52 protein-coding genes, 1 tRNA gene and 2 pseudogenes (2 of these 55 running past the window's edge) are annotated in these 56597 nt (G+C 62.2%); 24 read left to right on the top strand and 31 right to left on the bottom strand.

Going from position 1 to position 56597, the window contains the following annotated elements; translation table 11 throughout:
• On the top strand, positions 1 to 995 hold the 3' portion of the coding sequence (locus tag NKL04_RS08295; protein ID WP_023682480.1) for a nicotinate-nucleotide--dimethylbenzimidazole phosphoribosyltransferase. Its footprint begins 4 nt before the window's first position; only the last 995 of its 999 coding nucleotides appear in the window; the start codon falls outside the window, past its left edge; it ends in the stop codon at positions 993 to 995.
• A 9-nt stretch (positions 996 to 1004) separates the two neighbouring features.
• Here NKL04_RS08295 and NKL04_RS08290 read toward each other — a convergent pair whose 3' ends face one another.
• A complete protein-coding gene (locus tag NKL04_RS08290) occupies positions 1005 to 2528 on the bottom strand; it encodes a sensor histidine kinase (RefSeq protein WP_023682481.1) in 1524 nt (507 codons plus the stop codon).
• Positions 2529 to 2603: 75 nt separating this feature from the next.
• Between NKL04_RS08290 and NKL04_RS08285 the strand changes: the two genes are divergently transcribed.
• The 4 genes from NKL04_RS08285 (at position 2604) to NKL04_RS08270 (ending at position 5130) form a co-directional block, all read left to right on the top strand.
• Positions 2604 to 3227, top strand: a complete 624-nt coding sequence (locus tag NKL04_RS08285; protein ID WP_023682482.1) for a thermonuclease family protein — start codon at positions 2604 to 2606, stop codon at positions 3225 to 3227.
• Positions 3228 to 3266: 39 nt separating this feature from the next.
• Positions 3267 to 3878 carry a glutathione S-transferase gene (locus tag NKL04_RS08280; protein WP_023682483.1) on the top strand — a complete coding sequence of 204 codons (612 nt, stop codon included), beginning with the start codon at positions 3267 to 3269 and terminating at the stop codon, positions 3876 to 3878.
• Complete coding sequence (locus NKL04_RS08275) at positions 3878 to 4495, top strand: uracil-DNA glycosylase family protein (RefSeq protein ID WP_023682484.1); 618 nt, start codon at positions 3878 to 3880, stop codon at positions 4493 to 4495. Before NKL04_RS08280 ends, NKL04_RS08275 begins: the two co-directional genes overlap by 1 nt.
• Before the next feature lie 143 nt (positions 4496 to 4638).
• Positions 4639 to 5130: an Lrp/AsnC family transcriptional regulator gene (locus NKL04_RS08270; RefSeq protein WP_023669013.1), complete on the top strand. Its 492-nt coding sequence runs from the start codon at positions 4639 to 4641 to the stop codon at positions 5128 to 5130.
• A gap of 48 nt (positions 5131 to 5178) precedes the next feature.
• Here the strand turns inward: NKL04_RS08270 and NKL04_RS08265 are convergent, their stop codons facing one another.
• The 13 genes from NKL04_RS08265 to moaA form a co-directional block, all read right to left on the bottom strand.
• Complete coding sequence (locus NKL04_RS08265; protein ID WP_023682485.1) at positions 5179 to 5748, bottom strand: DUF3299 domain-containing protein; 570 nt, start codon at positions 5746 to 5748, stop codon at positions 5179 to 5181.
• 46 nt (positions 5749 to 5794) lie between these two features.
• On the bottom strand, positions 5795 to 6379 hold the full coding sequence (locus NKL04_RS08260) for a GNAT family N-acetyltransferase (protein ID WP_023682486.1): 585 nt from the start codon (positions 6377 to 6379) through the stop codon (positions 5795 to 5797).
• On the bottom strand, positions 6339 to 7043 hold the full coding sequence (locus NKL04_RS08255; protein WP_023702272.1) for a DNA alkylation repair protein: 705 nt from the start codon (positions 7041 to 7043) through the stop codon (positions 6339 to 6341). The genes NKL04_RS08260 and NKL04_RS08255 overlap by 41 nt, the downstream gene beginning before the upstream one ends.
• 9 nt (positions 7044 to 7052) lie before the next feature.
• Positions 7053 to 7922 (bottom strand): NAD(P)-dependent oxidoreductase, encoded by an 870-nt coding sequence (locus tag NKL04_RS08250; protein ID WP_023682488.1) that lies wholly within the window; start codon positions 7920 to 7922, stop codon positions 7053 to 7055.
• A 103-nt stretch (positions 7923 to 8025) separates the two neighbouring features.
• A complete protein-coding gene (locus NKL04_RS08245; RefSeq protein WP_023696151.1) occupies positions 8026 to 8856 on the bottom strand; it encodes an ABC transporter permease in 831 nt (276 codons plus the stop codon).
• On the bottom strand, positions 8853 to 9569 hold the full coding sequence (locus NKL04_RS08240) for an ABC transporter permease (protein ID WP_023669007.1): 717 nt from the start codon (positions 9567 to 9569) through the stop codon (positions 8853 to 8855). Before NKL04_RS08240 ends, NKL04_RS08245 begins: the two co-directional genes overlap by 4 nt.
• Positions 9570 to 9644: 75 nt before the next feature.
• Positions 9645 to 10430 (bottom strand): ABC transporter substrate-binding protein, encoded by a 786-nt coding sequence (locus NKL04_RS08235; protein WP_023682491.1) that lies wholly within the window; start codon positions 10428 to 10430, stop codon positions 9645 to 9647.
• Between the two features lie 319 nt (positions 10431 to 10749).
• Positions 10750 to 11253: a molybdopterin-guanine dinucleotide biosynthesis protein B gene (gene mobB, locus NKL04_RS08230; RefSeq protein WP_023682492.1), complete on the bottom strand. Its 504-nt coding sequence runs from the start codon at positions 11251 to 11253 to the stop codon at positions 10750 to 10752.
• Positions 11250 to 11879 carry a molybdenum cofactor guanylyltransferase MobA gene (mobA, locus tag NKL04_RS08225; RefSeq protein WP_023702271.1) on the bottom strand — a complete coding sequence of 210 codons (630 nt, stop codon included), beginning with the start codon at positions 11877 to 11879 and terminating at the stop codon, positions 11250 to 11252. Before mobA ends, mobB begins: the two co-directional genes overlap by 4 nt.
• Positions 11880 to 11886: 7 nt before the next feature.
• Positions 11887 to 12807, bottom strand: coding sequence for a DMT family transporter (locus NKL04_RS08220; protein WP_023696149.1), 921 nt, complete (start codon positions 12805 to 12807; stop codon positions 11887 to 11889).
• A gap of 227 nt (positions 12808 to 13034) precedes the next feature.
• Positions 13035 to 13391 carry a hypothetical protein gene (locus NKL04_RS08215; RefSeq protein WP_023696148.1) on the bottom strand — a complete coding sequence of 119 codons (357 nt, stop codon included), beginning with the start codon at positions 13389 to 13391 and terminating at the stop codon, positions 13035 to 13037.
• Positions 13392 to 13487: 96 nt separating this feature from the next.
• Positions 13488 to 13988: a hypothetical protein gene (locus NKL04_RS08210; protein ID WP_023696147.1), complete on the bottom strand. Its 501-nt coding sequence runs from the start codon at positions 13986 to 13988 to the stop codon at positions 13488 to 13490.
• Between the two features lie 52 nt (positions 13989 to 14040).
• Complete coding sequence (gene moaA / locus NKL04_RS08205; RefSeq protein WP_031193366.1) at positions 14041 to 15036, bottom strand: GTP 3',8-cyclase MoaA; 996 nt, start codon at positions 15034 to 15036, stop codon at positions 14041 to 14043.
• Positions 15037 to 15236: 200 nt separating this feature from the next.
• Here moaA and NKL04_RS08200 point away from each other — a divergent pair, with 200 nt between their 5' ends.
• Together NKL04_RS08200 and NKL04_RS08195 are read left to right on the top strand one after the other, a co-directional pair.
• Positions 15237 to 15590, top strand: a complete 354-nt coding sequence (locus NKL04_RS08200) for a gamma-butyrobetaine hydroxylase family protein (protein WP_023668999.1) — start codon at positions 15237 to 15239, stop codon at positions 15588 to 15590.
• A 65-nt stretch (positions 15591 to 15655) separates the two neighbouring features.
• Positions 15656 to 16267, top strand: a complete 612-nt coding sequence (locus NKL04_RS08195; protein WP_023696145.1) for a pyridoxamine 5'-phosphate oxidase family protein — start codon at positions 15656 to 15658, stop codon at positions 16265 to 16267.
• A gap of 26 nt (positions 16268 to 16293) precedes the next feature.
• Here the strand turns inward: NKL04_RS08195 and NKL04_RS08190 are convergent, their stop codons facing one another.
• Positions 16294 to 16746 carry a MarR family winged helix-turn-helix transcriptional regulator gene (locus NKL04_RS08190; protein ID WP_023682500.1) on the bottom strand — a complete coding sequence of 151 codons (453 nt, stop codon included), beginning with the start codon at positions 16744 to 16746 and terminating at the stop codon, positions 16294 to 16296.
• Positions 16747 to 16794: 48 nt separating this feature from the next.
• On the opposite strand from NKL04_RS08190, the gene NKL04_RS08185 reads away from it, so the two are divergent.
• Positions 16795 to 17703 carry an alpha/beta hydrolase gene (locus NKL04_RS08185; RefSeq protein WP_023702270.1) on the top strand — a complete coding sequence of 303 codons (909 nt, stop codon included), beginning with the start codon at positions 16795 to 16797 and terminating at the stop codon, positions 17701 to 17703.
• A gap of 45 nt (positions 17704 to 17748) precedes the next feature.
• Here the strand turns inward: NKL04_RS08185 and NKL04_RS08180 are convergent, their stop codons facing one another.
• On the bottom strand, positions 17749 to 18147 hold the full coding sequence (locus NKL04_RS08180; protein ID WP_023688500.1) for a rhodanese-like domain-containing protein: 399 nt from the start codon (positions 18145 to 18147) through the stop codon (positions 17749 to 17751).
• A gap of 62 nt (positions 18148 to 18209) precedes the next feature.
• A complete protein-coding gene (locus NKL04_RS08175; protein ID WP_023702269.1) occupies positions 18210 to 18818 on the bottom strand; it encodes a TetR/AcrR family transcriptional regulator in 609 nt (202 codons plus the stop codon).
• A 99-nt stretch (positions 18819 to 18917) separates the two neighbouring features.
• Between NKL04_RS08175 and NKL04_RS08170 the strand changes: the two genes are divergently transcribed.
• Both NKL04_RS08170 and NKL04_RS08165 read left to right on the top strand, forming a co-directional pair.
• The gene (locus tag NKL04_RS08170) at positions 18918 to 19664 is read left to right on the top strand and encodes a 3-oxoacyl-ACP reductase family protein (protein WP_023668994.1); all 747 of its coding nucleotides are present in this window, start codon (positions 18918 to 18920) and stop codon (positions 19662 to 19664) included.
• A 212-nt stretch (positions 19665 to 19876) separates the two neighbouring features.
• Positions 19877 to 21757, top strand: a complete 1881-nt coding sequence (locus tag NKL04_RS08165) for a L,D-transpeptidase family protein (RefSeq protein ID WP_023702268.1) — start codon at positions 19877 to 19879, stop codon at positions 21755 to 21757.
• Between the two features lie 96 nt (positions 21758 to 21853).
• Here NKL04_RS08165 and NKL04_RS08160 read toward each other — a convergent pair whose 3' ends face one another.
• From NKL04_RS08160 to NKL04_RS08150, 3 genes are all read right to left on the bottom strand, one after another.
• The gene (locus NKL04_RS08160) at positions 21854 to 22324 is read right to left on the bottom strand and encodes a hypothetical protein (RefSeq protein ID WP_023668992.1); all 471 of its coding nucleotides are present in this window, start codon (positions 22322 to 22324) and stop codon (positions 21854 to 21856) included.
• A 91-nt stretch (positions 22325 to 22415) separates the two neighbouring features.
• Positions 22416 to 23156, bottom strand: a complete 741-nt coding sequence (locus NKL04_RS08155; RefSeq protein ID WP_031209667.1) for a lysozyme inhibitor LprI family protein — start codon at positions 23154 to 23156, stop codon at positions 22416 to 22418.
• Between the two features lie 83 nt (positions 23157 to 23239).
• Positions 23240 to 23497: a PepSY domain-containing protein gene (locus NKL04_RS08150; RefSeq protein ID WP_023668990.1), complete on the bottom strand. Its 258-nt coding sequence runs from the start codon at positions 23495 to 23497 to the stop codon at positions 23240 to 23242.
• 357 nt (positions 23498 to 23854) lie between these two features.
• Here NKL04_RS08150 and NKL04_RS08145 point away from each other — a divergent pair, with 357 nt between their 5' ends.
• The gene (locus NKL04_RS08145) at positions 23855 to 25627 is read left to right on the top strand and encodes an adenylate/guanylate cyclase domain-containing protein (protein ID WP_023668989.1); all 1773 of its coding nucleotides are present in this window, start codon (positions 23855 to 23857) and stop codon (positions 25625 to 25627) included.
• Positions 25628 to 25756: 129 nt separating this feature from the next.
• A complete protein-coding gene (locus NKL04_RS08140) occupies positions 25757 to 30079 on the top strand; it encodes a cytochrome P450 (protein WP_023702266.1) in 4323 nt (1440 codons plus the stop codon).
• A gap of 30 nt (positions 30080 to 30109) precedes the next feature.
• Here the strand turns inward: NKL04_RS08140 and NKL04_RS08135 are convergent, their stop codons facing one another.
• Positions 30110 to 30796: a Crp/Fnr family transcriptional regulator gene (locus NKL04_RS08135; RefSeq protein ID WP_023668987.1), complete on the bottom strand. Its 687-nt coding sequence runs from the start codon at positions 30794 to 30796 to the stop codon at positions 30110 to 30112.
• A 508-nt stretch (positions 30797 to 31304) separates the two neighbouring features.
• Between NKL04_RS08135 and NKL04_RS08130 the strand changes: the two genes are divergently transcribed.
• The gene (locus tag NKL04_RS08130) at positions 31305 to 33569 is read left to right on the top strand and encodes a DNA/RNA non-specific endonuclease (RefSeq protein ID WP_023702265.1); all 2265 of its coding nucleotides are present in this window, start codon (positions 31305 to 31307) and stop codon (positions 33567 to 33569) included.
• A gap of 16 nt (positions 33570 to 33585) precedes the next feature.
• A complete protein-coding gene (locus NKL04_RS08125; RefSeq protein WP_023702264.1) occupies positions 33586 to 34569 on the top strand; it encodes a trypsin-like peptidase domain-containing protein in 984 nt (327 codons plus the stop codon).
• 115 nt (positions 34570 to 34684) lie between these two features.
• Here the strand turns inward: NKL04_RS08125 and NKL04_RS08120 are convergent, their stop codons facing one another.
• Positions 34685 to 35215, bottom strand: coding sequence for a hypothetical protein (locus tag NKL04_RS08120; protein ID WP_156951503.1), 531 nt, complete (start codon positions 35213 to 35215; stop codon positions 34685 to 34687).
• Between NKL04_RS08120 and NKL04_RS08115 the strand changes: the two genes are divergently transcribed.
• The 3 genes from NKL04_RS08115 (at position 35207) to NKL04_RS08105 (ending at position 39054) form a co-directional block, all read left to right on the top strand.
• Positions 35207 to 36004, top strand: coding sequence for a hypothetical protein (locus tag NKL04_RS08115; RefSeq protein ID WP_156951502.1), 798 nt, complete (start codon positions 35207 to 35209; stop codon positions 36002 to 36004). The two genes, NKL04_RS08120 and NKL04_RS08115, sit on opposite strands and share 9 nt — an antisense overlap.
• On the top strand, positions 36001 to 38670 hold the full coding sequence (locus NKL04_RS08110) for a DNA/RNA non-specific endonuclease (RefSeq protein ID WP_023702262.1): 2670 nt from the start codon (positions 36001 to 36003) through the stop codon (positions 38668 to 38670). Before NKL04_RS08115 ends, NKL04_RS08110 begins: the two co-directional genes overlap by 4 nt.
• A gap of 111 nt (positions 38671 to 38781) precedes the next feature.
• Positions 38782 to 39054, top strand: coding sequence for a hypothetical protein (locus tag NKL04_RS08105; protein ID WP_023696133.1), 273 nt, complete (start codon positions 38782 to 38784; stop codon positions 39052 to 39054).
• Between the two features lie 38 nt (positions 39055 to 39092).
• Here NKL04_RS08105 and NKL04_RS08100 read toward each other — a convergent pair.
• Both NKL04_RS08100 and NKL04_RS08095 read right to left on the bottom strand, forming a co-directional pair.
• A tRNA-Val gene (locus tag NKL04_RS08100) sits at positions 39093 to 39167 on the bottom strand.
• A 128-nt stretch (positions 39168 to 39295) separates the two neighbouring features.
• Positions 39296 to 39979, bottom strand: coding sequence for a phosphoglycolate phosphatase (locus NKL04_RS08095; protein ID WP_023691328.1), 684 nt, complete (start codon positions 39977 to 39979; stop codon positions 39296 to 39298).
• 155 nt (positions 39980 to 40134) lie between these two features.
• On the opposite strand from NKL04_RS08095, the pseudogene rpiA reads away from it, so the two are divergent.
• From rpiA to gor, 3 genes and pseudogenes are all read left to right on the top strand, one after another.
• Positions 40135 to 40865: pseudogene (gene rpiA / locus NKL04_RS08090) on the top strand (ribose-5-phosphate isomerase RpiA).
• Positions 40852 to 41469, top strand: coding sequence for a DUF2059 domain-containing protein (locus tag NKL04_RS08085; protein ID WP_023668979.1), 618 nt, complete (start codon positions 40852 to 40854; stop codon positions 41467 to 41469). Before rpiA ends, NKL04_RS08085 begins: the two are co-directional and overlap by 14 nt.
• A 124-nt stretch (positions 41470 to 41593) precedes the next feature.
• Complete coding sequence (gene gor / locus NKL04_RS08080) at positions 41594 to 42985, top strand: glutathione-disulfide reductase (protein ID WP_023702260.1); 1392 nt, start codon at positions 41594 to 41596, stop codon at positions 42983 to 42985.
• Between the two features lie 73 nt (positions 42986 to 43058).
• Here gor and mgtE read toward each other — a convergent pair whose 3' ends face one another.
• The gene (gene mgtE / locus NKL04_RS08075; protein WP_023702259.1) at positions 43059 to 44426 is read right to left on the bottom strand and encodes a magnesium transporter; all 1368 of its coding nucleotides are present in this window, start codon (positions 44424 to 44426) and stop codon (positions 43059 to 43061) included.
• Between the two features lie 290 nt (positions 44427 to 44716).
• Positions 44717 to 46603 (bottom strand): ABC transporter ATP-binding protein/permease, encoded by a 1887-nt coding sequence (locus tag NKL04_RS08070; protein ID WP_023702258.1) that lies wholly within the window; start codon positions 46601 to 46603, stop codon positions 44717 to 44719.
• 603 nt (positions 46604 to 47206) lie between these two features.
• On the opposite strand from NKL04_RS08070, the gene NKL04_RS08065 reads away from it, so the two are divergent.
• The gene (locus tag NKL04_RS08065; protein WP_023702257.1) at positions 47207 to 47641 is read left to right on the top strand and encodes a hypothetical protein; all 435 of its coding nucleotides are present in this window, start codon (positions 47207 to 47209) and stop codon (positions 47639 to 47641) included.
• A gap of 6 nt (positions 47642 to 47647) precedes the next feature.
• Here the strand turns inward: NKL04_RS08065 and NKL04_RS08060 are convergent, their stop codons facing one another.
• Positions 47648 to 48328 carry a DsbA family oxidoreductase gene (locus NKL04_RS08060; protein ID WP_023702256.1) on the bottom strand — a complete coding sequence of 227 codons (681 nt, stop codon included), beginning with the start codon at positions 48326 to 48328 and terminating at the stop codon, positions 47648 to 47650.
• A gap of 49 nt (positions 48329 to 48377) precedes the next feature.
• Positions 48378 to 50198, bottom strand: coding sequence for an extracellular solute-binding protein (locus NKL04_RS08055; protein ID WP_023702255.1), 1821 nt, complete (start codon positions 50196 to 50198; stop codon positions 48378 to 48380).
• A 260-nt stretch (positions 50199 to 50458) separates the two neighbouring features.
• On the opposite strand from NKL04_RS08055, the gene NKL04_RS08050 reads away from it, so the two are divergent.
• Positions 50459 to 51082, top strand: a complete 624-nt coding sequence (locus NKL04_RS08050) for an invasion associated locus B family protein (protein WP_023668972.1) — start codon at positions 50459 to 50461, stop codon at positions 51080 to 51082.
• Positions 51083 to 51299: 217 nt separating this feature from the next.
• Here NKL04_RS08050 and NKL04_RS08045 read toward each other — a convergent pair whose 3' ends face one another.
• Positions 51300 to 52796, bottom strand: a complete 1497-nt coding sequence (locus NKL04_RS08045) for a glycosyltransferase family protein (protein ID WP_023702254.1) — start codon at positions 52794 to 52796, stop codon at positions 51300 to 51302.
• A gap of 207 nt (positions 52797 to 53003) precedes the next feature.
• Here NKL04_RS08045 and NKL04_RS08040 point away from each other — a divergent pair, with 207 nt between their 5' ends.
• Positions 53004 to 53990, top strand: coding sequence for a glycosyltransferase family 2 protein (locus NKL04_RS08040; RefSeq protein ID WP_023702253.1), 987 nt, complete (start codon positions 53004 to 53006; stop codon positions 53988 to 53990).
• A gap of 126 nt (positions 53991 to 54116) precedes the next feature.
• On the opposite strand, the gene hspQ is transcribed toward NKL04_RS08040, so the two are convergent.
• A complete protein-coding gene (hspQ, locus tag NKL04_RS08035; protein ID WP_023668971.1) occupies positions 54117 to 54440 on the bottom strand; it encodes a heat shock protein HspQ in 324 nt (107 codons plus the stop codon).
• A 224-nt stretch (positions 54441 to 54664) separates the two neighbouring features.
• On the opposite strand from hspQ, the pseudogene NKL04_RS08030 reads away from it, so the two are divergent.
• Positions 54665 to 55626, top strand: a pseudogene (locus tag NKL04_RS08030) (AEC family transporter).
• On the opposite strand, the gene NKL04_RS08025 reads toward NKL04_RS08030, so the two are convergent.
• Positions 55603 to 56597: the 3' portion of a UbiH/UbiF family hydroxylase gene (locus NKL04_RS08025; RefSeq protein WP_023702252.1), read on the bottom strand. Its footprint extends 217 nt past the window's final position; only the last 995 of its 1212 coding nucleotides appear in the window; its start codon lies off the right edge, out of view; its stop codon occupies positions 55603 to 55605. The pseudogene NKL04_RS08030 and the gene NKL04_RS08025 overlap by 24 nt on opposite strands.

The following is a 56597-nucleotide window of genomic DNA, read 5'->3' as shown; positions in this document are numbered from 1 at the left end:
CCAGCGCGCTGCCCTTCGACGACTTTCGCAATCTGCTGGCGAGCCTGCCGCCTGCCGATACAGTCGCGGAAAACAGGGTGCGCACCCTGTTTTCCAAGGCCGACAAGCCGAAAGCCTCGCTTGGACGTATCGAGGACATCGCCGCCTGGCTTGCTGTCTGGAGCGGGCGCGCCCCGCCGGCGGTGAACCGGCCCCTGGTGGCGATCTTCGCCGGTAACCATGGCGTGACCCGCCACGGCATCTCGCCGCGCCCTGTCGCTGCGACCGCAAACGCCGTTGAGCTGTGCGCCGCCGGCGGTGCGGCAATCAACCAGATCTGCGTCGCCAACAATCTTGGCCTCAAGGTGTTCGATCTGGCGCTGCACATTGCGACCGCCGACATCACCGAGGACGCCGCCCTCGACGAACGCGGCTGCGCCGCCACCATGGCCTTCGGCATGGAAGCCATCGCCGGTGGCGCCGATCTGATTTGCCTCGGCGATCTCGGCGTCGGCAACTCAACCGTTGCGGCGGCCTTGTGCGCCGCCCTGTTCGGTGGCAGCGGCGCCGACTGGGTCGGCCCCGGCTCCGGTGCGGACGCGGCCATGCAGGCGCGCAAGGCTAATGTAATCGATAAAGCCGTCGCCTTCCATGGTGCGGCTCTTAAGGACCCGTTGGAAGCACTGCGCCGGGTCGGTGGCCGCGAGTTTGCGGCGATTGCCGGCGCCATCCTCGCCGCCCGGATGCAAAAAATCCCGGTGCTGCTCGATGGCTTCGCCGCGACCGCCGCCGCTGCCGTGCTGCATGCCGCCAACCCAGGTGCGCTCGATCATTGCCTGCTGGCCAGTCTGTCGCCGGAGCCCGGCCAAAGGCTTGCCGCTGAGCGGCTCGGCCTCAGGCCGCTGTTCGATCTCGGCATCAGCCACGGCGAAGGGGCAGGGGCCGCCCTTGCCGCCGGTCTGGTCAAGGCGGCGGCGCTTACCAGTTCGGGCATGGCGGCGGCGGTCAAAGCCTAGAACAAGCTGTCAGCGTCGGCGAGCCGCCGCGACCGCCTTTGTCGGCAGCGCCGGCAGTTCCTCCATCACTCGGGCGAGCGGGAAGATGGCGATTGCCTCGGTGCCTTCGCGCAATTTCGACTGAAGTTCGAATTCGCCGCCATGCATGGCGAGCAGGCCCTGCACGATCGGCAGTCCGAGCCCGGTGCCCTGTTCGGCGCTCTTGATGGCGATCGAGCCCTGGCCGAAGGCGGACAGCACGATCGGGATTTCGTCTTCCGGTATGCCCGGCCCATTGTCCTTGACCGAAATGTACTGGCCGCCGCCCGCCGTCCAGCCGACGCGCACGCGAACTTCGCCGCCGGTGGCGGTGAATTTGATGGCGTTGGACAGGAGGTTGAGCGTGATCTGCCGCACCGCGCGCTCGTCGGCGAACAGCCGCGGCAGGGCACTTTCGAAATCCTGGACGATGCGGATGTCCTTATTGCGCGCCTTCAATTCCATCATGTGGCAGCAATCTTCGGCGATGTTGAGCAGCATCACCGGCTCTTCGTTGAGCTGATAGCGGCCGGCCTCGATGCGCGACAGATCAAGGATTTCGTTGATCAGGTCGAGCAGATGCTGGCCGGAATCGTGCACGTCGCGGGCGTAGTCGCGATAGGTCGGATTGCTCATCGGCCCGAGCACTTCATTGGCCATCACCTCGGAAAACCCGAGAATGGCGTTGAGGGGCGTCCTCAGCTCATGGCTCATCGAAGCAAGGAAGCGCGACTTCGCCAGATTGGCGTCTTCGGCCCGCCGACGAGCTTCGTCCGACATCGATTTCGCTGTCTCCACCTCTGCTAGCAGCGCGTCCTTTTCGGAGCGGAAGGACAGAAGTATCAGCGACGAGCGGTTGAGATGGCGCGCGATATAGGCAAAGAACGGCAATGCCGCGACCAGCAGGGCGACCATGATCGTCCCGACCGGCACCCAAAATTTCGTTTCGGCATAGGCATAGACCGCCACCGGAACGACGAAGGTGGCAAGCAGCGAGCCGCGCAAGGACGACGCCATGATAGCGGTGGTCGCCATGGCCAGCAGCAGCACCACCGCCTTGGCCACCTGGAACTGGTCGATCTGGCAGGTGGCGCAGCCGAGCCAGGCGAACCACGCCCAGCCGAGGCCGCACAGCGAATGGCCGATCAGAAAATCCCTGCGGGTGCGAACAGGGTTGAGCTCGGCAGCTTCGGTGCGGCCGACGCGCCGCGCCATGAAGGCGACGATCGAATAGCAGATCAGGGTGAACAGCGCCCAGACGCTGATCTGTTTGTCCACACCGGCCAGCAGCCCGGCCGCCGCGACCGCCAACACCAGCAGTGGGATGACGGCTGCGCCGCCCACCATGGTCCCGGCGTGCAGCTTCAGCAGCTCGCGGTCGAAGTCGAGATTGCCGACCTGCTGCGAAAGACGGTCGCGCGTCTTGCGCACCGCGCGCGCCACATCGCTGTTGCGGTGCGGTTTCCGGCGGTCCACAATGAATTTATCCGCTGTGTTCGAGCGTAGCAGAGGCATGGAAACTTCGATTTATGCGCGCAGCGATCTCAATTCGTTAAGCTACGTTCGAATGATTAAGAGACTGTTTGCCATATGAGCCGTTCGTGGTCGCCAAGGCCGCGCCGGCGATACTATCCGCCGCCGCCGCGAAGCCTGTGGCGCAAGCTGCTGGACTACGCGCTGACGGTCATTCTGCTCGGCCTGCTGATCCTGCTCGCCGCACGCCTCGACCGTTTCGAGACGCGCAAGGCGCAAGGGGCGGCGATCGTCAACGATGGCGATTCACTCACTCTTGGCACCGAACGTATCCGCATGCGCGGCATCGACGCTCCGGAATACCAGCAGATCTGCCGTAGGGATGGCGCGGACTATGCTTGCGGCAGGCTGGCGCGCCAGGCGCTGGTGCGGCTGATATCAGGCAATCCGGTGACCTGCAGCGGCTGGCAGCGCGACCGCTACGGCCGCCTGCTCGGCGATTGCAAGGCCGGTGGAAAGGATCTCAACCGGGCCCAGGTTGAGGCCGGCTGGGCAATTGCCTATGGCGATTTCGACACCGAGCAGGCCATTGCCCGCGCCGGCAAGGTTGGCATCTGGGCCGGCACGTTCGATCAGCCGCAAGACTGGCGCGAAAGCCACCACGGCGGCCCGCTCGAAAGAAAGCACGGCACCCTGGCTTCGGTCGGTGACGCCTTGCGAGAGATGTTTCGCTTCTGGTGACGAGCACTATAGTTGAAGGACCAGATCGGGAGGATAAGCATGAAACTGTTCGACGGCGGCCGCGCCCCCAATCCGCGGCGCGTGCGGGTTTTCCTCGCCGAAAAGGGCATCGCAGTGCCGCTGGTGCCGGTCGACATGGGTGCGATGGGGCACAAGCAGGAGCCGGTCAGGTCGCGCAACCCGCTGCAGCGGCTGCCGGTGCTCGAGCTCGACGACGGTACCATCCTCACCGAATCCGTCGCCATCTGCCGCTATTTCGAGGAACTGCATCCCGAACCGGCGCTGTTCGGGCAAGGCGCGCTCGGCAAGGCCAAGGTCGAGATGTGGCAAAGGCGCATGGAGTTCAATCTGCTCAGCTGCGTCGCCCAGGCTTTTCGCCACATCCATCCGGCGATGAAGGAATGGGAAATTCCGCAGATCCCCGAATGGGGCGAGGCCAACAAGGCGAAAGCGGTTGAATTCCTGAAACTGCTCGAGCCCGAACTGGCAAACCGCGAATTCGCCGCCGGCGACGCCTATTCGATCGCCGATATCACCGGCATGATCGCCATGGATTTCATGAAACCGGCGCGCATCAAAGTGCCGGACGAGTGCACCAACGTGCTGCGCTGGTACAGCGCCGTCTCCAGCCGTCCGAGCGCTTCCGCCTGATGGAGGCGGAACTCGAACGCTTGACGGCAAAGGTCCGCGCCTGCCGCATCTGCGTCGACACTCCGGTCGGCAGGCCACTGCCGCACGAGCCGCGCCCGGTGCTGCTGCCATCATCCAGCGCCCGCATCCTGCTCGCCGGCCAGGCGCCAGGCACAAAGGTGCATTTGTCGGGCATGCCGTTCACCGACGCCTCCGGCGACCGCTTGCGAAGCTGGCTGGGCGTGACAAGCGAGGAATTCTACGACACGGATAAATTCGCCATCGTGCCAATGGGGTTCTGCTTCCCCGGCCAGGACGCCAAGGGCGGCGACCTGCCGCCGCGCCGAGAATGCGCGCTGGCCTGGCGCGCGCCGCTGATGGCGCTGATGCCGCAGATCGACCTCGTTTTGACAATCGGCTCCTACGCGCAATCCTGGCATATGGGCGCCACGCGCCGGCCGTCGCTGACCGAAACCGTGAAGGACTGGCGCACCATCTGGGATGCGCCGGCCAGCCTGAAAGTGCTGCCGCTGCCACACCCGTCATGGCGCAACTCAGGATGGCTGAAGCAGAATCCATGGTTTGAAATGGATTTGCTGCCGTTTCTGAGATCGGAAATCCGCTATCGCATAGATTAGACTTTAAGCAAGATATCACTCGCTTTTGTGCCATCCGGCAGAATTTCTTTCTTGTGAAAGGTCGAAATAAGAGGGAGTATAGCCAATCTATTCCCAAAGCGCGTCGCGCTCGAGGGAACGCGGCCTGCACCAGGAGCACCTCAATGGATCGCCTCGACAGAAAAATTCTCCGCCTCCTGCAGGAGGACGCGACGCTCGCGGTTGCCGATGTCGCCAAGAAAGTCGGCCTGTCGACGACGCCGTGCTGGCGCCGCATCCAGAAGCTGGAGGAAGAGGGAGTCATCAAGCGGCGCGTCGCCATTCTCGACCACGAAAAGGTCAATGTGCGCGTCACCGTCTTCGTGTCGATCCGCACCAATTCGCACAGCCATGAATGGCTGCGGCGTTTCTCGGAAGTCATCCAGGAATTTCCCGAGGTGGTCGAATTCTACCGCATGAGCGGCGACGTCGATTATCTCTTGCGCGTCGTGGTGCCCGATATCGCCGCCTATGACGCCTTCTACAAGCGGCTGATCGCCAAGATCGAGATCCGCGACGTATCGTCGTCCTTCGCCATGGAGCAGATCAAGTACACGACCGAAATGCCGCTCGACTACATGCTGCTGGACAAGGAATCCGGCGCCAACGCGGCCTGAGCGCGGTTGTCCGTGACTGGGCGGTGACGCTGCACAAGCAGGCGCCGTTTAGTTCTTCTTTTTGTTGAGGAAACTCCAGGGCGAGTTGACCGGCAGCGTGATCGTGTCCGGCACCGTGTCGACTGCCACCACATCGGCTTTGCGTACGGTGTAGCCGGACTGGATGATGCTGACGCCGTCGAGAATGAACAACTGGCTCTTCTCCAAGCCGGGCCGCAAAGCGCCGGTCACGGCAACCGACTCATAGGACTGCGACATCTTGTAGGGACGGGCCGGCGTCACCAGCACGATCTGGTTGGGCGGCGGCGTCGGCATGTGGCTGCAAGCGCCTGTCCACGGCACCAGCAGGAATTGGTAGACGAGATCGCCATCACGGTCGACCGGCAATGCGTAGCCGGCTAATTGTACTATCTTGTCTTGCAGGTTGAGCGACAATGTCTCGCCACGATCGGGCAGTTTTGCCGCAATCATCGGCAGACCGGCATCTTCGGCCACCGCCTGCGTCGCAGGACGCAGATCTTTCCAGAAGATGCGCGCGGTTTGGCCTGAGGCGTTGGTAGCGGTGAACACCAACAACGCGGCTGCAAGCGCCAAGGTCGATTTGAGAGGACTGCTCATCGGCCGCTTCCTTTGTGCAGGAGTAAAGACGCCGCGGCCGATCGCGTCAACGCTCGAGCCGCATCACATGTCTGCGAGAGCCGGCCATGCCGACCTCATGGAACCCGCGAGCGATGAACATGTCGCGAAACCCCATGAAACGGTAGCTCGGCGATGCCTCGCCGACCGGGTAGGCCTCGATCACGCCGGCGCCCTTGGCAAAGGCGTGATCTATGGCAGCGTCAAGCAGCGCTGCCGCCAGCCCGCCGCCGCGCAGCGCCCTTGGCACATAGAAGCAGACGATCGACCAGATGCCGGTCTCGTCATCGTCCTGTTGCGACGTCAGCTTCCGATATGTCTGGCGCGGCGCGACCGAGCACCAGCCGACGGTCTTGCCGTCAATCTGGGCCAAGATTCCGACCGGCGTGCCGGCCTCGACAAGCGCCATCATGGCCCGTTTCAACTCGGCGTGCTGAACATGCTCGCGGCGGCCGGGCAGGGGCCGCCAGACCATGCACCAGCAATACTTCGGACCGCCTTGCGCTTCGAAGAGGCCTTCGAAATCGGCGCGCGTCTGCCGCGTCACCTCGGTGAACCGGACGTTGGCCAGGTCAGCCTTTTCTGGCGGCGATCCGCTCGATGATCTTGGCATTGGTGAGTTCCCGTACGGCGTCCTTGCCAATCCAGCGAGCCGTCTTGTCGGTCGACTGGGCCAGCCGTTCGGCCACGGCAAGGGCAGCACCGTGCATCTCCAACGATCGCTTGCCGATCGAACGAAGCGCCCAGTTTGCCGCCTTCTTCACGAAATTGCGGCTGTCGGCGGCATGCCCTTCGATGATCGGCAGGAAGCCGAGGAAAGTCGCCACCGGCTCCTGCTTCCGGTGCACGACGGACCAGGCCATCATGGCAAAGGCCGTGCGCCGAACGAACTCGCGCTCGTCCGCCGCGAACTCCTCGATCAGCTCCTTCCAGGCGTCCGTGTCGACGAAGAGATCGGAGACGCCGTCGACGATATCCCAGGAATCGAAGGACGACGCCCATTGTCGTGCATCCGCGGCTGAGAAGCGCTTCGGGTCGGCCGTGACGGAAGCGATGAACTGCGCCTCCATGATGCCGGTCTGCCATAGCTCGAAGGCTCGTTCGTGGTTGCGCTTGATCTTTTTGGCGATCTGCCGCTGCATGCCATGCGAGATGCCGAGCGCGCGCTCGATCTTGATGCCGTAGCGCAGCATACCGCGGCGATTGTCCTCCGAGCCGATCGAGCGCAAATGGGCGACGATCTCATCGGCGCTCGATTGGGGCGAAAGCTCGGCCATTGCGAACGCCTATTTTTCCAGGCGCGCCAGCAGGGACGAGGTGTCCCAGCGCTTGCCGCCCATCGCCTGCACATCCTTGTAGAACTGGTCGACAAGGGCGGTCACCGGCAGTCTCGCGCCATTGCGGTCGGCTTCATCGAGGCAGATGCCGAGATCCTTGCGCATCCAGTCGACGGCAAAGCCGAAATCATATTTACCGGCATTCATCGTCTTGTGGCGGTTCTCCATCTGCCAGGACCCGGCAGCGCCCTTGGAAATCACCTCGATGACCTTCTCGATGTCGAGCCCGGCCTTTTTGCCGAAATGGATGCCTTCGGCCAGTCCCTGAACCAGCCCGGCAATGGTAATCTGATTGATCATTTTCGTGAGCTGGCCGGCGCCCGACGGACCCATCAGCCCGACCATGCGGGCGAAGGCGTCGATGACCGGCCTGGCCTTGTCGAAGGCAGCCTGCTCGCCGCCGACCATCACCGTCAGCACGCCGTTCTCGGCGCCCGCCTGGCCGCCGGAAACCGGCGCGTCGAGGAAGGAAAAACCGGCCTTTTCGGCGGCGTCGGCCAGTTCGCGCGCGACTTCGGCCGAAGCCGTGGTGTTGTCGATGAAGACGGAGCCTTTTTTCATCGCGGCGAAGGCGCCATGGGCCCCGGTCGTCACCGAGCGCAGATCGTCGTCATTGCCGACGCAGGAGAAGACGAAGTCCTGGCCCTCTGCGGCCTCCGCCGGCGTCGCGGCAGACTTGCCGCCATGCTGGGCAACCCATTGCTCGGCTTTCGCCGCGGTGCGGTTGTAGACGGTGACGTCGTGGCCGCCTTTGTTCCTGAGGTGCCCGGCCATGGGATAGCCCATCACGCCAAGACCGAGAAATGCCACAGATGCCATGAGTTTGCCCTTCAGACGGAACGGAATTGTCTTGGAAAGCTCTAGGCTCTACGCGCCATTCGTCAAGACGCGCATGAGCCGATCGACTGGTACAGCCGACCGCTCAGCGGATCAGATGAATGGTGATCCGTCGCTCGATCCATTCGACGCCGTGGCGCAGGATCTCGACCATCACCAGATAGACGATGGCGACCCAGACATAGGCCTGGAAGTCGAAGGACTTGGCGTAGGCCAGCTTCGCGTTGCCCATCAAATCATAGACGGTGATGATGGCAACGATGGCGGAAGCCTTGATCATCAAGACGAGTTCATTGCCGTAGGGCCGGAGCGCGACGATAAAGGCCTGCGGCAGGACGACCTTGCGCAGCGTCTGCAATTTGTGCAGGCCGAGCGAAGCAGCGCCCTCCCATTGGCCCCTCGGAACACTTTCTATGGCGCCGCGCAGGATTTCGGCCTGGTAGGCGGCGGTGTTGAGCGCGAAGGCGAACACACCGCAATTGAAGGCGTCGCGGAAGAACCACCACAGTCCGACGGATTCGAGCTGCACCCGGAATGAGCCCAGGCCGTAATAGACGAGATAGACCTGGACGAGCAGCGGCGTGCCGCGGAAGAAATAGACGTAGCAATAGGCCAGGACAGACAAATAGCGGTTCGTTGACATGCGGGCATAGGTGACGGGCAGCGAAAAGAGCGCGCCGAGCACCATCGAGATGGCCACCAACGCAAGCGTGGTTCCCAAGCCCTGCAGATAGGCAGGCGCGTATCTGGCGAAGAACTCGCCATTCCAGGCGTAAACCAGATAGACGGCGATGCCGATGCCGAACAGGATCCAGAAGCCGACCAGTGCATAGCCGACGACACGGGCCCGCGGCCAGCCCCGCGCCCGTGGTGGTGGCTTCTCGATGTCGACGGCGGCGCGCGTCACGACGCTCATCGTGCCTCCCTCCGCCCGAGCGAACGCAGGATGAAGCCGGTGGCGATCGACGACAGGATGGCAAGGATGAGAAACACCATCGCCGCGACACTGTAGAACAGGAAGGAATGTTTGGTGACACGGGCCGCCACGCCGGCGTTGCGCAAGGTTTCAGCCAGGTTGACGACCGACACCAGGGCCGTGTCCTTGAGCAGGCTCAGCCAGCAATTCTCAAGGCCGGGGAAGGCGATGCGCAGCAGCTGCGGCAGGATCACCTTGCGCATCGTCTGCCATTTCGACAGCCCGATCGCATAGCCGCCCTCGTACTGGCCCTTCGGAATGGCGCGAAAGGCCGACAGGAAGACTTCGCTGGAATACGACGAAAAGATCAGCGACAGCACGATCATGCCGGCGAGGAAGCTGTCGACATCGACCGTCGCTTCCGGCCTGAACAGACGGATGACATACTGCAAGAGGATCGGCATGCCGAAGAAGAACAGGAAAAGCGTCACCAGTTCCGGCAGTCCGCGAAACACCGTGGTGTAGATGTTGGCAGCCACGCGAAGCGACGGCTCTTCGGATTGTTTTGCCCAGGCGACGAAAAAGCCGATCGTCAGGCCGATCGGCAGTGTCGCCAGCGCGAGCGCAATCGTGACCAGTGCGCCATAGGCAATATCGTCAATCCAGCCATCGGGTCCCCAAGTGAGAAGTATCCATATGTTCTGGCTTGGCATTGACGGGTCTTGTCTCCACTTCTGTCAGGCCAAGGCGGCAGCAGGAAACTTCCCCTGCCGCCTTGTTTCAGACGATCAGGACTCGGCGCCGAAGACGTCGAACTTGAAGTACTTGTCGTTGATTGCCTTGTACTTTCCGTTGGCGCGGATTGCGTCGATGGCGCTGTTCAACTTGTTGACCAGATCCGTCTCGCCCTTGCGCACGGCGATGCCGGCGCCCGGTCCAAAGATATCGACCGGCTGCGGCGAAGGCTGGCCGAGAATCTTGCAGCAGGCGCCATCAGGCGAATCCAGGAACTGTTGCAACACGACGATATCGTCCTCGATCGCGTCGAGACGGCCATTGGCGAGATCGGCCTGCTCTTCGGGGCTGCTCGGATAGCCCTTGACCGTGCTGTCCGTATAGGTTTTCGAGGCATAATTGAAATGCGTCGTGGTGGTTGCGACGCCGATGGTCTTGCCGGCCAGGTCTTCCTTGGTCACGCCCTTGAGGGTCGAATCCTTGGGTACCGCGATCGCCGACGGCGTGTTGTAGTATTTGTGGGTGAAGTCGACCTTCTCGGCGCGCTCCGGCGTGATCGACATCGAGGCGACGATGGCGTCGAACTTGCCGGCCTGCAGGGCCGGAATGATGCCGTCCCAATCCTGGGCGACGAAGGTGCACTTGACCTTCATCTCGTCGCAGAGCGCCTTGGCGATGTCGATGTCGAAGCCCACGAGCTGGCCGTCGGAGGTCAGGTTGTTGAATGGGGGGTACGCGCCTTCGGTGCCGATTCTCAGGGTCGTTTCCTGAGCCTGGGCGACGCCGAGCGTCAGCAGCGCAGCCGATGCGGCGAGCGCGATACGCAGTGCAATACGCATGATAGTCCTCTCTTTATGGCTCCCGGCCGTCGTTCCGGAACGGCTCTGTGGGGCGGTGCTTTTGACCGCCCGCTGGCGCGATACTCCCACTGTTTTCGGGAGAAAAGCAACTGTAAAACCGTTGCTTGCGGGATTTGCGGGTCCAGCCAATGCCGACGCCGGGTTAATGCATGTCGCCCAAAAGTGCGCAGCGGTTTTGGGACGACGACATGCATAAATAAAACAACCTGAAGCGCGTCGCATGAGGCCGTTCAGGCGCGACGCGCTTAGACAATGCAACGGCTGAAGAGGGCGGCTGACCCGGGCGAGGGCAGGGGCCTCAAGGTTTGAGGCCGGTCATGCGCTCGATGAAGTCGGCTATCCCTTCCGTGTCGTCGAGATCGAACACAGGCAGGCTTTCGCCGGTAACCGCGAAGTCGGCGGCAATCGCCACGATATGTCCGTCGTTCGCCGACAGCGGCGAGCGGTCCTTGGCCTCCCGCCGCCGGGTCTCGATCTTTTTGTGCGCCTCGCGCTTGTAGCCTTCGACCAGCACGATGTCGCACGGGGCCAACCGCGACAGGACCGTCTCCAGCGTCGGCTCGTCCTCACCGCGCAATTCATGCATCAGCGCCCAGCGTTTGCCCGACACCACCGCGACTTCGGTGGCGCCCGCCTGGCGGTGACGAAAGCTGTCGGCGCCAGGCTTGTCGATGTCGAACTCATGATGGGCGTGTTTGACCGTCGACACTGTCCAGCCGCGCCGGACGAGCTCTGTGACCAGCTTCTCGGTCAGTGTGGTCTTGCCGGAATTCTTCCAGCCGGTGATGCCGAAGATGTTCATGGGCCGATGCTCTGCAACAGACGCTCGGCCACCGCAAGGTCGGGCGGTGTGTTGATGTTGAAGAACGGGTCGATCTCGTCACTGCCGTGGGTCAGCAACGGAAATGCCACTTTGACACAGTCGTGCCGCTCGATGAAGGCGGAGACGCGCCTGTTGTCCTCGATCAGGAAATGGCGCAAGGCCTCACGCAGCCCGAGCGGCCACAGCGCAAAGGTCGGATGCCGCCTGCCGCCGGAACTGGCAACAGCGATGGAGCCTGGTCGCTCGTCAACAGCCGCAGCCAGCCTCTCGACCAGATCCACCGGCAGAAACGGCGTGTCGCCGGCGGCCGTCGCCAATGCCGTGCAAGCGGTGTTCGCTGCCGCCCATTCGAGGCCGGTGAGGATTCCGGCAAGCGGTCCGGCATAGCCTTCGACCGCATCGGCGAGAACCGGAAGACCGGCCGCGGCGAAGCGCGCCGGGTCACCATTGGCGCTGAGCGCCAGCGATCCGACCTGCGGCGCCAGGCGGGCAACGACATGGTCGAGAAGCGGACGCCCGCCAAGCGCCAGCAAAGTCTTGTCGCCGCCGCCCATGCGCCGTGACAGGCCTCCGGCCAGGATAATTCCTGCAATGTCTTGGCTCATGGCCAACCTATATGCCGTCCGGCGCCATGTCGGGTCCAGCGCTTTCGGCCGCCGGCTTCTGCCGGCCGACGACCCGCTCGCGATAGAGCGCGTAGAGGCCGGAGCCGATGATGATTGCGGAGCCAACGATCATCGGCAGGTCGGGGACATCGCCGAAGATGATGAGGCCAAGCAGCATCGACCAAAAGAGGGCGGTGTAGCGGAATGGCGCAATGAAGGAGATGTCGCCGGCCCGCATTGCCATGATGATGAACTGGTAGCCGATCAGCACCAGCACCGCCGCCAATGCCAAAAGTGCCGTGCCTTTGCCGGACATCGGCGTCCAGCCGCCCATCGGCGACAGGAGCACGGCGCCAACGATGGTCATGGCGATTGCCGTTGCCGTCGACACCAGCAAGGTCGGGATAGCGCTCGGGATGCGCTTGGTGGCGAGGTCACGTACTGCGCAACAGGCGACGCTGACGAGTGCGTACAGCGAATAGACGCTGAAGCCTTCGAAGCCTGGCCGCACGATGATCAGCACGCCGCCGAAGCCGACCGCGATCGCCAGCCAGCGCCGCCAGCCGACCGCTTCGTTGAATACGAGTGCCGCCCCCATCGTCACCGCCAGCGGCAGCGCCTGCAGCACCGCCGAGACATTGGCGATCGGCAGATGCGCTAATGCCACAAGGAAGGCGACGGTGGCGCCGGCCTCGGCGACCACGCGAAGCGCCACCAGCGGCTGCAGCATCGACCTCGGTCGCGCGAGCGCGCCTTGCTGCCAGGCGAGCAGGCCGACGAGCAGCGACGCAAAGGCGCCGCGCACCAGCATCACCTGCGCCATGTTCATCGATTCCGACGAGAACTTGGTGATGGCGTCGTTGAGGGTGAAGCCGATCATGGCCACCATCATGCACAGCGCGCCGCGAATGTTTGGGGAAAGAGGCAAGGGCGTTACCGGTTTTGCAAGAGCAATTCCAGGAAAAGTGTGAAACGGTTTTCCGTCCGGAATTGCGTGAAAACAAAGAATAAAGCGGTTCGACGTTTCGGCGAAACGGTGAACCGCTCAAGCCTGTAGCAGCCGGCGGCAAGACAGCAACGTCAAAGAAATAGGCCACGGATTTTCACCCGTGACCCATAGAAATCCCTGAGAGGGCTGGCCGATGACCGGCAGGCTCATTTCGGCGTCAGCACCTCGGTGCCGCTGCCGTTCTTACCGGCGATGGTCCACAGGCCGTGCAGCGAGCCGTCATCTTCTACCTTGTAGACGACGAGACCGATTTCCTTGCCCATGACATAGCCGGCGGAGAAGGCATCGTCGTTGCGCATGCAGATGCCGTCCGACGATGATCCGCCCGTCTCCCAATGGATGGTGCAGGTGGTCTCGCTGGTCAGTGTGATGGTGGCTTCGCCGCCATATTTCGAGCCGTCGAAATTGGTGCCCGCAACGGTGTAGCTGCCACCGATGGACTGTGCTGCTGCCGGCGCGACGGCAAACCCAAGCATTGCAAGAGAAAGTAAGAATGTGCGCATGTCGTATTCCCCCAAACCGAGCGACGAGCCGCTATAGGCCGAAATTTAGGGCGGAACGCGATGGCGGTAAATCGGGTTTGCAGCGTCGAGAGCGATTTATTCCCAGTGTTGCTCAGCCCCATGCAGGCTGTCGCCGATAGCGCCGACCAGTGGGTCGTACTTGGCCTTGAGCGAGGCGGGATATTCGATCCAGACTGTATGGATTGCATCCTCTTTTTCGAAGACGATTCGGGTATAGAAGATCTTGTCGCCTTTGGTGCCTGAGACCACTGCCCAGTTCTTACCGGTTTTGCTGTAAGTGACCTTTTCCCCAGAGTCAGGGTCGGCTTTTTCCTTTTCAACCAGACTGTCGGGCGTATCTTCCGTCAGCTTGTATCCGCCGTAACAGGACAAGCTCGCACCATCGGGGCTAAGCCATTTTCGACCGTCGCCATTGAGGGACTCAGCCATCGGCTTGCTGAAAATCTGGCTCGGGAACGTGCACACCGTGCCATAGCGCGCATTGATGTAGGTGAACGGCTTTGCGAGCGCCACTGTGGTCGCCAATGATAGGGCCACGACCAGCGCTGACAGCCCGGTTTGGCAAACACGCTGCATGGAAATCCCCCTCGCTTCCAACGGAAGCATTCTGCACCAATCGCGGAGAAAATCAGCCGCCGGTGACGCTCATATGTCTCGACACCGACGGGCGGCTGGTGCGGCGGTCGATGATGAAATCATGGCCTTTCGGCTTGCGGCCGATCGCTTCGTCGATGGCAGCAGCGACCAGCTCGTTGCCTTCTGAGGCACGCAACGGCGCGCGCAGGTCGGCGGCATCCTCCTGACCCAGGCACATATAGAGCGTGCCGGTGCAGGTCAGCCGCACGCGGTTGCAGCTTTCGCAGAAATTATGCGTCATCGGCGTGATGAAGCCCAGCCTGCCGCCGGTCTCTGCGACATGGACGTAGCGGGCCGGACCGCCGGTCTTGTAGGGGATGTCGCTCAGCGTGAACTGGCGCTCGAGCGAAGCGCGCAGCAGCGATAGCGGCAGATACTGGTCGGTCCGGTCGGCGTCGATCTCGCCCATCGGCATGGTTTCGATGACGGTCAAGTCCATGCCGCGGCCATGCGCCCAGCGCATCATCTCCGGCAGCTCGACGTCGTTGAAGTCCTTCAGCGCAACGGCGTTGAGCTTCACCTTCAGCCCCGCCGCCTGCGCGGCATCGATGCCTTGCATGACCTTGCCGAGATGGCCCCAGCGGGTGATGGCGTGGAACTTGTCGGCATCGAGCGTATCCAGCGAGACATTGATGCGCTCGACACCGCAATCGGCAAGCTCGGCGGCAAAGCGCGACAGCTGCGAGCCATTGGTGGTCAGCGTCAACTCTTCCAGCGCGCCGCTCTTCAGGTGCCGCGACAGCTGGCGCACCAGATGCATGATGTTCTTGCGCACCAGCGGCTCGCCGCCGGTGAGGCGCAGTTTGCGCACGCCCTTTTCGATGAAGACGGTGCAGAGCCGGTCGAGTTCCTCGAGTGACAGCAGGTCCTTCTTGGGCAGGAACGCCATGTCCTCGGCCATGCAATAGGTGCAGCGGAAATCGCAGCGGTCGGTGACCGACACGCGCAAGTAGCTGATCGTGCGACCGAAGGGATCGATCATGTCCATGCGTTCAAGCGTTTCCAATGCTGCGAGTGGTGCCGTTATATACGGCTATGTGATACGATCCAACCCGCCATTCAAGATAGCCGCTCTCGATCTTTGGTGACATTCCCTGGCCGACATCCGATGTCGGCCGGGTCCAAATGGCCTTTTCCGCTCGCGCGAAGCAGCGTAGGGAAGGGCGGATTGATGCGGGATGCAGAACAATGACGGCGCCGAAGGAACTCAGGGTCTCGAAGGACAGAAAACTGCTGTCCGTCACCTTTCCCGATCATCGGCCGTTCGAACTGCCGGCCGAACTGCTGCGCGTCGCTTCACCCTCGGCCGAGGTGCAGGGCCATTCGCCGGACCAGCGGGTGACGGTTCCCGGCAAGCGTAACGTTGCTATCCTGAAGATCGAGCCGGTCGGCAACTACGCCGTGCGCATCACCTTCGACGATTTCCACGACACCGGCATCTTCACCTGGAATTACCTGCACACGCTTGGCCACGAAAAGGACGCGCGCTGGAATGCCTATCTCGCCGAGCTCCAGGAGAAGGGACTGAGCCGCGACCGCTAGTTCGGCACTGTCGGCAAAACGTCATTGACTGGGGGTAACGCTGGCAACGGTTCGGAGACGGGAAAATGTCTGACATCACCACGGTCGAACAGCTCGAAGCCCTCTACGGCCTGCCCGGCGAAGCGTCGACGGTCAAGGAACTCGACCACGTCATTCCCGAATATGCCGCCTTCATCGAAGCCTCGCCTTTTGTCGCCCTGGCGACGAGCGGGCCGGAAGGGCTGGACTGTTCGCCGCGCGGCGATCTCGCCGGCTTTGTGCGCATGCATGACCCGAAAACGCTGATGATGCCGGACAGGCGCGGCAACAACCGCGCCGATTCGCTTAAGAACATCATCCGCGATCCTCGCGTCGGGCTGCTGTTTCTTGTGCCGGGTTCGGGCACGACGCTGCGCGTCAACGGCCGCGCCCGCATCACCACCGACGCCGCGCTTTGCGCCTCCTTCGCCGTCGAAGGCAAGCCGGCGCGCTCGGTCACCGTGGTCGATGTCGATTCGGTCTATTTCCAGTGCGCCCGCGCCATCGTTCGCTCGGAGCTGTGGAACCCGGCAAAGCACGTCGACCCGAAATCGCTGCCGACACCCGGAACAATCCTGGAAGTCACCAGCCGCAAGAATATCGATGCCGGTACTTACGACAAGGAATGGCCGGAGCGGGCGAAGAAGACGATGTGGTGAGGTGGGAGGCGCGTGGATCGAACGGCTCAGGTATCCTTCAGCACGTCATAGATCTTGCGCATCTGTTCGCCGATCATGTCGCACTGTTCCGCTGTCGACTGGCTCATCGCCTTTTCGATCAGCGCCATATGCACCTTCAGCGCTTTCATCAGGAGCTCCGTGCCGGCCTCGGTAAGCGTCAGCCGCAGCACGCGCTTGTCCTTCTCATCGCCTTCGCGGCGCAGCAGGCCGCGCGCCTCGAGCTGCGGCAACAGCATGGTGATGTTGGAGCGGCCGACCAGCAGTTTGCGGGCGAGATCGTGCTGCGACATGCCGGGATGGCGATAGAGGTTCATCAGCACGTCGAGCTGCGCCGGCTTGAGATCCAGCGGCGCCAGCTTTACCGCCAGCGTACGCTCCAGCACATGGCAGGCGCGCGCCACCGCGACCCAGTTGCGAAAGCGCGGGTTGTCCCAGGGCAGCTCTTGTTTAATGTTCATGTTTGAACTATTATGTTCATGCTTGAACGGAATGGATGGATCGCCACTATGGCATCATTTGGACTGAAGGTCATCCGGGGCGTGTTCCGCGCCGCCGAGCATGTGGCGCCCCGCCTGAGCGGGCGCGCCGCCTTCGAACTGTTCTGCCGCACGCCGAGCGTGAAGGCGCTCAGCGACGGCGAGCGGCGTGCGGTCGACCGCGCCGCCGGCTTCATGGCCGAGGCGCGCCATCATCGGCTGACGACCAAGGCCGGCTGCGTCATGGTGCACGAATTCCGGCCCGAGCCGGGCAGGGCGTCCGCCGGCACGGTGCTGGTGGTCCATGGCTGGCGTTCGCGCACGGAATATATGCGGGCGCTGATCGAAGGCTTTCGCGATGCGAGCTACCGGGTCGCCTCGCTCGACCTGCCGGGCCATGGCCAGTCGCTGGGCCGTCATCTCAATATGGTCAATGCGGTCGAGGCGGTCAGGGTCGCCGGCGAATGGTTCGGTCCGTTCAAGGCGATCGTCGGCCATTCCTTCGGTGGCGCCGTCGCCGCCAATGCCATTGCCGGTTCGATCAAGGGTATCCAGCCCGTCGCGGCCGAGCGGCTGGTGCTGGTCGCCGCGCCAAGTTCCCTGCCGGCGATCTTCGCCGACTTCAGCCGCATGCTCAATGTCGGTCCGCGTTCGCAGGTTTCCATGGCCGATCAGGTGAAAAGGCTGTCGGGCCGGCCGCTGCATGAATTCACCGGCGACCGCCAGTTGGCTGAGGCGCCGGTGCCGACGCTGGTCATCCACGCGCCGGACGACCGCGAAGTCCCCGCCGATCATGCCACACGTTATGCCGGCGCCGGCAGCCATGTGCGGCTGCACTGGGCCGATGGGCTCGGCCACCGTCGCATTCTCGCCGACAAAGGTGTTGTCGAACGCGCTGTGACTTTTGTCAAAAACGAGCGCGAGCCGATACTGCATTGATTCCAATGGGTGTATTGTCGACTCCGACAACGCCGGAGCGGTGAGCTAACCGTTCTTCTTGCCGCCCGGCTCGACGGGCAATCCGGCCGCCTTCCAGGCGGTATAGCCGCCAAGGATGTGCTTGACCGGCGACAGCCCCATATCCTGCGCCGTCTTGGTGGCCAGCGCCGAGCGCCAGCCGCCGGCGCAAAAGAAGACGAAGCTTTTGCCCGAGGCAAAGAACGGCTTGTGGTAAGGGCTTTCGGGATCGATCCAGAATTCCAGCATGCCGCGAGTGACATGTTTGGCGCCGGGGATCTGGCCGTCCCGCTCGATCTCGCGTGGATCGCGCAGGTCGACGAAGATGGTGTCCTCGTCGTCGAGCAGCCCGGCCGCTTCCTCGGGCGAGACCACCTCGATCTCGGCATTGGCCTCGTCGAGCAACTCGCGATACCCTTTTTTCACGGATGATCCCTCCCGGCGCATTTCGCCGCCGACTGGATTTCCAGCACAAGCTCCGCGCTTTGTCACGCTGTTCCGACCAGCCCCTGCCACGCCGCCATCGCTCCGGCCACTGTGGCCATCAGCGCTTCGCACGAGGCGCCGTCGCGGGCCTGGATCGACATGCCGTGCTGGACCGTCGCATAGAAGGTCGCCGCCGCGTTGCTGTCGAAGCCCGCCGGCAATTCGCCTTCCGCCACACCGCGTTCCAGCCGTCTCAGCAAGAGGGTGTGGTTTTCGGCGCGGCGGCGGCGCAAATCATCGCAGATCGCGCCGCTGCTTGAATCCTGGTGCAGTGCGCCCAGCGCGATGAGACAGCCCTGCGGGCGGTCGTCCTGAGAGTACGCTTTTGCCGTCTGGCGCAGGAAATTCTCGATCGCCTGGCATGCCGTCGGCGCTTCGTCCAGCGCGCTCCAGATCTCGGTGCCTTCGTTGCGGGTGTAATACTCGGTCGCTTCCAGAAACAGCGCCTCCTTGCTGCCGAAGGCGGCATAGAGGCTGGGCGAGCTGATCCCCATCGCCGCGGTCAGTCCGGCGATCGAGGTGCCCTCATAGCCTTTGGCCCAGAACAGCTCCATCGCCTGCCGCAAGGCGGCGGTTCGATCGAAGGTGCGGGGACGGCCTCTTTCCGGCATGACGATCTTTTCTGTGTTGATCGATACATAATTCACTTGACGTCGCCAGGCAAGGTTGCCAGATATTTATGTATCGATCGTTACATAACGGAGAATGACATGTCAGCGAACGGATTGAACGGCAAGGCAGCACTGGTCACCGGCGGCAGCCGCGGCATAGGTGCTGCGATAGCAAAACGGCTTGCGGCCGATGGCGCCGACGTCGCCATCACCTACGTCAACAGCTCGGCGCCGGCCCAAGCTGTCGTCGCCGAGATTATAGCGGCAGGTGGTCGCGCGATCGCCATCCAAGCCGACAATCGCGACGCCGCCGCCATCGAAGGCTCGGTCGCCGAGGCGGTGAATGCCTTCGGCCAGCTCGACATCCTGGTCAACAGCGCCGGCATCTGGCGCGCGGCGCCCATCGAACAGATGTCGCTGGCCGACTTTGACGAGACCATTGAGGTTAATCTGAGAGCGCCGTTCGTGGCCTCGAAGGCGGCAGCGGCTCACATGGGCGAGGGCGGCCGCATCATTTCGATCGGCAGCAATCTGGCCGAGCGCGTCACCGACACCAGCCTCAGCGCCTATTCGACCAGCAAGGCTGCGCTGGTCGGCCTGACCAAGGCGCTGGCGCGAGACCTGGGTCCGCGCGGCATCACCGCCAACGTCGTTCATCCCGGTTCGACCGACACCGACATGAACCCGGCCGAAGGCCCGCATGCCGAACACCAGCGGCGGAAGATGGCGACGCCCCGCTTCGGCAAGGCTGACGAGATCGCCGGCATGGTTGCCTGGCTCGCCGGTCCGGAAGGGCGCTTCGTCACCGGCGCCGCGCTCACCATCGACGGTGGCGCCAACGCCTGAAGCAGCAGCCGCTTTGACCGGTCTGGAGCGGCAACGCCGCTCCAGACGTCACGATGTTGTGAAACCGTTCTGCAACAGGCCTGCGGAAATTTATGGAAGCTTAACGAAATCGGTATGAATCGGTATAGTAGCGCCTTACATCCGCCATGCGGTTGGCAAGATCGTCTAGCGGCGCGGAACGGGAGCCGGCTTGCAGCCGGAGCGGGTGATTAATGAAATTCCTCGGAAATAAAGCCACCGTGATGCCGCTTGCAGTGGCGGCAGCACTGGCCTTCGGTGTGCCGCAGGCAAGCGCGCAAGGCCTGTTCGACATGCTGTTCGGCGGTGGCGTCAAGCACAGGCCGCAAGGCGAATTCCCGCCGCCGCCAAAGCGCAAGCCGAAGCCCGCCGTATCGGGCGGCGGCGGCACCAGGATCAGCAGCCCGTCCTACTACACCTACAAGGCCGACCGGCTGGTGCGCGTCGACTTTGCCGCGTTGGTGGCAGCACCTCCCCAGGTGGCAACAGCTGAAGACGCCGCCTTTGTGCCGTCGGCGACCAGCACTGCCTTCCGCGAAGCCGTTGCAGGCCTTAGTGACTATGAACTCTATGCCGAGCCCGATATCGCCAAGGCACTGATTGCCTATTACTCTGCCAATCCTGATTTCATCTGGGTGAACGAGGGCAATCCCAATGCCCGCGCCCAGGATGCGGTGCGGGTGCTTGGCGAAGCCGCAAGCTATGGTCTCACGTCGGCCGACTACACGGTCGAGGTGCCGGCAGCCAACGCATCGGCAGTCGATGCCGACGCCCATCTGAAGGAACTCGTCCGCTTCGAGATGGCGCTGTCGGCGCGCGTACTGCGCTATGCCCGTGACGCCCAGAGCGGGCGCGTCGATCCCAATCGCATCACCGGCTACTATGAATTTCCGCCGAAGCCGGTCGACATGGAAGGCGCGCTCAAGACGCTGGCTCACACCCAGGAAGTGCGCACCTACCTCGAATCGCGGCACCCGCAGAACGCGGAATATCAGGCGCTGCGCGTCGAACTTGAATCGCTGCAGGCGAGCGCCGAAAACGAAATCGTCGTCGATCCCAAGCTGTTGCTGAAGCCCGGCGAGACCAGCGCCGAACTGCCGAAGCTGCTGACGCTGATCGCGCGCAATCTCGACGACGAGATGGGCGGCGCCTATGGCGAGATCCTGTCTCGTCTCGGCACCAGCGATGTCTATGTTCCCGAACTGGTTCCGATCATCAAGGCCGTGCAGGTGAAGGCCGGCATGAAGGGCGATGGGGTCATCGGCCCGCGCACCGTCGCCTCGCTCGCCGGCACGTCCAAGGCCGACAGGCTGCAGAAGGTGCAGGTCGCGCTGGAAGAATTGCGCTGGATGCCGTCCGATCTCGGCAGCCCGCGGGTCTTCATCAACCAGCCCGCCTTCACCGCCAGCTATATCGACAATGGCGAGGAGAAGCTGAAGACCCGCGTCGTCATCGGCCGGACCACCAACCAGACCGCCTTCTTCTTCAAGGAGATCAAGCAGGTCGATTTCCATCCCTATTGGGGCGTGCCGCAGTCGATCATCGTCAACGAGATGCTGCCAAGGCTGCGTGGCGATCCGGGCTATCTCGACCGTGCCGGCTACGAGGTGACCGATTCGCGCGGCAGGCGGGTTCCCTCTTCCTCGGTCAATTGGGGCGCCTACGGCGCCAACATTCCCTACAGCGTGCGCCAGCAGCCGAGCGAAGCCAATGCGCTGGGCGAACTGAAGATCCTGTTCCCCAACAAGCACGCCATCTACATGCACGACACGCCGCAAAAATCCTTCTTCCAGCGCGATATGCGGGCGCTCAGCCATGGCTGTATTCGCCTTCAGGATCCGCGTGGGATGGCGGCGGCGGTGCTCGGCGTCTCGGTCGACGACATCGCCGAAAAGCTCAAGCACGGCCATGCCAGCGAAGACGTGACACGCACGATTCCCGTCTATGTCTCCTACTTCACTGCCTGGCCGGACCTGTCCGGCAAAGTCGAATATTTCAACGACGTCTACGACCGCGACACGCGGCTGATGCAGGCGCTGGACGCGACTGAAGCGGTGCGCTCGCCGACGAGCTGAACCAGCGGAGTTCCTCGTTCAACGAACGAGGAACTCACTTTATCTCTCTGGTTTAATTAGATTTTTGGCCGATGGACGGTCGCCCGTTTCCTGCGATCAGCGCTGGATGAGCGGACGCCGGAAGCCGGCGTCGCGGCCCGCGATCAGCCAATAGACCAGACCGGCTACGAGGCCGGCGGCGGCGATGATGCCGATATCGGCCCAGCGTCCGGCATCCTCTTCCGCGGCCGGCCAGACCAGGAAGAAGCCGGCTGCAGCGGCAGCGGCGCCAAACAGCATGTGCACCAGGAAATTGCGCAGGGCAAAGAATTCGGCGAGCAGCGCGAAGATCAGCGTCTGCAGGCCGGTCAGCACGATCGTCAGGAAATAGACGACCATGCCGAGCGGCGGCCACAGCAGCACGACAATGGGCGAAAATTGCATGGCGCCGAAATAGTCCGGCGCGTTGGGCAATACGGCGAGTGCGCAATATATCGCCACGACCGCGAACAATCCGATCAGCACCGAAACGAAATAGCCGGCAAGCATCATCAGGATGCGCTTCAAAACATGCTTAACCATGGCCATGCACCCCCGTGCCCTGCAACTGTTACGCGCACTCAGCCATCAAAGGCGGACCGGCGCAAGAGTGCATCCAGCAGTGCTTTGCGGCAAATCTTCAGGCGCCGCCGCATAGATGTTGTGAATCCGGCAAAACCCATGTGCCTTTTATCGTGAGGTCGACGCCGTAATAGACCCGCCCGCGCTCGTCGGCCTGCGGACAATCCCTCGGGATCGAAATCAGGCACATGACGACAGGATCGCCGGCTTTCGAACTGGCAAGGCCAGGCTCCCGCTCGTAGGAAACCCCGGCGCCGCCATTGCTGAACCGCGCCAGGCTGCCGGCTTCAGGGCCGGCGGTTTCCAGCGGGTCGTCGCCGAGCCGCGTCGTCAGCGCGGTGATGTGGGTCAAGGCGCATTGGCCGATCGACGAGGGCAGGGGCTGGTCGGGGCTGCCCGGATGGCGGGCCGCGGTGTCGAGCGCCTTCTTGCCGATCAGGGCGATGTTGTAATCCTGCACCCAGGACGGCGCATTGCCGTAGGTCTGCAGCGCATTGTTCTGGGCGCTGACGATGCAGGCGGCATCCTGCCCGCAGGCGTTCCTGTCAGTGATGAGCGCACGGGCGATCTTGCGCTTGTCGCGGCCAAAGGCTGGCTCGAAACCCGTAAAGGCCTTGGCGACCAAGGCATCAATTGCCGACAGTTGCGGGTCGGCACAGATCGCCTTTTCCACCGGCAGGCTGGCTTTGCGGCAGTCGAAGGATGGCCCGTCGGCACGCGCTGGACCAAGGCAGACCGCCGCGCCAGCCAGTGCAACGACAAGCGCAAGCGAGTTGGCAATTCGATTGGAAGAAAGCATGGTCGCCCCGTTGTCCGACAACTGCCACCATCGTAGGCAAAAAACGCGGCGGACGGAATTGCCGAAGCGGTGCGGTATCAGCGCTATTTCGGTTCGGCTGTTACGGGATCGAAGGTGATTTCGACTTTCGCCTTGTCGGCGGTGTAATAGGTGACGGTGTACCCGTCCTTGTCCCAGTCGACCTCCTTCACATAGCGAAAGCCGTCGCGCTGCTCGACCTTGGCGATGATTGCCGACAGTTTCTGGGCATTCGTCGGCGGCAGTGGGCTGTCATCCGCGGCAAAGGCAGTCGAGCCGGCCAGAAGAACGACGACGCCGGTCGCCAGAACAAGATTTCGCATGATTACCCTCATTTCACGTTGGTATGAACCGCACCGGAAACTCGCAGGCAGCACAGTTTGTTCCGAGTGCTGACGTCGCGCAGGTTCCGTGAAGCCCTGGATCGCCGCGCTCAGAGCTACGGCACGCCAATATTTGCGCCAACCGCTGGCCAACCATGAGTGCTGCCACGGCCCGCGCTGGACAACCCGATGGTGGTAGAGCTTTGCCCAAGACCCTGCTAGACTTCTGGTCCTGGCGGGGTGGCATGGCGCGCCAACCCCGCCGGAATCTTCATCTCTCAGCGCGCGGCGAAGTGTTTCAGGAACGGGTCGTCGCCTGTGCTGGACCAGAACCAGAAAGGGAGCGGGGGCTCGAACATGGCTGTACGGAACTACACCCGTCAGCTGGCGACAATCATTTCTATCGATGCCGTCGGGTTCTCCCGGCTGATGGGCATCGACGACGAGTCTGCTGTCGCGGCATTCGAGGAACGGCGCGACATCATCGCCGACAGCTGTGGCACATTTGGCGGCCGCACGTTCGGCGACGCCGGCGACAGCATCATGGCCGAGTTCGGCAATCCGATCGAGGCGTTGCGCGCGGCCTTTGATTTCCAGGGCCGCATCGTCGCCCTCAACGCCGAGGTTGCCGACGATATGCGCATGCCGTTTCGCGCCGGCATCAACACCGGCGACGTCATCGTGCGTGGTGGCCGCCTCTACGGCGACGACGTCAACATCGCCGCGAGAATCCAGGAATTCGCGCCGGGCGACGGTCTCGCCGTTTCGGAGACGACCTGGCACCATGTGAAGGACAAGACGGCGGCCGAATTCACCGATCTCGGCGAATTCAGGCTGAAGAACATCGCCTTGCCGGTGCGCGTTCTGATCGCCGGCCGCAGCGGCAACGGATCCTCGCCGGCGGCGTCGTTCGCGGCCATTCCCCAGGCCAATGCGCAGCAGAAGCTGTCGTCCAAGGGGCCGCCGGCGATCGCCGTCCTGCCCTTCCACGCCGATGGCGGCGAGCATGACATCGGCTACATGGCCGACGGCATCGCCGAGGACATCATCTATGGTCTATCCAACACCAGATGGCTCTCGGTCATCGCCAAGGGCTCCAGCTTCCAGTTCCGCGACGACACGCTGGGCACCCGGGTGATCGGCAACGCGCTCGGCGCGCGCTACATCGTCAGCGGCACGCTGATGCGCAATGGTGGCCAGATCCGCCTCAACACCTCGCTGGCCGACGCGTCCAACGGGCGGCTGGTGTGGTCGCAGCGCTTCGATCGCGATCTGGTCGACATCTTCAACCTGCGCGACCAGATCGGCGCTGAGATTGTTTCGATCCTCGACAAGGAGGTCGACCGGGCGGAACAGGCACGCACCTTCCAGGTTCCCTGGGAAAGCCTGGAGACCTGGCAACTGGTGCGACGCGGCCGCTGGCACATGAACCGGCGCACCCGTGGCGACACCGAAACCGCACTCGAGTTCTTCCAGAAGGCGTACCGCGAGGACGCCAACTCGAGCGCCGTGCTCAATGAACTGGCGTGGTGGTATTTCTGGCGGGCATGGCTGCGTTTCGGCGACAGCGACGATTTGAACAAGGTCGAGCAGTTTGCCCGCAAGGCGTTGCTGGTGGACAGCCTGGATGCACGCCCGCACGCCCATCTCGGCGCCGTCGACATCATGCGCGGCGAACCGCGATCGGCCGTCGACCATTTCGAGGAAGCGATCCACATCAATCCGAGCTTTGCCTTCGCGCGCTCGGCCATGGGCAGCGCCCAGCTGCTGCTCGGCAATGCCGCGTCAGCGATACCGTTCTTTCTCGATACCGAGCGATTGAGCCCGTTCGACCTCTACCGCTTCCACAATCTGGGGGAACTGACGGCGGCCTACTGTTTGGTCGAGAACTGGCCGGCGGCGATCGCTGCCGCCGATCGCTCGCTCAACCTGTCTCCCGGCTATTTTTATTCCAGGTTCCTGAAGATCGGCGCGCTGATGCGAAGCGGCCGGCCGGAACAGGCGCGGCGCGAGATGACCATTTTCACCACCCGGCATCCTGATTTTTCAGAACAGCGTGTGCGCTGGATACCTTTCACCGACAAGGCCGCGAACGAGTTCCTCGTCGCCAATTTCCGACTGGCCAAATGAACATGGCGTCAATGCTGGCTGGAACATGGACCAACTGTGAAAAGATTCACATACGTGCAACCGATGCAAACCTAGGCGTTGAACGGCCGGCATCGCAATAACGTGGATAGCCGGGGGGCTTGAACGCGCATGACCGAACTGAAGTATTTCGACGCTATTCGCGCGGCCCAGAAAAACCAGCGCCCGCTGTCGGAAATGCCGCCCTTCGATCTCGGCCGGATCCGGAAGACAGGGCTGATTGCGCGCATCGTCGGGTCTCTGGCCGAAGACCCCCGCTGGGCGCTTTCCTTGTTGCGGCGTTTCCGGCCGACCGGCAAGCTCTTCGGTGTTCTCGTGGTCACCAAGAACGCCGATGTCCGCGACATATTGGAGCGCGGCGACGAATTCCAGACCCCATACGGCCCGGAAATGACCGAGCTTGCCCGGGGATCCAACTTCATCCTCGGCATGCAGGACGGCGCCGACTACCGGCGCATGAAATCGTCGGTGCTGAGTGCATTCCCGCCGGCCGAGGTCGAAGCCGCCGTCAGGCCGATCGCGGCGCGTCATTCGCAAGAGATCATGACGCGCGCCAGCCCCGGCTTCGATGCGATCTCCAAGTTGATGAAGATCGTCCCGGTGCACATCTGCCGCGATTATTTCGGCGTCGAGATCGACGATGAATCCGAATTCGCCGACTGGGCGATCGCGCTGAGTGCGCTGTTCTTTTCGGACCCGACGGCGAGCCCCGTCATGCGCGAACTCGCAGTGGTGGCGGGCGACCGTCTTCTCAAAGTCATCGATCGCTCCATCCAGTCGGCGAGGGACCGGGGCTTGAAGGCCGAGCAACCGCTGGCGAGGCTGGTTGTCCAGACGGATCAGGGCCGCCTGTCGCGGGACGACCTCAATTCGATCATGCTGGGCATGATCGCCGGCTTCGTCCCGACCAATGTGTTGGCCGCCGGCAATTGCCTCGACGTGATCCTGTCGCGGCCCGACGCACGGCAGGCTATCGATGCCGCATTGGCCGAAAACGATACCGCCAAGCTCGACAGGGCCGTCCTTGAAGCCATGCGCTTCAAGCCGATCTGGGTCGGCCCCTGGCGCTACACGGCCCGCGACGCGATCATCGGCAAGGGTACGCGCCGCGAGCGCCTGGTGAAGGCCGGCACGGTGGTGATGCCGGCGACGCTGTCGGCGATGTTCGATGCCGACGCCGTGCAGAACCCGGACCAGTTCGACACATCGCGCCCGTATCGCGACTACATGGTCTTCGGCCACGGCATTCATCAGTGCATCGGCGCCGAGATTGCCAGGATCCAGATCGGCGAAAGCCTGCGCGCCCTGTTCCAGAAGCAGGGCGTGCGCCGCATGCCCGGCAAGGCCGGGCGGATGACCCGCATCGGCGCCTATCCCGAAACGCTCAAGGTCGATTTCGAACGGGCAGAACTCTGCCGCACCGTAACGCAGTCTATGGTGACGGTGGTCTGCCCGGTCACCCGATCCGCGTCGCTGGATGCTGTCCGCGACAAGGTTGCCAGCCTCGGCAACCCGGCCGTCGAAGATATCCGCACCGCGCTCGACATTGCCGGCACCGTCCACTTCACCAGCCTGACCGTGGTCGGCACCGGCGAGATCGGCGCTGATTCCGGTCAGGAAAAAGGAGCTCTGGTTCTCGAGATTTCCGGTGACGGCAGCATCGACGATGTCATCGATGCGGTCACGCACGCCATCGGGCACCGGCTGCGGCCGATCTTCAAGGATGTCTGCGATCTGCGCGATGGCGGCGCATTGAACGATTTCCTGCGCAAGCACAATGTCGACATATCGCCGTCCTTCGGCAGCAATGCCGGACTGGTGTTTTCGGGCACGCCGGGGCACTCGGTCCAGCGTATCAAGGCCGAGCAGCAGCTTTTCGAAGCCGTGCGCGACATCGTCGAGCGGCCACGCAAAGGCGCCGGCAACGCTCCTGCCGTGCTCGCTGAAGTTCGCCAGCATGTCCAGTCATTAGGAACGTTTGCCTGGGCGTTCGAGCCGGCCGAGAGCCTGCTGGAAAAGCCGCCGGGTCATTGGGGCCGTGCCCTGATGACGACGTTGCTGGTACCGCCGGTCTTCGTCACGGTGGCGATCATCTGGGCTGCTTGCTGGTACATGACCTACGGTGTGGTGTTCGGCAGATCTATCGACATCAGTTCCCAGGAAATCTCCTTCACCGCCATAGCCGTAGCAATCACCTCACTTCTGTTGTCGGGACTTGGAGTGTTGGTGGCAGCGGCGCTGCTGGCGTTTTCGTGCTTGCTGGCGCTGCGACGCCGCGAGGACAGGGATCGGCCGGAAAGCACATCGATCGGCATATCTGAATTGAACGCGATACTCGTCAAGGAGGGCCACGCGGCACAAAACCATCTGACTGCGATTTCGACGATGAAGGCCGGCATTCTGCGGCGGCTGGCGCTCAGGTTTTCCTTCTACCTGATCTCGATAGCTGCCCAGAAGGTATTCAAGCCAGGCTTCCTCAACACCATCAACACCATCCATTTCGCCCGCTGGATACTGCTGCCCGGCTCCAACCGATTGATGTTCTTCTCCAACTACGGCGGCAGCTGGGAAAGCTATCTTGAGGACTTCATCGCCAAGGCGTCCGCTGGCCTCACCGGCGTGTGGAGCAACACCGTGGGCTATCCACGCACACGATGGCTGTTCCTGGACGGCGCGCGCGACGGCGATCGTTTCAAGCGCTGGGCGCGGCGCCAGCAGGTGCCGACCCTGTTCTGGTACTCCGCCTATCCCCAAATCAACACAGAGCGCATCCGGATCAATTCCCAGGTCAGGCGCGGCATTGCTTCCGCCGTCGGCAACGAGGCGCGCGACTGGCTGAGCTTGTTCGGTTCGCTACGGCGCCCGGCGAGCGAAACAACCACCGTTCAAAAGACCACTTCGCTGCTGGCCAATATCAGCTCTGCCTTTCCGGCGCCTCTCGAGCAGCAGCTGGAAACCGGCGAGATCCAGTCCATCTTCTTCGGCCCGCTCGGCCCGCTCGCTTATTCGCATATGCTTGCGATCCGGGTGCCGGACAAGTTGCCGGCGCCCAAGCGCAGAGCCTGGCTCGATTTCGTTGTCGAGCAGACGAGTTTCGGCGAAGGCAGGCCCGCCGGGCGAGCTATGATAGTCGCCTTTGGTCCCGGTGGCCTGCGGCAGTTTGGGCTCGACGAGGGTGTGGAGGGCGATCCACTGGAAACATTTCCGATCGCCTTTCGCCATGGCATGGGCAATCCCGAGCGTGGGCGCATACTGGACGACCGAGGCCGCGACGGCCCGGACGAATGGGAGTGGGGGTCGTTGGAGAACCCTGTGGACCTGGTCATCGTCTGCTATGCTGAAGACCCGGGACGGTTGAAGACCGAGATTGCCACCGTGAGACGAAAGACGACCGGTGCAGGCATGAAGGTCGTCGCCGAACTGCCGCTCGCCGTAAACCGGGGTCCGACCGACACGAAGACGAAATCGTCCGACCGGGCAAAGGGTGACGATCGGTCGGAACGTGGGCCAGCCTACGAGCATTTCGGTTTCGCGGACGGGATTTCGCAGCCGATTGTCCGCGGCACGACCCGCGCCAGCAGGGGCGCCGCGCCCATGCATCTGGTCGCGCCCGGCGAGTTCCTGTTCGGCTATCGTGATGAGCATGGGTTCTATCCAGCCTCGCCCTCGGTAAGCGCATCACGCGATCGGACCGGAATCCTTTCGCAGGTGCGCCGTAGCCGGCTGATTCCGGGCCTGCCGCCACCGCCGCGCGATTTCGGGCGCAACGGTTCCTTCCTGGTTATTCGCCAGTTCGAGCAGCACGTCGACGTCTTCAACAACTACTGCAAAAAGGCTGCAGCCTTGGTCGCGAGCCAACTCGGCAACCAAGCCATCACGCAAGACTGGATTGCCGCCAAGATGCTCGGCCGCTGGCAGAACGGTAGCTCGCTGGTGCGAAACCCCGATCATCCGGGACGCGTCATCGACAACGACTTCGCCGCTGGCGCCGAGGATCCGCAAGGCCATCGCTGCCCGCTTGGTGCCCACATTCGCCGTTCCAACCCACGCGACTCGCTGGGTGAGGACCGCGATACGCAGATCAATATCGGCAAGCGCCATCGTATCCTGCGGGTCGGCCGTACCTATGAGAAGCAGGACGGCAAGAATGGCAAGGTCGAAAAAGGGCTGCTGTTCATGTGCCTCAACGCCGACATAGAGCGCCAGTACGAATTCATTCAGCAGACCTGGGTTTCGTCGGCCACGTTCCAGGGCCTCGTCGCTGAAAAGGACCCGACGATTGGTTCGCGCAGCGGTGATGGCAGGTTCACCATTCCGTCATGGGAAAAGGTCACGACGCTCCGTGACATGCCGCAATTCGTCACCACCAAGGGTGGTGGATACTTCTTCATGCCCAGCCGCTCGGCGCTGCGCTACCTGATTTCGCGGCTCTGAGTCTTAGCCGGGGCTGATTCGGGATCGGCGTCAGTCGTCGTCCTGCGATTCGGCGATATGGCGCAGCGCCCCGGTGTCGGTGATGCGCAGGCCGCCGCGTTTGATGGCAATGAACGAGCGGTTGCGCCAGTCGTTGAGCGTCTTGTTGACGGACTCGCGCGTGGCGCCGAGGAACTCTCCGAGTTCCGATTGCGAGATCGGGATCCAGCCGGCGCTGTCGGCCATCACCTTGGCCAGGAAGACCAGGCGTTTGGCGAGCCTCGCCTCGATGCCGAAGAAGGCCTGGTCGCCGAGTTCGCCGCTGACCCAGCGCAGCCGGGCGCACAGAAGTTCGATCATCGCGCGTGCCAGCGGTGGATTTCTCTCAATGCGATCAAAGAGTTGTGTCCTGCTGAGCGAAACCAGCTCGCAAGCGGTCAGGCAGATGGCGGTGGCGGTGCGTGGCCGCCCGTCAAGCGCGCCGATCTCGCCGACGAGGCTGCGCGACAGCTCGATATTGGCCACCAGCTTCTGCCCGCCAGGCGAATAGATCGAGATTTCCACCGTGCCGCTCATCACCCCGTAGATTCGGTCGGCGGCATCTTCCTGGACGAACAGATGCTGGCCGGCGGCGTAGCGCTCGACCTTGCAGCCGCTGAACAGGATATCGAACAGCTTTGGATCGATGCGTGCCAGGCGCGGCAGATCGTTTCTGTCGTTTGGGCCGCCAAAAGCCATGTTCCAAATTCCCAATTGCCGCAATCGGCGAAGTTTAAGGGCCGAAGTCTAAGGCAAGAGTGCACCGCGTCAAAGGCCGGCGTTCATCCCTTGCGATTACGCCTTGTAAAGGCTTGGCGCAGTGGTCGCGCCCAGTGCCTGGCTCGTGCGGGGCGGAAAGCCGCCTGCACGCGCGGCGAGAGGAGCCGCGCGTGCAGGCGCCAACTGATAAAAATGGATAGGTGATAAAATTTCTGTAAAACCGAGCGGCCGCAATGGCCCTTCCACCCGTTGCGATAGGTGGGCGCAAACAGCGTGAGCGTCTGTGACGGAGATCACATACAGCATCGCTGAAATAATGCGAGCGTCATACATCGCGCGAGCGACTGCGGCAAAGAGACATGCCGACGTTGCACTCCGGTCATCTTCGACGCGAGTTGATTTGTTTCCTTGCCTGCCAGTCAGAATTGCACCAGTCTAAAATGGGGCAATACATTTCTTTTCTTCGACAGAACCTTTGAGGGCGACTATGCCGGTCAGCAGAGAGCAGCGAATCCGTCAATATCTCGATCTCGTCACCGGGGGCGAGGGGACTGAATCAGTCCTCGGCAACGTGGAGACGATGGCAGGCGGCGCTCTGGAATCCCTTGCGCCTGCGGAAGCCGGCAAGACGGAGGCGGCGTTTGAATCGGCGCGCGCTGGCATGGAGAGCCTCGCGCGGGGCGCCGAAGTCGCGCCCGAGCAGCTTTCCGATCTGGAAGCCATAATCATCCCGGAGTTGCGGCCGGTCTATGACATCAAGGATGGCACCTTTACGACGCTGACTTTCGACGGCGCTCCGACACCTGGCCATTCGCTGTGGACGAAGCTTACCAGCGAGGCCGCATTGAAGCAGCGCATCGAAGCCGCCCTGCCGGCGATCGGGCGTATCGAACTGTTGTGGGACACCAATATCCCTTACGGCGGCACGGGCTTCGTCGTCGGCCGCAACCTGCTGATGACCAACCGTCATGTGGCGCAGATATTTGCGGACGGCCTTGGCGACCGCAATGTGCAATTCATCAACGGCCGCGCCGCCGGCATCGACTTCAAGCGCGATTCGGCGGCAGGAAACGTCTTCAAGATCCGCAATGTCCGGATGATCCATCCCTATTGGGACATGGCGATTCTCGAAGTCGAAGGCCTGCCCGACAACATCACGCCGCTGTCGCTCGCGGTCGCCGACGCGCGCGATATGCTGCGCCAGGAAGTCGTCGCCATCGGCTATCCGGCGTTCGACAATCGCAACGCGGTCGACGTCCAGACGGAGATCATGCGTAACCGCTTCCAGGTCAAGCGCCTGCAGCCGGGCATGCTTCAGGGCGGCTTCAACACTGAAAGTTTCGGCAAGATCGTCAGCGCGGCGACACATGATTGCTCGACCACTGGCGGCAACTCCGGCACCGCCATGATCAACCTCGCCACCGGCGAGGTCGTGGCGCTGCATTTTGCCGGCCGCTATCTCGAGCGCAACTACGCCGTGCCCACCGGCGCGCTCGCCAAGGACCAGCGTGTCGTCGACCTCGGCCTCAATTTCGCCGGCGCCGCCAGCGGCGGCCCCAACGATTGGGGCGCATGGTGGAACAAGGCGGACAGTGGGTCGCCGGCCGAGGGCGTAAACCTGGTTGAAGTCGGCGGCGCCCAGCAGATCCCGGGCGTCGCCACCCAGACGCCTCCATCCGGAGGCGTCGTCGTTTCGCCGGGCGGCAGCGTCACCTTCGAAGTGCCGTTGCGCATCACCGTCTCGCTCGGCGCAACGCCTGGCCATGAAGCGGTCACGGAATCGGTCGAACTGGAAGCGGCCAAGCCGACCCCTCCAGGCGGCGCATTCGTTCCCAAAACGGTCGCGGACTATGCCGGCTATAAGGGCTACGACGAAAAATTCCTGTCCGGCGGCACCAAGCTCGCGCCCGTCGTGGTGCCGATGCCGGAGGCCACCGACCTGTCCGTGCTGGCGCAGCTCAAGGCAGGGGGCACGCGGCTAGATTACCAGAATTTTTCACTCAAGATGCAGGCCAAGCGGCGGCTGGCGCTGTTCACCGCCTCCAACGTCACCGAGGAGAGCAATCTGCGCGAGCCGGAAAAGGGCCGCAACTATTCGCGTGGCGGCCTGTTCAGCGAGCGCTGGTTCCCGGATCTGCGGCTCGACGACAAGTATCAGATCCCCGATGTCTTCTACACCCAGGATCAGGGCGCCTTCGACAAGGGCCATATCGTCAGGCGCGATGACGTGGCCTGGGGCAGCACCTTCGAGCTGCTGCTCAGGGGCAATGTCTGCTCCTTCCATGTCACCAACTGCTCGCCCCAGGTCGAAGGCTACAACCGCTCCGACAGCGGCGAGAAGAACTGGGGCGATCTTGAGAACCACGTCCTGTCGGAGGCGGCGAGCGAGCGGCTTTGCGTCTTCGCCGGGCCGGTCCTCGCCGAAGACGACCGGACCTTTGCCGGCAAGGGTCCCAAAGGCACCAGTCTTCGCGCGCTAGTGCCGCGCCGCTTCTGGAAGGTGGTGGTCGCCCGCGTCAGTGACGGCATCGCCAGCTACGGCTTCGTGCTCGAACAGGATCTGTCGGACACGCAGCTTGAGTTTGCCGTCTCCGACGAGTTCATCGGCGCCATGTACCCGCTGACCGAAATCTCCGAAATGACCGGCGTCAGCTTCGACCAGTCGCTGGTCGATGCCGACCAGTACGAAACGGTTCGCGGCACCGAAATTGCCATGCGGGCGGGATCACGCAAGCGGAAGAAGAAGGCTTAGGGTCGGAGGGAATCCCATGACCGAATGGACGCAATCCGAACTGAACAGTCTCAACCGCATCCTCGCCAACCTTTACCCGATGATCGGCGACGGCGTGCGTGTTGCCAAAGGTGTCGGTCTTTCGACGGCCCAGATCGCCTTTGACAACAAGGCGATCAACAACTGGTTTGCGATTGTCCAGCGCGCAAAGCAGGAGACCAGGGCCGACGACCTCGTCGCCTTTGCACTCGATGAGAATCCCGGCGACCAGGCACTGCTGCAGGCAAAGCAGCACGCCCCGCCGCCGCCGGTCGAAGGCCCCGCGACCGCCAATTGGAGCGGCGCGACGGCGCCGGCCCAGCTCGAAAAAATCCTTGGCAACAAGAGCACGCTGGTGCCGATCAGCTATCTCGAACTCGGCCTTGTCAGGGCAAGATCGGTGGTGCGCATCAAGCGTGCGGATGGCAGCTCCGGCACCGGCTTCATGACCACCGGCGGGATACTGATCACCAACAACCATGTCTTGCCTGACGGCGCTTCATTGGCGGGCACGGTGGTCCAGTTCAACTATCAGCGCACCGTTGCCGGGCTCGACGCGCCGCTCGACCAGTTCGACATCGACACCGCCGTGCCTCTTCGTACCTCCAAGGACAATGATTGGTCCGCCGTCCGCATCAAGGGCGATGCCTCCAAATGGGGCGAGTTGGAATTGAAACCCATGACCGTCAAGGCCGGCGATCATGTCAACATCATCCAGCATCCCGGCGGTGCGCAGAAACAGATTTCGTTCGTCGCCAATGTCGTGGCCTTCGTCGGCGGCGGCCGCGTCCAGTATCTGACCGACACACTGCCGGGTTCGTCGGGCTCGCCGGTCTTCGACACCGACTGGAACCTGATTGCGCTGCATCACAGCGGAGGCTGGCTCACCGAGCCCAACGCGCCTGCCAAAAGCACATATTATCGCAACGAAGGCATCGCGATCGACACCATCATCCAAGACCTCGCGGCAAAGCCTGTGTAGATGGTGAGCTATGCAGACCGATGGCGCAGCTCGATGCGCGGCGATTTGGGACTACGGCATGTAAATTTTTTCGGATGTGACGGTTTATAACGCCACACACCAAACACCAGGGAGTTCAGAGATCAGCGCCTATTTCGACCTCAGGCTTCAACTGGCTGATCTCTACCCATTGCCTCCCGATTGGTTGCAGGTAACCAAGGACGCTGGAATCGTCGCTGGCGCCATCAACTTCCAGGGCGCGGCGCTCACAGTCTGGTTCAACATCCTCGACTATGCCTTGACCAACAAGCTGTCGCAGCCGCTGATAGACACTGTCGTTCAGCAAAATCCGCAATGCGCCGCAATATGCAAAGCCTATCTGGATGAACTTGCCGCGGGCGAGAAACCGACGCCCGAACTGCCGGGCCTGACCACCGATGACCGCGTCAACACGGCCGTTGCCGGCTTCGATGCCGTCAACCAGCAGCCAAAGGACATTCAGGCCGTACTCGCCGCCGGCGATGGGCTCACCGCCGTCACCAGCCAGATCGATGTTCTTGCGACCTACAAGAACTTGCATGATGGCCTGCAGAGCTTTCAATATGGCATCGGCAGCTTCCAGACCCTGATGATCGCCGGGCGAGACATGGGCGCTGATTTGAATCAAGTCCGCGTCCTGCGCAAATTCCTCAACCAGTTGAGGCTCTTCTGCGCATCCGCCGGCGACAAGGTCACTGTATTGCCCCCTGGGCCGGCGCTTCGCGACATCGAGCAGGCATGGCTCGACGACCTCGGGCAGGCTGCGGCGAAACTGCAGGGCGCAATCCCCAACACATCGGCCGACGCCTACGATGCCTTGCTGGATGTGCGCACCGTGCTGCGCGTCGTACCCTCGCGGCTGAACCAGCAGATATTCGTCACCGCAAAGAACTTGCCTTTCGGCATCCTGGCCGCGGGGCTCGAAACAATAGCCGGCAAACTTCCAGCCGGCGAGCCTTCCGTGCCTGCGATAAAGGCCGCGCATGACGCGATCAAGGTACTGTCTTCGACCATCTATGCCCGCGTAGTCGAGCACAAGCTCTGGCAGGACATCGACAACAAACTGGCCAACCTCACCGATCTGATCGAACCGGTGGAAGGGGGGGCGGCGGCGGACAAGTCGCTGCCTTTCCAGTTTTCGCCGCTGTGGCGAAATCTGGAAGTGAAGGTCCAGGTTCTCGCCGATCTCGACCCGAACGGAAAATGGCGAACCACGCTCGCCGGCTACTCCACCGACGTCAACGACGAGCTGGCGCGCGAGACCGTCGACCCCGCCTTCATCCTTGCCTTCGAAGCCTATCGGGACGAGGCCCAGCAACGCTTCGTCCAGGTCGATCTGGCGCTGAAAACGGAATGCGCCTCGATCGTCCGCGTCAGCACGCCTTTGCACAAGATCATTGAGGACCTGGGGCCATGAGCGATGAACTTGCGACAGGCACGGAGACCGAAACTCCGGCCGATTTCATTTCGCTGAGCGACATCCGGATCGCACATCTCGAGCTGATGCGCATCGCCAGCAGCAATGAAGCCGTCGACCCATCGATGAGCCGCAGCGACAAGGCCGGCGCCGAGACGACGGAAGCCAGCATCGACAACACGGCCCCCGATGCGCAGGCCATCCGCGACTTCCTGGCCAAGGCACGGCGCGCCGGCAGCACCATCGCGCGGGAATCCGACCGGCGCGCGGCGCAGCGCATACTCGATTATTGGTCCGCCGAACTGGTCACGCGGCCGGGCATCACCTCAGCCGACGTCAGCCCGGCGCGGCTCGCGTCTTTCGCCGGCGGTGGTGGGCTCGAAACAGCCGAGCCAGTTGCCGTTGCGGCCGACGACGAATCCGCATCGCGTGAAATCACCGATTCCGGGGCGATCGCCATCGCTGTCCCTGAACCTGTAGTCGTGACGACCAAAGACGGTGCCGTATCCGGCGACGGCTTCGCATCCGACGACGAACTGAGTTCGGACGAACTGACCGAGCGCTTTCGCATTCGCGTGGCCGCCCAGGCGCGGCAATGGAAGAACACCGGCTATCCCGGCTATCTCCTGCGCGGCGAAGCGCTGAAGGAGGCGGCGGAGCTTCCGCAGGGGCCAGACATCGCCGAGTTCGTCGAGGCGAGCGCCAAGGCGGAGACCGACAGCCAGAAGCAGCGCGATCGCAGCAAGAATATATTGATCGCGCTGTTTGCCATCCTGGCCGCGATCCTTGGGGCAACCACCTATTTCGCCTACGTCCAGAGAAATGACGCTGTTGACGCGCGCAAGGATGCCGAGACGACGGCGAGTGAGGTCGCAAAGCTCAATGGAAAGCTTTCCACCGCCCTTGAAAAGACGGAAGACGCACGCCAGCGAGCCGAGGCTGCACTTGCCGTTGCCGAGAAGAAGGCGGAAGACGCCGCCAAGACGCTGGCCGAGCAGCAAGCCACGCAGGCCACTTTGCGATCCGCGATCTTGCTTGTGGTCGAACAGCTCAAACTCGGCAGCGTGTCCCTGGACAAGTTGGCGCCCGATTTGCGACAGGGGGTGCTGGTCGAGCTGGCCGGGCAGGTCAAAAGCGGCGAGGTCGCGCTCGACCAATTGCCGGCGCCGCTGCGCGCCGCGCTTGAACCGCTGCTTGGCAAAGACATAGACAAACAGCCTAACGTTCTTTCGGGATACAAGGTCGATTTCATAGGGGCCACGATCGGCTTGCCCAGGATAACCGACGACCTGGCCAACGACGCCGTGGCGCCGCCGCTTGATTACATCAACTACTCGCTGGTCATGTGCCGAACTCATCGCATGGCCATCTATTCGGCCGTCAACCTGGATCGGTCGCAGAGGTTGCCGCTGCAATTCACCGCCAGCAGACTGAAACCCGACAGCCGATTGTCGGTCGACTACCAGCCTCGTCCCAACTGGTACTTTCGCGCGGACCGGCCCTGGCTGGCGGCGCGATTTGCAAGTGCCAGCGACATCGCCTGGGGTCCGGAGTTCGCCGGCGATCCGGCAACGGCGGCGCTCAAGCTGGCGCAGTATGCCTCTTTCCTGCCAAACACGATGCCGCAGCCGCGTACTTTCTACGGCAGCCGATGGGTGCCGCTCGAAAACTGGGTTCGCTCGCAGCACAATCCGCTCGCCAATCGGGTGACCATCTTCAGTGGTCCTGTCTTCCGGCCCGCGGACCAGCCGGTCGACGGCGTGCCGGTCCCTTATGCCTATTGGAAGCTCGCGGTGTCCTCGGTGTCGGCGGCCGTGAAGGGAGAGGTGAGGGAGCCGGAATTTGAGGTCGATGCGTTCTTCATTCCAGCCGACGCTACGGGGGCGTTCAACGTCGAGCAGTATCGGCTCCCGGTTGCCGAGCTTGAAAGGCTCACGAGCCTCAATTTCGACCCGCTCATCGAATGGACGGATTCACTGAAGAACCGCGGCCCCAATGGAACCGCGGCCGACGAACTGGCGGCTCGCGTCAAGCTGCTCGACGGCGCAAATGATGCACTGCGCGGTGACCTGATTGCCGTCCTCGAAGACGCAGACCTTCCGGTGGTCGAACGGCAGAAGATCGTCGCGGCTCTCGTCGAGATGGCCGGCCTGCAAAGCATAAGCGGGCTGACACCGGCGGGGCGCCGCAACGTGCTTGAGACCCTGCTTGGGGTACCGCCTGAATTGTGGGAACGCCCGGACTGGCTGGCTGTGTTTGCCGGCGCGCGCCGGGCGGTTGCCGATCTCGCCCTTTCGGCAGCCGACGGCCAGACTGTTATCGGTGAGCAGGATCGCAACGCACTCAACACGCTGAAGGACCGGCTGCGTATCCAGCAGAGCCCACAGACGGTTTACGTCCAGTTCGCCGGCATGGCGCGCGAGGACGCCGGGGCGCTTTCCGCAAAAATGCGGGCCTTGGGCTGGGGCATTCCAAACCCTGGCGAAGAACGTGTCGCCGCTGCCGCCGGCAAGAACGAAGTTCGCTACAACCCCTACAACGACGCCGACCGTGGCGCCGCCGAACTGCTGGCCGCCGACCTCACGGTTGCCGCTGGCCGACTGGTGACAGCCCGTGCGGTGCCGATCATCAAGGCCAACACATTGGAGATATGGACCAGCATATAGAAACACTGAAGGCCCGAGCGGGGCGAAGACAAGGGCGCGTAAAAAAGCCGCGATGCGCCGCTCACTATCGTCGCGACAAATACGGGCTGTTCTCACTCCAGAGGTTTTTACATGCGCACGCGTCACGCCGTCATGCTTGCACTTTCCGCGCTTTGCATTCCAGCCGTCTCCATGCCGCTGCAGAAAGCCAACGCGCTGGAGCCTGAAAAATACACGGTCTATTGCGCCAACGATCACATCGAGGTTTCGTTCTGGGATCTCGAGCAGATGAAGGTGCGCAACGGCTCCGATGTCTGCCAGTTCCAGAGCTACACGAGCTACTCAAGCGCCTTGAACTTCGCGCAGAAGAATTTTGGTGGGGAAGGGGCGAGTTGCAGCTGCTAGGAGTGCTGGCTTGGAGTGCGCTGTTCAGGGAAAGAAAATGGTGGGCGATGCAGGGATTGAACCTGCGACCCCACCCGTGTGAAGGGTGTGCTCTCCCGCTGAGCTAATCGCCCGCTCGTTGCCCGAAGGCCAAGCGAGCCGCGATATAAGGGAGGCAGGGTTGTGAAGTCAAGGCGATGCGCCGACCTTCTGTGCCTGAAATAGGCGAGGGCAGGCGCTGCCGCGCAATCGCCCGTTTCGCTCAGCCGGCCGCAGCTGCAATCAGCCGTTCCGCCAGGTCGAGCGTCAGCGCGTCGAAATGCGAAATCACCGCCGACGGCTCGAATTCTCTGACATGGCGGTCGGTGTAGCCGAAATCGACGGCGACCACCGGAATGCCGGCTGCCTTGGCGGTGTCGATGTCGGTCTGCGAATCGCCGACCATCAGCGCATGATGCGGATCGCCGCCGGCGAGCCGGATGGTCTCGGTCAGATGGCGCGGGTCGGGCTTGCGGAAGGCGAACGTGTCCTGGCCGGCGATCGCGGCGAAATGCTTTGTCAGGCCGAGCGCCTCGATCAGCGCTTTCGAATTCGCCTCATATTTGTTGGTGCAGATGGCGAGCAGATAGCCGGCCTTCTCGAAGCGGGCGATGGCTTCGACGACACCGGGGTAGGGGCGCGACTTGCCGGGGATGTTGAGTGTGTAGTGGTCGAGGAACACCTTCAGCAGCCTGTCGTGCTCCTCCACCGCCAGCGATTTCTGCTGCGCGGTATGCGCGCGCTCGATCATCACCCGTCCGCCCTGGCCGACAAAACGCCGGAAGCCGGCCTCGTCGACAGCGGCAAGCTCGCTGGCGGCAAGGCTGTGGTTGAGGCTGTCGAGCAGATCCGGCGCCGTGTCGATCAGCGTCCCGTCGAGGTCGAACACGATGATCGGTTGGGTCATGGCCTGTCCTGTGGCTGATGCATTGCAGGCAGGCGATAGCGGCTGCGCTTCTTTCAGGCAAGCCGGTGCGAGCCAAAGTCTTTGACCCTGCGGGCAAAAGTGCTAGGAGCGCGCATCCAGAAAAATCAGAACCAAGCCAAACCCCTGGGGCGAGCATGGATGCGAGGCAGTTGAAAGTCGAGGCCGCGCGGGCAGCCCTTGCCCATGTCAGCGACGGCATGCGCATCGGCATCGGCACCGGGACGACGGCCGACGAATTCGTGCGGCTGCTGGCCGAAAAGATCGCCGCGGGCTTGACCGTCATCGGCGTGCCGACGTCGGAGCGCACCGCAGCCCTTTGCCGCGAACTTGGCGTGCCGCTGTCGACGCTTGAGGAAACGCCCGAGCTCGACCTTACCGTCGACGGCGCCGACGAGATCGACGCGGCGCTGACACTGATCAAGGGCGGCGGCGGCGCGCTGCTGCGCGAGAAGATCGTCGCGGCGGCATCTCAGCGCATGATCGTCATTGCCGATCGCTCGAAGATGGTCGACACCCTTGGCCGGTTTCCCTTGCCGATCGAAGTCAACCAATTCGGCCTGTGCGCGACCGAAATCGCGGTCGCGGCAGCGGCCAAAAGTCTCGGCCTTTCCGGCCCGGTTACATTGAGGATGACGGGGGCCAGCCTTTTGTTACAGACGGCGGCCATTTTATCCTCGATGCATCTTTTGGCCGCATTCCGGATACAAGAGCGCTTTCTAATGCTCTCCATGCCATTCCTGGTGTGGTCGAGCATGGTCTTTTCATCGGGCTGGCGTCAGCGGCCATCATCGCCGGCGGCGACGGCATCCAAACAGTCCATGCCGCCCGAAAACCAGGGAGTTCTACCGATCATGATGTTGCATAACCGGGTTCGCAATCTTTGCGCCGTTCTGGCGGCTTCGGCCGTTTTCGCCTTCTCTTCCCCGGCGTTCTCGCAGGAGATCACGGAATCGCATCTGAAGGCGGCACGGGCGGCGGTCACGGCAATCCACGCGACCGACTCGTTCGACAACATCCTGCCGCAAGCGGCGGCCTCGCTCGAGCAGCAGCTCATCCAGAAGAACCCTGATATGCAGGAGCTGATCGGCAAGACCGTCAGCGAAAAGGCACTGGCGCTGGCCTCGCGCCGTGCCGATCTGGAGAAGGAAGCAGCGCTCGCCTATGCCAAGGTGTTCTCCGAGAAGGATCTCACCGACATCGCCGCCTTCTACAATTCCGATGCCGGCAAGAAGCTGCTCGACAACGGCCCCAACGTGACGCGCGAACTGGTCAAAGCCGCCGACATCTGGCAGAACGGCCTGGCGCGCGATCTCGCCCAGCAGGTCGGCGAAACGCTGGCAGCCGCCGCGAAGGCCGCTGCTCCGGCCGCGCCTGCGCCGGATAACGCAACTGCCCCCGCCGATGGCGCTGCACCTGCCGACGGCGATGCGCCCGCAGACGGTGACCAGCCGGAAGCGCCGAAGAACTAAGACGTCTGATTTCGCCACCGGCATCCTTGCCGCTGGACCAGAAAGCCCGGTGGAAACCGGGCTTTTCTTTTGGCTTCATGCAGCCTACCTGTCTCAAACATTTCTTGGGGCAAGGAACAGCAGCATGGCCGGCTACGACTACGATCTCTTCGTCATCGGCGGCGGCTCCGGCGGGGTGAGGGCGGCGCGCGTGGCGGCAGCGCTCGGCAAGCGTGTCGGCATCGCCGAGGAATACCGCTATGGCGGCACCTGCGTCATCCGTGGCTGCGTGCCGAAAAAACTCTATGTCTATGCCTCGCAATTTCCCGAGCATTTTGCCGACGCCGCCGGCTATGGCTGGACGGTGCCCGAGGCGAGCTTCGACTGGCCGACGCTGGTCGCCAACAAGGACCGCGAGATTGCCCGTCTGGAAGCGATCTACGAAAAGAACGTGAAAGGCGCCGGCGGCGAGACGTTCCACTCGCGCGCCATGCTGGTCGACCCGCATGTCGTGCATCTCCTGGGCGATGACCGCACCGTCACCGCCGACCAGATCCTGATCGCCACCGGCGGCCGGCCGGCGCCGCACCCGGCGCTGCCCGGTCACGAGCATTGCATCTTTTCCAATGAGGTTTTCGACCTCAAGCAACTGCCGAAGGCGATCATGATTGAGGGCGGCGGCTACATCGCCGTCGAATTCGCCAATATCTTCCATGGCTTGGGCGTCGACACCACGCTGGTCTATCGCGGCAAGGAGATCCTGTCGCGCTTCGACATGGACCTGCGGCACATGCTGCACGAAACCATGGAAAAGAAGGGGATCAAGATTCTCTGCCACGCCGTGTCGGAATGGGTCCGCAAACGGCCGGACGGCAGGCTGGATGCGTTGGTCACCGGCGGCAAGGTGCTGACGATCGACCAGGTCATGCTCGCCATCGGCCGCCTCCCAAACACCGAGAATATGGGCCTGGAAGGTGTCGGCATCGAGCTCGGCATAACCGGCGCCATCGTTGTCGACGAATTTTCCCGCACCAGCATCGACAACATCTGGGCGATCGGCGACGTCACCAACCGCGTGCAGTTGACGCCGGTGGCGATCCACGAAGCCATGTGTTTCATCGAGACCGCATTCAAGGGCAATCCGACCGCGCCCGACCACGACACCATTCCGACCGCCGTCTTCTCACAGCCGGAGATCGGCACCGTCGGCCTGTCCGAGGACGATGCCGTCAAGCGCTACTCCGACATCGAAATCTACCGCGCCACATTCCGGCCGATGCGGCACACGCTGTCGGGCCGCGACGAAAGGATGCTGACGAAGCTGGTGGTCGATGGCGCCACGCGAAAAGTGCTCGGCGCGCACATCCTCGGGCCGGACGCCGGCGAGATGGCGCAGTTGCTCGGCATTCCGCTGAAGGCCGGCGTCACCAAGGATGATTTCGACCGCACCATGGCCGTCCACCCGACGGCAGCGGAGGAACTGGTCACCATGTACAAGCCCACCTACCGCGTGAAGAATGGCGTGCGGGTCGATTGACGCCCGCGCGCTCGATCTTGAAGACCCCCCATGGCAGCCGCTGTTGCCACCGCGATGGGAGGCCTGAAGCTTATTACAACAAAGTGCCGCGCAGGATGACCAGCGCCACCGAGAAATAGATCACCAGGCCGGTGACATCGACCAGCGTGGCGACGAACGGCGCCGAGGCGCTCGCCGGATCGAAGCCGATCCGTTTCAGCGCGAACGGCAGCATCGAACCCGACAGCGAGCCGAAGGTGACGATGCCGACGAGTGCTGCCCCCACGGTCGCCGCGATCAGCGGCCAATGCGGCCCATAATCGTAGAAGCCCATATATTGCCAGAGCGCGATGCGGCAGATGCCGACCACGCCAAGCATGGCGCCGAGCACGAAGCCGGTGGGCAATTCGCGCAACGCCACCCGCCACCAGTCGCGAAGGCCGATCTCGCGCAGCGCCAGCGCGCGAATGACGAGCGAGGTCGCCTGCGAACCGGAATTGCCGCCCGAGCTCATGATCAGCGGGATGAACAGAGTGAGCACGATCGCTTTTTGCAGTTCGCCTTCATAGCTTTGCATGGCATTGGCGGTCAGCATCTCCGAGATGAACAGCGCGCACAGCCAGCCGCCGCGCTTCTTGATCATCGCGAGAAAGCTCATCTTCATGTAGGGCTCGTCGAGCGCCTCCATGCCGCCGAAACGATGCGCGTCCTCGGTCGTCTCCTCGATCATGGTGTCGATGATGTCGTCGATGGTGACGATGCCGAGGATCTTGCCGTGGTCGACGACGGGAACCGCGAGCAGGTCATATTTGGAGATCGTCTGCGCCAGTGTCTCGCGATCGGTCAGCGGCGTCACCGTCACCGGGGCGCGATCCGGCGCCACCGACAGGATCGGCTCGTCCGGCTCGCCGGTGATCAGCCGGCGCAGGCCGGTCGAGCGCACCAGCACATGCGTGTCTGGATCGACGATGTAGATGGCGTAGACGGTCTCCCGCGTCCGCTCCACCTTGCGGATGTAGTCGAGCGTGCGCCCGACGGACCAGTCCGACGGCACGCTGACGAATTCGGTCGTCATGATTGAGGCGGCGCTGCCTTCGGGATAGCCGAGAATGGAAAGCAGCGTTGCCCGCAGCGGCGGGACCAACCCGCCGAGCAGCTCGGAGCGCGCCGGTTCGTCCAGTTCGCGCAGGATATCGGCGGCGCGGTCGACCGACATGGCGGTCAGGAGCTTGCACGCCTTGGCGCGCGGCAGCGCCTCGGCCAGATCGGAGGCGCCGTCGAGTTCAGGCTGGTCGAAGATCTCGACCAGCCGCTCGAACGGCATTTCGCAAAGCAGTTCTATCGCGGTATCGCGAGCTTCCCGGTTCAGGGCCTCGACGACATCGGCGACGTGATCATTGGCAAGGATACGCGCGATAGCGACGGCATCGTCGCCCGCTACGACGGGGGTAAATTCGTTCATGGCTCACTCCTTGCCGTCCGGCGGGACGTGAGCCGTTAGAGGTCACATCGAGGCGGACGGCGGTTGCGTTCGACTACTGTCGCCAGGCATGGCGCGGTGACCTTTCTGCTCGCGGGTTCGAGTTGGAATTCAGCGAGCGGGCGCAACATAGGAGCGCATCTTGGCGAGTCAATCGCGGGGGTGGCGGAAAACAGCCGGGAGCCGGCCCAATCGCGAGACTGTGATGATTATTGAAGGGGGAGGGAGCGAGTGCCCCGCCGCCAGTGGCGGAACGCGCTTCGGCGTGGCTGCTATTTCTGCTTCAGCCGGCGTGAAAAACGCATCCATTTGTCCTCGACCGGCCGCGGCTGCGTAAGGATAGTGGTGAGCTCGCGCGGAAGGTTCGGAACAAGCGGCCTCTTGGTGGCGACGCCGTCGGCGATCGCGACCACGCTATGGTAGAATTCCTCGCCCGAGGCCGAACGTGGCGGCACCGCCTCATGCATGATGCTGATCACCGTGACATCGGGACAGTTGTGCTTGATGGCCTGGTGGAAGGCGATCTTGCCATCCGGATCGAGCGCGCCGGTCGCTTCGTCGAGGAACAACAGTCCCGGTTGCTGCAGCACGATGCGGGCCACAACCAGCTTCTGCTTCTGGCCGCCGGACAGCAGCTGGTCCCAGATCTTTCCCTCGCGGCTTTCATCGGCCATGTGTTCGATGAAATCGCCAAGGCCGGCCTTGTGCAGGGCTGCCGCGACCTGCGCATCGCCATAGTCGTCCTCGGAGCCGGGCAGGCACACCAGCTGCTTCAGCGACACCTGCTGCAGCTTGACCTCCTGTGCGGCATAGAAGCTCCTCACACCGTCAGGGAAGACGATGGTGCCGCGGCCATAAGGCCACAAGCCGTTGATCGCCTTGATCAGCGAAGTCTTGCCGCAGCCGGATTCGCCCTTGAGGAATGCCCACTCGCCGCGCCGAAAGCGCAGATTGGCTGCGCTCAGGAACGGCGTGGCGTCTTCACCCTGATGCGCCAGTTCAAGCTTCTGGATGGTCAGGCCGAAGACCGGGTTCTGGCTGGCATAGTGGAAATCGGAACGGCCGGTCTGGCTGTAGAATTCCTGCGGCTGTTGGACGTTTTCAATGGCGTGCGCCAACTCGATGACGCGCTGGCTGTTGGCCCGCAAGGTGGCGAGACTCGGCATGACATGGATGAACCAGGAACATTTGCTGATCAGCGCGTTGACCTGCTCGGAACCGGTTATGTAGCCCTTGAGGTCGACGCCGTTGTGGATGAACGGCACCAGACCAGGTCCGTAGGCGACAACTTTGGCCCCGACGAAATTATAGACCGATTCGAATCCCGCATAGAGGGTGTTGACGATGTTGAGCTTCGACCAGGTGGTATCGATATCGAGATAGAGCCGTCCATGTATCGTCTTTTGCACGTCTTCGCCTTGCGACGCCGACACATGGAAACTGCGGCGCAACAAGGTGATCAGCTCGCTGCGATAGGTGCCTTCGGCCTTCTGCATCCTGACATTGAGCCACTCCAGCATTCCGCCGAGTTTGATCGCGATCCAGGTATTGACGGGCACATAGATGGCAACCGCCAGCAGAGCGAGGACGGCGCTGCCATAGCTGCCGAGGGCATCCAGGCCTTTTACCTCCACGGAATTCGCCAGCAAAGCGCCGCCGACAAAATAAAGTGAGGTGAAGACGCCGAAGACACCTTGGGCAAGCCCGATGGCGCCACCCGCCATGTCTTTGATGGATTCCTGCACGCGCTGATCGATGTTGTCGGGCGCTGGCGCATCTGGCGAGCCATTCTGAGCGTGGTAGTGCGTATGGTTGGTATCGAGCAGCGCCGCATTGAAACGCGCGTTCAACCAGGCGCGCCATTTGCGATGCAATGTCGCCGATACAAATTTGCAGGCGCCTATGATTCCCATGTCCTTGAACACGACCAGCAGCACAAGCAGGCCGGCATTGGTAAGCACCGATTCAAGGGGCGTGGTATTCGCGGCGTCGTGAAAAAAAGCGATTGAGGCTGCCAGTTCGCCCGCCAACACGGTAAACCAGACGTCGGCCTTGCTCGACAGGGCTATGATGAGTGCGAGGACGACGGTGAGAGCCCAGGCCTCCCTCCACCGGTCCGAGAACCAGTAGGCCCGCATCAGTCCCCAGAAGGTCCGCATCGACGATACTGGCGTCAGGGGCGACGGCCCGACGGGGGCGTCGCGGTTCCAAAGTGCCGATATTGAACGTCGCGGTCTGTCGACCCGAATCACAATCCCGCCCAAACCTTTTTTAGTTTTGTTACGGATAGTAACACCAATTGATCATTTTCTATGAATTTTATCCTGACGGATGTGAAGCAGCCCACCCGCCGTTGCCATGAGGCAACAGTTGGCTGCGAGAGCGCCGTCTTTGGGCTAAATTTGTCCTTTGTTTCAACGTGTTGCGAGAACGTTCAGATGTGCGAATATATTCCCTGAGGGAAGGCTCATACACGGCTTTGTGACCAAAAGGCCTGCCCGTCGGCCGGTTTTCCCACCGCGCGCTAACCGGATCGCCCGAAAAATTGCCGTCCATGATCGCCCCAGGCCGCCCGAATCATCTCACCGGCCATCATGGTTGGGCACGCAAGATCGTCGCTGCTGTAAAGCGACTGTTCATGAGGTGGCACGCGCTTTTTAGCTGCAGTTCAACACCGTTTGACAATCAAGCGCACTGGAATGAACCTTGCCGGGCACTGTCGGCACCAATGCATGTCCGGTCCCTAACAAGGAAGCTCCCCAATGCTTGCACGCGCAGCCGTTCCCGCAATCGTGACGCTCTTTGCCTGGCTGCCTCTTGCGCATGCCGGCAGCCAGACCATTCCGGCAAGCGCCGAAGGGCAAATCGAGTTCAATGCTCCGTCCGGGAACATCGGCTGCATCTACACGCCGAAGGGCGGCACCAGCACCTACGAGCCACAGGATGACGGTCCGGAACTGAGCTGTTCGCGCGTCGAGCCCAGCTACGTCACCGTGATCCTTGGGCCGAACGGCCCGGCGACATTGATCAAGAATCCGGGCGAGCAGGGCTGCTGCAGCGATGTGGCGAAGCTGGCCTATGGCAACAGCTGGAGCAAAGGGCCGTTTACCTGCCAGTCGTCAACCAAGGGACTGACCTGCACGGGCAGCAACGGGCATGGCTTCTTCCTCAGCAAAGCCAAGGTGACGGTGAAATAACTTCGGTCAGCCGGCCTTTTCCAGCTCGCCCTTGGCCTTTGCAGCCGCGACCTGGCGGATGGCATCAGTCAGCGTCTCGGCGTCCTGCGCGCCCATGACGGCGTATTTGCCTTCGAGCAGGAAACACGGCACGCCGGTGATCCCCATCCGCGATGCCGTGGCGATTTCTGTGCGCACCTCCTCGACGTCGGCATCGGTCGGCAACAGCGTTTCGACCACGGCAGCGTCCATGCCTGCCTCGCGGGCGGCATCGACCAGCACGGCGTGGTCGCCAATATTGCCGCCTTCCTCGAAATACAGCTGGAACAGCCGGCGCACGAGCCGGTTCTGCACGGCTTCACCGGCGGCACCGGCCCAGCGGATGACACGATGCGCGTCCAGCGTGTTGGCGGCGACCTTGATGGCGTCGAAAGCGAAATCGATGCCTTCGGCTTCGCCGAGCGGCTCTATGCGGGCATGCATCTGACGGATGCGCTCGTCGCTGCCGAATTTGGCCAGCATGTATTCGCGCCGGTCCTTGCCCTCGAGCGGGATGGTCGGGTCGAGCTGGAACGGCCGCCAGCGCACATGAACCTCAACGTCGCCGGCAGCGGCAATCGCTTTATCCAGCCGCTTCTGGCCGACGAAGCACCAGGGGCAGACGACGTCGGAAACCACGTCGACCGTAATGGAATTGTCATCGCTCATCTTGATCTCCTGCAGCCGAGCGTTTTACCGAGCATGATCTCGGCTACGCTCAGTTCGGCTTGCGCCACCATGTCGGCCATTGATAACCGAATATGGGTGTCTTTTTGGGATGATCCAGGTAATTCCAGTAAGCGAGCCATTGCTGCGCGTTGTACTGCATCGGCACCATGTAATTGCCGGAGATCAGCAATCGGTCGAGCACGCGCACGGCGGCGACATAGTCTTCCTTGGTCCGTGCTCTCAGCATCGCGTCGATCGCCGCGTCGACCGCCGGATCGGCGACGCCGGCCAGATTGAATGAACCTTCTCTTTTGGCCTCTGAAGAACCCCAGCGAAGGTTCTGCTCCATACCGGGAGACAGCGAGTTGCTGAACCCGCTCGACCCGACAAGAACCTCAAAGTCGAAACGCTGCTTGCGCGACTGGATCTGGTCGGCCTCGAGGCTGCGGATGGTCACCGCGATGCCGATCTTTTCCAGCGAGCGCTGATAGATGGCGGCAAAGCGTTCCTCGTCCTGCGACGCCGTCAGGATCTCGAAACCGAACGGGTTTCCCTTGGGATCCAGCAGGACGCCATCCCTAACGGCGTAGCCCTGGCTCTTCAGCAGGTCGAACGCCAGCTTCAGCACCTTGCGGTCCTGGCCGGTGCCGTCATTCACCGGCGGGCGCCAGCTGCCGTCCATGACATCGGCCGGCACGCGGCCGGGGTAGGGCGCCAGCAGCGCCTTTTCCCTGTCGCTAGCGGGATGGCCGAGCGCGGAAAGTTCCGAATTCTGCCAGTAGCTCATCGTGCGCGTGTACTTGCCGCCGAACAGGTTCTTGTTGGCCCATTCGAAGTCGTAGAGCATGCCGAGCGCGCGCCGCACCTCCGGATTGGAAAACTTCTCCAGCCGCGTGTTGAACAGGAACCCGGTCACCACGGGCGGTATGCCGGTGTCGAAGGTCTCGGCGATCACCTCGCCGCGATGGAAGGCGGGAAAATCGATATCGCGCTCGCGCTTGACCGGATCGCCCTCATCGTAAATGGCGCAGATGCCTTTCTTGAACGCTTCCGTCTTGGCGTTGGCGTTGAGGAAGTACTCGATGGTGATCTGGTCGTAATTGTCGAAGCCGCGCTTGGAAGGGATGTCCTTGCCCCAGTAATTTGGATTGCGCTTGAAGACGATGCGCTGTCCCGGCTGCACATTGTCGATGGTGTAGGGACCGCTGCCGATCACCGGCTTCAGCGTCGTCTTGTCGAAGGTATCCTTGTTGAAGGCGTGCTTTGGGATGATCGGCGTCAGCGCGATGATCAAGGGGGTCTCGCGATTGGCCTTGTCGTTGAAGGTGAAGCGCACGCTGTGATCGCCGGTCTTTTCGAGCTTGGCGATCAGGCTCATGCGATCCCTGTAGGGCGGGCGGCCCTTGTCGGTGAAGACATCGTAGGTGAACAGCACGTCATCCGGCGTCACCGGCTCGCCGTCCGACCACTTCGCATTTGGATTAAGGTGGAATTCGATCGATTTGCGCTCCAGGTCCATATCGGCGCTGTCTGCGAGCAGGCCATAGAGGGTGAAGGCCTCGTCGTAGTTGCGCATCATCAACGGCTCGAAGACGAGATTGCCGAAAATGAGGTCCTGCATGCCGCGCGCCGTGGTGCGCAGGCTCTTCAGGATGAACGGGTTCAGATTGTCGAAGCTGCCGACGACGCAGTAAGTGATGTTGCCGCCCTTCGGCGCATCGGGATTGACGTAGTCGAAATGCTGGTAGTCGGCTGGCAGCGCCGGCTCGCCCTGCATGGCGATGGCATGTTTCGGTTCCGACATCGCCACGCCGGGTGCAAAGGCGAAGAACGAGATTGCGGCGATCAGCCAAACAAGAATGCGGCCCATGACCGTCTCCTTACTGGGCGGCTTGATGATTCGGAGTGCACCCTAACATGGCGCCGCGGCGCTCCGGCCAGATACATCAATCCAAATCGCACGACCCAAATTGCGAGGCCAAGAATTGCAGGCGGCGGGCTGGATTCGGCTGCTCATGCAGTGTAACACGCGCTCCGAAGTCATTCTGTTGCCTCAATTCGGCAACAGGTAGCAGGACCACACGGCGCGAAGAAGCCGGTCCCGGGATCATTTGAGAGGAAATGCACGACATGACGAGCCTGAACAGCAACGCATACCGCCTTTCGGTCCTGGCCGCGGGCGTGGTCGGCTTTCTGGGCGCCGGACTTCCCACCGCTTCGGCACAGCAACAGATTCCGCAGGGTTGGTTCAAGGCCTGCACCAAGCAGGAAGATGTCGACATCTGCAATGTCCAGAACATCATCACTGCCGGCAACGGCCAGTTCGTCACCGGCGTCAGCCTGATCGAGTTGAAGGGCAAGGTAAACCGCAAGGTCTTCCAGGTCACGGTTCCCCCAGGTCGCCTGGTGCCCCCCGGCATCGCCCTGCAAATAGACGCCGGCAAGGCGACGAAGCTGGATTATGTCATTTGCTTCGCCGACCGTTGCGTTGCCGAAGTGCCGCTGACCGACGCGCTCGTCGCTTCCTTCAAGAAGGGACAGGCGATCACGCTGACCTCGATCAACTTCCAGAGTCAGCCAAATCCAATCAAGGTTGCCTTGACCGGCTTCAGCGGCGCCTTTGACGGCGCGCCGCTGCAGCAGTCGGACATCGAGGACCGGCAGAAAAAACTTCAGGATTTCGTCGTCAAGAACAACCAGGACTTCGCCAAGAAGCTCAAGGACGAGCAGGCCAAGGCCAAAGCCGCCAACTGAAATAGATCTGCGCTGTCCGGCCCTTTCGGCTATCGTTTCTCCCTAGAGCGGCTCACCGTTTCAAAAAAACGGCGAACCGCTCTATTTCTTTGTTTTTACGCAATTCCCTAGAGCATGATGCCGAAAAGTGTGAAGCGGTTTTCGGACGACATCATGCTCTATCTCTCTGGTTTCAGAAAGCGCTGTGCGCTTTCCCAGGAGAACCGCGTATACTTTCCTAGAAATGCTCTAGCCTGGAAATCCGTGTAATCGGCAGCCCCAGTATGCGGCTATCGTTCGGCGCTTGCTGAGGTTCGCTAACCCACCCGAGGATCGTGGGATTGTCGCCGTCGCGCGCCACCTTCAGAACGAAAGTTCCGTCGGCGACATTGGCGGCTTCAATGGGCAGCATTTGCCCGTTCAGATAAAAAAGCGGCTTGACGGACTTCATCAATATGTGCGCCAGCGTCTGGACCTGCACCAGATGTTCCCCCGCGGGCAATTGCAGTTCGGCCGACGCGACATCGCTCGACCATCGAAAGGGCACGCCGTCATAGACTTCCGCCGCATGGATCCCGGCAGCGCGCCCGGCATGTAATTCATCTGGCGTCCACAGCGAACCCTCGCCAGCGACTTTTTGCACTTCAAGCGAGGTACGCAGCCGTCGCTCGTGCACCAGTGCGGCGATCGTTTGCCGAAACACTCTGTCGAGTTGCGCGTCCGAACCGAATGCCCGCGCCAGCATCAGCGCGACGTGACGCCAGAGCAGCGTTGCGCGCGCGCGGCTGGTGTCCAGACGGTCGCCCAGCAAGGCCGCGACCCAATGACGCCGGAGCACCTGCAGCATGCCTCGATCGCGCAGCCGCGGACGCAATTTCCGTCTCCTCTGATGCCACGCGATTTGCAGAATATGCCGCGCCAGATCTTTCCGGCGTTCGCCTCGACTGCTCCATTCGAATGGAATTTCGATTATCCGCTCCTGCCGCGGTCCGCCGCGCGCAAGCCAGAGTGCCTCGCCGGCGACGAAATCCTCCGTAAAGCCACGCAGTTCCGGCCATTGCCCAATGTAGTGATGCACAAGTTCGATTTCTGGCGCGTAGCCGATGGCCAGCCCCAATTTGTGGTAGCGGGCAGCCAACAGCCATTCCGAAAAATGCCCGAAGTCAAACTCAAACCCCCCGGCTTCTCCGTAGGCCTTGCGGCGCGTTGCAAAGCACTGATCGAGGATCTTGCGCCACGAGCTCTCCGTCATGCCATGCTGGATATCGGCCTCGTACATCCGTGCTTCCGAACGCGCCAGTTTGTTGGGTGCGCTGGCATGGGTTCGACATGAGAACCCCGCCCATTCGGGGCGCTTTGCGAAGACGTCGAGGCATTGTTCGAGGACGGTTGGCGTCGGCCAGACATGACTTTCGGTGAAGAACAGGAGATCCCCCCGGGCATGCCGCGCAGCTTCCGCAACTTGTGCGATGTCATGTTTGGCAGACGTCTGGACGAGGCGGTCCTGCGGCGCAAGCAACTGGCGAATCTCATCCATATCCGCAGCATCGGCATCGTGGGAGGCAACCAGTATGAGTTCGAACGCTGAGCCCTGCAGGGTCTGGTCCTGCCGCCATTTACGGATCGCGATGGTCGCCTGGTCGCGATGGAACTCAAGCGGCATCAGAACGGAAATCAGCACATTCGAATCGGACGGATTCTGTTGCGAACTTTTCGGTAACAAAGAGCGGCGCATGAGATGCCTTCGTTTTCTGGAGGGTCTACGCATTCAAGGGCCGCATTCTGGACGCGTTGGGGTCTCCGCACCTTCACGGCCAAATCCCAAGTTTGCAACATAGCCGTCGTCCGTAGCAGAAAACTTGTAGCAGATGCAGCACTGGGCACTATTGAAATGGACTACGTGTTGTGTGACGTGTGGCAGCGCAATTGTTGAGGACACCTGATGGACGGCGAGCCGGAAGTCACAATCGCCAATCTGGTGAAAGAGATTTCGTCGCTGACGCAGCGAATCCAGATGCTGGAGGGTGACTATTACCTGCGGCGGCGCAAAAGCTGGCGATATAAATTCCAGCCGAAGGTCTTCGATTTTCATCAATACCAGCCGCGGAAATTGGATACCCCACTCAACTACAGCGTTCCAACACCCAACACCGGCGCGCTTCGGATTGCCATTGTCACGCCGTCCTATCGGCATGCGCATTTTCTGCCAGCTACGATCGACAGCGTTCTGTCTCAGAACTACCCCAATCTCGAATACATCGTTCAGGATGGCGGCTCGCAAGACGGGACACGCGAGATACTGGAGTCCTACGGACAACGGATTGCCTGGAACAGCGCCGCGGATGGCGGGCAGACAGACGCCATCAACAAAGGCTTTGCGATCGTCTCCGGCGACATCATGGCCTATCTCAACAGCGACGATGTCCTGTTGCCCGGAACGCTGCATTATGTTGCACGCGCCTTCGAGAAGTATCCCGAGGCCGATTTTGTCTATGGCAATCGAATCGTGATCGACGAAGCGGGTAGGGAGACCGCTCGCGTGGTCCTGCCGCCGCATGACAGCGAGGTTATCAAATGGGCCGACTACATCCCCCAGGAGACGATGTTCTGGCGCCGCAGCGTTTGGGAAAAGCTCGGTTCATTCGACACAAATTTTCAGTTTGCGATGGATTGGGACTTCATCCTGCGGGCGCAGGCGGCAGGTTTCCGTTTCAAACGGCTTCCACGCTTCCTCGGCTGCTTTCGCGTTTATCCCAGTCAAAAGACGTTCGCCATGCACGACGTTGGGCAAGAAGAGCAGGACCGCCTTCGCCTACGCAGTCACGGCTCCGTGTCCCAATGGGCGGAAATCAATGCAGCGATAGCCGGCTATATGAAGAAGCAGGTTCTCTATCATCGCCTCTACAAATTGGGCGTCATGCGAATTTAGGTCGATAAGTGGCTGCTCTGTCGGATCTCTTGCAAGCTTTCTGCAATTAAGACTGCCACGATGGATTGGACCGTGCTCTCAAATCAATGCGACGCGCGCCATGATGTGGCGGCTAATCGGGGCGTCTCAGTGTCTCGACTGGCGTTTCGGCTCATAGCGTCCGTCCGGCCGCTTGTCGAACATCTCGCCGATCTGCGGATGACGGACCGGCTCACCTGACTGGTCCTCGAGCAGGTTCTGCTCGGAGACATAGGCAATGTATTCGGTTTCCGAGTTTTCAGCGAGCAGATGGTAGAACGGCTGGTCCTTGCGCGGCCGCACGTCCGCCGGGATCGCCTCGTACCATTCGTCGGTGTTGGCGAATTGCGGATCGACATCGAAAATGATGCCGCGGAACGGAAACAGCCGATGACGAACCACCTGTCCGATCGAAAATTTGGCCGTTTTCATCATACTCACCACTAAGCCTCTAGAGCGCCCGGCGTCCCGTCGAATGTGCGAAGAGCGCTCTAAGACTTTGAATTTACACACACCGTGGCCAAAAATCGAGCCCGACTTAGGTCTGGGATCAGGCTTTATTTGGCGCAGATGGCGTGTCAGTTCAATGCCGAAGCGCTTGACGCCCGTTGAAGCTACGGGCTAGCCCGGTCCAGGGGTTTCGGGCCAGGGCAAAAATGTCTGACATTGTCGGTCTTGTTCTTCCGTTCTTCGGGCTGATTTTCATCGGCTTTCTGGTCGCACGCATCACCAGGCAGCCGCTGGAGGCGCTTGGCTGGATGAACACTTTCATCATCTATGTCGCGCTTCCGGCCCTATTCTTCCAACTGCTTGCGCGGACGCCGTTCGAACAGTTGACCGAATGGCGCTTCATCTTCGGCTCGGTGTTTTCCACCTACACGATCTTCTCGATCATGTTCGTATGGTCGGTGACGGCGTCGCGCGGCGAGATCGCCCAGTCGACCATCAAGGCGTTGGCCGCCGCCTACGGCATTATCGGCTATATGGGGCCGGGACTGGCGCTGCTCGCCTTCGGCGAACAGGCGGCGGTGCCCGTTGCGCTGATCTTCTGCTTCGAAAATATCATGCATTTCGCCATCGCGCCGATGATGATGGCGCTGTCGGGCGACGACAAGACATCGCCGTGGCGCCTCATCCTCGGCGTAGTCAGGAAAATCGTCCTGCACCCGTTCATCATCGCGACCGCGCTTGGCGTCGGCGCCGCCTATCTCGGCTTTCACCCACCGCAGCCGGTCGATCGCCTGCTCGAATATCTGTCTCGGGCGGCCGCCCTTTTGCCCTGTTTGCCATGGGCGTGACGCTTGCGCTCCGGCCGCTCAACCGCGTGCCGCATGAACTGGCGTCGATCGCGGCGCTGAAGCTGATCCTGCATCCATTGCTCTGCTACGTCGTGCTGAGCTGGATCGGGAACTTTTCCGAAATCTGGGTTTTTTCAGCCGTGCTTTTGGCGGCATTACCGACCGCAACCAACGTCTTCGTCATCGCCCAGCAATATGGCGTCTGGGTGCAACGCGCCTCGGCCAGCGTGCTGATCACCACCTGCCTCTCGGTGCTGACGGTGACCGGGCTGCTCTACATGATCCGCCACGGCATCTTACCGCCGGACCTGTTTCCCTGAACCGCCGGTAAGCGCCGCAAAGCCGCTGCCCGGCCTCAAGCCTTCGCGCATGAAAAAGGCGCGCAGCGGCGCGAAACTGCCGAGCACATTGAGGCCAGCGCTGCGTGCCATCTGCGCCGGCAGCATGTCCGAAAGCAGCGACATGTTGAGCAGATTGACCGCGCCGGAACGCGCCAGAATGTCAGGACGGCGCCTGGAATCATAGGCGGCCAGGGCCTTCGCGGCGCCGGGGTCGCTGCGATTTTTACCGGCGATTCCAATCAGATCCTCGATGTCCCTGATGCCGAGGTTGAGACCTTGGGCTCCGATCGGCGGGAACACATGCGCAGCCTCGCCGACCAGCGCCACCCGATTTTGCGCGAAGCGCCCCGGTGATGCCGCTGAAAGCGGGTAAATTTGTCGGCCGGGCTCGACCGACACCCGGCCCAGCATCGACTGCATCTGCTGCTCGACACGCTCGGAAAGCGTCGCGTCATCGAGTGCGGCGAGGCCCTTCGCCGTCTCCGGTTTCACCACCCAGACGAGGCTGGAGCGGTTGCCGGGCAGCGGCACCTGGGTGAACGGCCCGGTCTCTGTGTGGAACTCGGTCGAGGTGAAGCCGTGTTCGCTGCGATGGCCAAAATTCAGCACCAGCGCCGCTTGGCGGTAGGATCGCACCGAGGCCACTATGCCTGCCGCCTCGCGCGCCGGCGACAGGCGCCCATCGGCAGCGACCGCAAGCGCGGCCGAGACTTCGCGACCATCAGTCAAGACGGCATGCGCCTGATCGGCGTCCAGACGCCAACTCTCGACCATCGACGTCAGCCATTCGATGCCGGGATGGGCCGCGACGGACTTGGCCAGCGTCGGGTTCAGCGCACTGTTGGGCAGGTTGAGCCCGAACTGCTCCTCGCCGATCTCCATGGCGCGAAAAGTCACCACCGGGCTGCGGATCAGCCGGCTGGTCGCATCAACGATGCGCATGACCTTCA

Origin of the sequence: Mesorhizobium sp. C264A (genome assembly GCF_040324515.1) — a bacterium.
Taxonomy (GTDB): domain Bacteria; phylum Pseudomonadota; class Alphaproteobacteria; order Rhizobiales; family Rhizobiaceae; genus Mesorhizobium.
This window is presented reverse-complemented; position numbering and strand designations above follow the sequence as displayed.

Coding starts and splice junctions, on each gene's coding strand:
- NKL04_RS08195 (WP_023696145.1), top strand. CDS start 15,656: ATGTCTGACATCACCACGGTCGAACAGCTCGAAGCCCTCTACGGCCTG.
- NKL04_RS08040 (WP_023702253.1), top strand. CDS start 53,004: ATGGACGGCGAGCCGGAAGTCACAATCGCCAATCTGGTGAAAGAGATT.
- NKL04_RS08160 (WP_023668992.1), bottom strand. CDS start 22,324: ATGGCCATGGTTAAGCATGTTTTGAAGCGCATCCTGATGATGCTTGCC.
- NKL04_RS08190 (WP_023682500.1), bottom strand. CDS start 16,746: ATGAACATTAAACAAGAGCTGCCCTGGGACAACCCGCGCTTTCGCAAC.
- NKL04_RS08175 (WP_023702269.1), bottom strand. CDS start 18,818: ATGCCGGAAAGAGGCCGTCCCCGCACCTTCGATCGAACCGCCGCCTTG.
- NKL04_RS08290 (WP_023682481.1), bottom strand. CDS start 2,528: ATGCCTCTGCTACGCTCGAACACAGCGGATAAATTCATTGTGGACCGC.
- NKL04_RS08275 (WP_023682484.1), top strand. CDS start 3,878: ATGGAGGCGGAACTCGAACGCTTGACGGCAAAGGTCCGCGCCTGCCGC.
- mgtE (WP_023702259.1), bottom strand. CDS start 44,426: ATGAACGAATTTACCCCCGTCGTAGCGGGCGACGATGCCGTCGCTATC.
- NKL04_RS08135 (WP_023668987.1), bottom strand. CDS start 30,796: ATGGCTTTTGGCGGCCCAAACGACAGAAACGATCTGCCGCGCCTGGCA.
- NKL04_RS08235 (WP_023682491.1), bottom strand. CDS start 10,430: ATGCGTATTGCACTGCGTATCGCGCTCGCCGCATCGGCTGCGCTGCTG.
- mobA (WP_023702271.1), bottom strand. CDS start 11,879: ATGAGCCAAGACATTGCAGGAATTATCCTGGCCGGAGGCCTGTCACGG.
- moaA (WP_031193366.1), bottom strand. CDS start 15,036: ATGGACATGATCGATCCCTTCGGTCGCACGATCAGCTACTTGCGCGTG.
- NKL04_RS08210 (WP_023696147.1), bottom strand. CDS start 13,988: ATGCAGCGTGTTTGCCAAACCGGGCTGTCAGCGCTGGTCGTGGCCCTA.
- NKL04_RS08270 (WP_023669013.1), top strand. CDS start 4,639: ATGGATCGCCTCGACAGAAAAATTCTCCGCCTCCTGCAGGAGGACGCG.
- NKL04_RS08140 (WP_023702266.1), top strand. CDS start 25,757: ATGACCGAACTGAAGTATTTCGACGCTATTCGCGCGGCCCAGAAAAAC.
- NKL04_RS08105 (WP_023696133.1), top strand. CDS start 38,782: ATGCGCACGCGTCACGCCGTCATGCTTGCACTTTCCGCGCTTTGCATT.
- NKL04_RS08255 (WP_023702272.1), bottom strand. CDS start 7,043: ATGGCCGAGCTTTCGCCCCAATCGAGCGCCGATGAGATCGTCGCCCAT.
- NKL04_RS08055 (WP_023702255.1), bottom strand. CDS start 50,198: ATGGGCCGCATTCTTGTTTGGCTGATCGCCGCAATCTCGTTCTTCGCC.
- NKL04_RS08185 (WP_023702270.1), top strand. CDS start 16,795: ATGGCATCATTTGGACTGAAGGTCATCCGGGGCGTGTTCCGCGCCGCC.
- NKL04_RS08065 (WP_023702257.1), top strand. CDS start 47,207: ATGCTTGCACGCGCAGCCGTTCCCGCAATCGTGACGCTCTTTGCCTGG.
- gor (WP_023702260.1), top strand. CDS start 41,594: ATGGCCGGCTACGACTACGATCTCTTCGTCATCGGCGGCGGCTCCGGC.
- NKL04_RS08260 (WP_023682486.1), bottom strand. CDS start 6,379: ATGCCAAGATCATCGAGCGGATCGCCGCCAGAAAAGGCTGACCTGGCC.
- NKL04_RS08125 (WP_023702264.1), top strand. CDS start 33,586: ATGACCGAATGGACGCAATCCGAACTGAACAGTCTCAACCGCATCCTC.
- NKL04_RS08145 (WP_023668989.1), top strand. CDS start 23,855: ATGGCTGTACGGAACTACACCCGTCAGCTGGCGACAATCATTTCTATC.
- NKL04_RS08060 (WP_023702256.1), bottom strand. CDS start 48,328: ATGAGCGATGACAATTCCATTACGGTCGACGTGGTTTCCGACGTCGTC.
- mobB (WP_023682492.1), bottom strand. CDS start 11,253: ATGAACATCTTCGGCATCACCGGCTGGAAGAATTCCGGCAAGACCACA.
- NKL04_RS08085 (WP_023668979.1), top strand. CDS start 40,852: ATGATGTTGCATAACCGGGTTCGCAATCTTTGCGCCGTTCTGGCGGCT.
- NKL04_RS08285 (WP_023682482.1), top strand. CDS start 2,604: ATGAGCCGTTCGTGGTCGCCAAGGCCGCGCCGGCGATACTATCCGCCG.
- NKL04_RS08265 (WP_023682485.1), bottom strand. CDS start 5,748: ATGAGCAGTCCTCTCAAATCGACCTTGGCGCTTGCAGCCGCGTTGTTG.
- NKL04_RS08215 (WP_023696148.1), bottom strand. CDS start 13,391: ATGCGCACATTCTTACTTTCTCTTGCAATGCTTGGGTTTGCCGTCGCG.
- NKL04_RS08170 (WP_023668994.1), top strand. CDS start 18,918: ATGTCAGCGAACGGATTGAACGGCAAGGCAGCACTGGTCACCGGCGGC.
- NKL04_RS08240 (WP_023669007.1), bottom strand. CDS start 9,569: ATGCCAAGCCAGAACATATGGATACTTCTCACTTGGGGACCCGATGGC.
- NKL04_RS08280 (WP_023682483.1), top strand. CDS start 3,267: ATGAAACTGTTCGACGGCGGCCGCGCCCCCAATCCGCGGCGCGTGCGG.
- NKL04_RS08165 (WP_023702268.1), top strand. CDS start 19,877: ATGAAATTCCTCGGAAATAAAGCCACCGTGATGCCGCTTGCAGTGGCG.
- NKL04_RS08245 (WP_023696151.1), bottom strand. CDS start 8,856: ATGAGCGTCGTGACGCGCGCCGCCGTCGACATCGAGAAGCCACCACCA.
- hspQ (WP_023668971.1), bottom strand. CDS start 54,440: ATGAAAACGGCCAAATTTTCGATCGGACAGGTGGTTCGTCATCGGCTG.
- NKL04_RS08110 (WP_023702262.1), top strand. CDS start 36,001: ATGAGCGATGAACTTGCGACAGGCACGGAGACCGAAACTCCGGCCGAT.
- NKL04_RS08050 (WP_023668972.1), top strand. CDS start 50,459: ATGACGAGCCTGAACAGCAACGCATACCGCCTTTCGGTCCTGGCCGCG.
- NKL04_RS08095 (WP_023691328.1), bottom strand. CDS start 39,979: ATGACCCAACCGATCATCGTGTTCGACCTCGACGGGACGCTGATCGAC.
- NKL04_RS08150 (WP_023668990.1), bottom strand. CDS start 23,497: ATGCGAAATCTTGTTCTGGCGACCGGCGTCGTCGTTCTTCTGGCCGGC.
- NKL04_RS08130 (WP_023702265.1), top strand. CDS start 31,305: ATGCCGGTCAGCAGAGAGCAGCGAATCCGTCAATATCTCGATCTCGTC.
- NKL04_RS08045 (WP_023702254.1), bottom strand. CDS start 52,796: ATGCGCCGCTCTTTGTTACCGAAAAGTTCGCAACAGAATCCGTCCGAT.
- NKL04_RS08200 (WP_023668999.1), top strand. CDS start 15,237: ATGACGGCGCCGAAGGAACTCAGGGTCTCGAAGGACAGAAAACTGCTG.
- NKL04_RS08070 (WP_023702258.1), bottom strand. CDS start 46,603: ATGCGGACCTTCTGGGGACTGATGCGGGCCTACTGGTTCTCGGACCGG.
- NKL04_RS08155 (WP_031209667.1), bottom strand. CDS start 23,156: ATGCTTTCTTCCAATCGAATTGCCAACTCGCTTGCGCTTGTCGTTGCA.
- NKL04_RS08250 (WP_023682488.1), bottom strand. CDS start 7,922: ATGGCATCTGTGGCATTTCTCGGTCTTGGCGTGATGGGCTATCCCATG.